General features: G+C 43.7%; 56 protein-coding genes, 1 tRNA gene and 2 pseudogenes (1 of these 59 only partly in view). 18 read left to right on the forward strand and 41 right to left on the reverse strand.

Annotated elements, in window-relative coordinates; genetic code table 11:
* On the reverse strand, nt 1–203 hold the 5' portion of the coding sequence (locus GGQ95_RS13310; RefSeq protein ID WP_066148638.1) for an SDR family NAD(P)-dependent oxidoreductase. Its footprint begins 538 nt before the window's first position; only the first 203 of its 741 coding nucleotides appear in the window; its start codon is at nt 201–203; its stop codon lies off the left edge, out of view.
* A 70-nt stretch (nt 204–273) separates the two neighbouring features.
* Nucleotides 274–922, reverse strand: a pseudogene (locus GGQ95_RS13315) (dienelactone hydrolase family protein).
* 435 nt (nt 923–1,357) lie between these two features.
* Between GGQ95_RS13315 and GGQ95_RS13320 the strand changes: the two are divergent.
* Nucleotides 1,358–1,924: a dihydrofolate reductase family protein gene (locus tag GGQ95_RS13320; RefSeq protein ID WP_183186935.1), complete on the forward strand. Its 567-nt coding sequence runs from the start codon at nt 1,358–1,360 to the stop codon at nt 1,922–1,924.
* Nucleotides 1,925–2,140: 216 nt separating this feature from the next.
* On the opposite strand, the gene GGQ95_RS13325 is transcribed toward GGQ95_RS13320, so the two are convergent.
* Nucleotides 2,141–4,129, reverse strand: coding sequence for an acetoacetate--CoA ligase (locus GGQ95_RS13325; RefSeq protein ID WP_066148732.1), 1,989 nt, complete (start codon nt 4,127–4,129; stop codon nt 2,141–2,143).
* Between the two features lie 522 nt (nt 4,130–4,651).
* Between GGQ95_RS13325 and GGQ95_RS13330 the strand changes: the two genes are divergently transcribed.
* From GGQ95_RS13330 to GGQ95_RS13340, 3 genes are read left to right on the forward strand one after another with little or no spacing between them, the layout of a single operon-like run.
* The gene (locus GGQ95_RS13330; protein WP_044746441.1) at nt 4,652–4,912 is read left to right on the forward strand and encodes a FeoA family protein; all 261 of its coding nucleotides are present in this window, start codon (nt 4,652–4,654) and stop codon (nt 4,910–4,912) included.
* Nucleotides 4,896–5,636 carry a FeoB small GTPase domain-containing protein gene (locus GGQ95_RS13335; protein ID WP_066148628.1) on the forward strand — a complete coding sequence of 247 codons (741 nt, stop codon included), beginning with the start codon at nt 4,896–4,898 and terminating at the stop codon, nt 5,634–5,636. The genes GGQ95_RS13330 and GGQ95_RS13335 overlap by 17 nt, the downstream gene beginning before the upstream one ends.
* The gene (locus GGQ95_RS13340; protein ID WP_066148626.1) at nt 5,605–6,999 is read left to right on the forward strand and encodes a nucleoside recognition domain-containing protein; all 1,395 of its coding nucleotides are present in this window, start codon (nt 5,605–5,607) and stop codon (nt 6,997–6,999) included. The genes GGQ95_RS13335 and GGQ95_RS13340 overlap by 32 nt, the downstream gene beginning before the upstream one ends.
* A gap of 44 nt (nt 7,000–7,043) precedes the next feature.
* Here the strand turns inward: GGQ95_RS13340 and GGQ95_RS13345 are convergent, their stop codons facing one another.
* The 6 genes from GGQ95_RS13345 to GGQ95_RS13370 all read right to left on the reverse strand — a co-directional run bounded on the left by GGQ95_RS13345 (nt 7,044) and on the right by GGQ95_RS13370 (nt 14,189).
* A complete protein-coding gene (locus GGQ95_RS13345) occupies nt 7,044–7,667 on the reverse strand; it encodes a histidine phosphatase family protein (protein WP_159719937.1) in 624 nt (207 codons plus the stop codon).
* A 296-nt stretch (nt 7,668–7,963) separates the two neighbouring features.
* Nucleotides 7,964–9,964 (reverse strand): sensor domain-containing protein, encoded by a 2,001-nt coding sequence (locus GGQ95_RS13350; protein WP_066148620.1) that lies wholly within the window; start codon nt 9,962–9,964, stop codon nt 7,964–7,966.
* 640 nt (nt 9,965–10,604) lie between these two features.
* A complete protein-coding gene (locus GGQ95_RS13355) occupies nt 10,605–11,309 on the reverse strand; it encodes an IucA/IucC family C-terminal-domain containing protein (RefSeq protein WP_183186936.1) in 705 nt (234 codons plus the stop codon).
* Nucleotides 11,290–12,123, reverse strand: coding sequence for an ABC transporter ATP-binding protein (locus GGQ95_RS13360; protein ID WP_066148615.1), 834 nt, complete (start codon nt 12,121–12,123; stop codon nt 11,290–11,292). Before GGQ95_RS13360 ends, GGQ95_RS13355 begins: the two co-directional genes overlap by 20 nt.
* 15 nt (nt 12,124–12,138) lie before the next feature.
* Complete coding sequence (locus GGQ95_RS13365; RefSeq protein ID WP_066148613.1) at nt 12,139–13,191, reverse strand: FecCD family ABC transporter permease; 1,053 nt, start codon at nt 13,189–13,191, stop codon at nt 12,139–12,141.
* A complete protein-coding gene (locus tag GGQ95_RS13370; RefSeq protein ID WP_044746433.1) occupies nt 13,188–14,189 on the reverse strand; it encodes a FecCD family ABC transporter permease in 1,002 nt (333 codons plus the stop codon). The genes GGQ95_RS13365 and GGQ95_RS13370 overlap by 4 nt, the downstream gene beginning before the upstream one ends.
* A 230-nt stretch (nt 14,190–14,419) precedes the next feature.
* Here GGQ95_RS13370 and GGQ95_RS13375 point away from each other — a divergent pair, with 230 nt between their 5' ends.
* The gene (locus GGQ95_RS13375; RefSeq protein WP_183186937.1) at nt 14,420–15,388 is read left to right on the forward strand and encodes an ABC transporter substrate-binding protein; all 969 of its coding nucleotides are present in this window, start codon (nt 14,420–14,422) and stop codon (nt 15,386–15,388) included.
* Nucleotides 15,389–15,577: 189 nt separating this feature from the next.
* Complete coding sequence (locus tag GGQ95_RS13380) at nt 15,578–16,069, forward strand: PCYCGC motif-containing (lipo)protein (RefSeq protein WP_066148604.1); 492 nt, start codon at nt 15,578–15,580, stop codon at nt 16,067–16,069.
* A 35-nt stretch (nt 16,070–16,104) separates the two neighbouring features.
* Here the strand turns inward: GGQ95_RS13380 and GGQ95_RS13385 are convergent, their stop codons facing one another.
* From GGQ95_RS13385 to GGQ95_RS13400, 4 genes are all read right to left on the reverse strand, one after another.
* Entirely contained in the window at nt 16,105–16,857 is a 753-nt protein-coding gene (locus tag GGQ95_RS13385) for an exonuclease domain-containing protein (protein WP_236546249.1), read from the reverse strand.
* The gene (locus tag GGQ95_RS13390) at nt 16,850–17,887 is read right to left on the reverse strand and encodes a DUF294 nucleotidyltransferase-like domain-containing protein (protein WP_183186938.1); all 1,038 of its coding nucleotides are present in this window, start codon (nt 17,885–17,887) and stop codon (nt 16,850–16,852) included. The genes GGQ95_RS13385 and GGQ95_RS13390 overlap by 8 nt, the downstream gene beginning before the upstream one ends.
* Nucleotides 17,888–17,889: 2 nt before the next feature.
* Complete coding sequence (locus GGQ95_RS13395) at nt 17,890–19,200, reverse strand: ammonium transporter (protein WP_066148600.1); 1,311 nt, start codon at nt 19,198–19,200, stop codon at nt 17,890–17,892.
* 462 nt (nt 19,201–19,662) lie between these two features.
* Nucleotides 19,663–19,818 carry a YozQ family protein gene (locus GGQ95_RS13400; protein ID WP_231734624.1) on the reverse strand — a complete coding sequence of 52 codons (156 nt, stop codon included), beginning with the start codon at nt 19,816–19,818 and terminating at the stop codon, nt 19,663–19,665.
* Between the two features lie 341 nt (nt 19,819–20,159).
* Here GGQ95_RS13400 and GGQ95_RS13405 point away from each other — a divergent pair, with 341 nt between their 5' ends.
* Complete coding sequence (locus GGQ95_RS13405; protein WP_066148598.1) at nt 20,160–20,609, forward strand: YndM family protein; 450 nt, start codon at nt 20,160–20,162, stop codon at nt 20,607–20,609.
* Nucleotides 20,610–20,640: 31 nt separating this feature from the next.
* Here the strand turns inward: GGQ95_RS13405 and GGQ95_RS13410 are convergent, their stop codons facing one another.
* On the reverse strand, nt 20,641–21,828 hold the full coding sequence (locus tag GGQ95_RS13410; protein WP_066148595.1) for a toxic anion resistance protein: 1,188 nt from the start codon (nt 21,826–21,828) through the stop codon (nt 20,641–20,643).
* Nucleotides 21,812–22,480 carry a 5-bromo-4-chloroindolyl phosphate hydrolysis family protein gene (locus tag GGQ95_RS13415; RefSeq protein ID WP_066148593.1) on the reverse strand — a complete coding sequence of 223 codons (669 nt, stop codon included), beginning with the start codon at nt 22,478–22,480 and terminating at the stop codon, nt 21,812–21,814. The genes GGQ95_RS13410 and GGQ95_RS13415 overlap by 17 nt, the downstream gene beginning before the upstream one ends.
* Nucleotides 22,481–22,642: 162 nt before the next feature.
* On the opposite strand from GGQ95_RS13415, the gene GGQ95_RS13420 reads away from it, so the two are divergent.
* Both GGQ95_RS13420 and GGQ95_RS13425 read left to right on the forward strand, forming a co-directional pair.
* Nucleotides 22,643–22,783, forward strand: a complete 141-nt coding sequence (locus GGQ95_RS13420; protein WP_156450522.1) for a hypothetical protein — start codon at nt 22,643–22,645, stop codon at nt 22,781–22,783.
* An 18-nt stretch (nt 22,784–22,801) separates the two neighbouring features.
* Nucleotides 22,802–23,482 (forward strand): SIMPL domain-containing protein, encoded by a 681-nt coding sequence (locus GGQ95_RS13425; protein ID WP_082741666.1) that lies wholly within the window; start codon nt 22,802–22,804, stop codon nt 23,480–23,482.
* Nucleotides 23,483–23,512: 30 nt separating this feature from the next.
* Here the strand turns inward: GGQ95_RS13425 and GGQ95_RS13430 are convergent, their stop codons facing one another.
* The gene (locus GGQ95_RS13430; RefSeq protein ID WP_183186939.1) at nt 23,513–24,232 is read right to left on the reverse strand and encodes a TcaA second domain-containing protein; all 720 of its coding nucleotides are present in this window, start codon (nt 24,230–24,232) and stop codon (nt 23,513–23,515) included.
* Between the two features lie 91 nt (nt 24,233–24,323).
* Nucleotides 24,324–24,893, reverse strand: a complete 570-nt coding sequence (locus tag GGQ95_RS13435) for a histidine phosphatase family protein (protein WP_159719946.1) — start codon at nt 24,891–24,893, stop codon at nt 24,324–24,326.
* A 638-nt stretch (nt 24,894–25,531) separates the two neighbouring features.
* On the opposite strand from GGQ95_RS13435, the gene GGQ95_RS13440 reads away from it, so the two are divergent.
* On the forward strand, nt 25,532–25,834 hold the full coding sequence (locus tag GGQ95_RS13440; RefSeq protein WP_044746422.1) for a hypothetical protein: 303 nt from the start codon (nt 25,532–25,534) through the stop codon (nt 25,832–25,834).
* On the opposite strand, the gene lpdA is transcribed toward GGQ95_RS13440, so the two are convergent.
* The 7 genes from lpdA to GGQ95_RS13475 all read right to left on the reverse strand — a co-directional run bounded on the left by lpdA (nt 25,826) and on the right by GGQ95_RS13475 (nt 33,476).
* Nucleotides 25,826–27,262 (reverse strand): dihydrolipoyl dehydrogenase, encoded by a 1,437-nt coding sequence (lpdA, locus tag GGQ95_RS13445; protein ID WP_183186940.1) that lies wholly within the window; start codon nt 27,260–27,262, stop codon nt 25,826–25,828. The genes GGQ95_RS13440 and lpdA overlap by 9 nt on opposite strands.
* Complete coding sequence (locus GGQ95_RS13450; protein ID WP_159720853.1) at nt 27,263–28,537, reverse strand: dihydrolipoamide acetyltransferase family protein; 1,275 nt, start codon at nt 28,535–28,537, stop codon at nt 27,263–27,265.
* 21 nt (nt 28,538–28,558) lie between these two features.
* Complete coding sequence (locus GGQ95_RS13455; protein WP_044746420.1) at nt 28,559–29,554, reverse strand: alpha-ketoacid dehydrogenase subunit beta; 996 nt, start codon at nt 29,552–29,554, stop codon at nt 28,559–28,561.
* Nucleotides 29,551–30,621 carry a pyruvate dehydrogenase (acetyl-transferring) E1 component subunit alpha gene (gene pdhA / locus GGQ95_RS13460; RefSeq protein ID WP_159719949.1) on the reverse strand — a complete coding sequence of 357 codons (1,071 nt, stop codon included), beginning with the start codon at nt 30,619–30,621 and terminating at the stop codon, nt 29,551–29,553. The genes GGQ95_RS13455 and pdhA overlap by 4 nt, the downstream gene beginning before the upstream one ends.
* A gap of 25 nt (nt 30,622–30,646) precedes the next feature.
* Nucleotides 30,647–31,783, reverse strand: coding sequence for a Leu/Phe/Val dehydrogenase (locus tag GGQ95_RS13465; RefSeq protein ID WP_044746418.1), 1,137 nt, complete (start codon nt 31,781–31,783; stop codon nt 30,647–30,649).
* 12 nt (nt 31,784–31,795) lie between these two features.
* The gene (locus tag GGQ95_RS13470) at nt 31,796–32,194 is read right to left on the reverse strand and encodes a thioesterase family protein (protein WP_044746417.1); all 399 of its coding nucleotides are present in this window, start codon (nt 32,192–32,194) and stop codon (nt 31,796–31,798) included.
* A 325-nt stretch (nt 32,195–32,519) separates the two neighbouring features.
* Nucleotides 32,520–33,476 carry an NAD(P)H-dependent flavin oxidoreductase gene (locus GGQ95_RS13475; protein ID WP_066148582.1) on the reverse strand — a complete coding sequence of 319 codons (957 nt, stop codon included), beginning with the start codon at nt 33,474–33,476 and terminating at the stop codon, nt 32,520–32,522.
* Between the two features lie 69 nt (nt 33,477–33,545).
* On the opposite strand from GGQ95_RS13475, the gene GGQ95_RS13480 reads away from it, so the two are divergent.
* Nucleotides 33,546–34,067: a gamma carbonic anhydrase family protein gene (locus GGQ95_RS13480; protein ID WP_044746478.1), complete on the forward strand. Its 522-nt coding sequence runs from the start codon at nt 33,546–33,548 to the stop codon at nt 34,065–34,067.
* A 326-nt stretch (nt 34,068–34,393) separates the two neighbouring features.
* On the opposite strand, the gene paaX is transcribed toward GGQ95_RS13480, so the two are convergent.
* The 14 genes from paaX to pdxR all read right to left on the reverse strand — a co-directional run bounded on the left by paaX (nt 34,394) and on the right by pdxR (nt 47,770).
* Nucleotides 34,394–35,269, reverse strand: a complete 876-nt coding sequence (gene paaX / locus GGQ95_RS13485) for a phenylacetic acid degradation operon negative regulatory protein PaaX (protein ID WP_183186979.1) — start codon at nt 35,267–35,269, stop codon at nt 34,394–34,396.
* A 188-nt stretch (nt 35,270–35,457) separates the two neighbouring features.
* Complete coding sequence (locus GGQ95_RS13490; protein WP_066148577.1) at nt 35,458–36,234, reverse strand: enoyl-CoA hydratase-related protein; 777 nt, start codon at nt 36,232–36,234, stop codon at nt 35,458–35,460.
* Nucleotides 36,235–36,251: 17 nt separating this feature from the next.
* Entirely contained in the window at nt 36,252–37,457 is a 1,206-nt protein-coding gene (locus GGQ95_RS13495; protein WP_044746413.1) for a thiolase family protein, read from the reverse strand.
* A gap of 15 nt (nt 37,458–37,472) precedes the next feature.
* Nucleotides 37,473–38,330 (reverse strand): 3-hydroxyacyl-CoA dehydrogenase, encoded by an 858-nt coding sequence (locus GGQ95_RS13500; RefSeq protein WP_066148576.1) that lies wholly within the window; start codon nt 38,328–38,330, stop codon nt 37,473–37,475.
* 89 nt (nt 38,331–38,419) lie between these two features.
* On the reverse strand, nt 38,420–39,937 hold the full coding sequence (locus GGQ95_RS13505) for an aldehyde dehydrogenase family protein (protein ID WP_044746411.1): 1,518 nt from the start codon (nt 39,935–39,937) through the stop codon (nt 38,420–38,422).
* 22 nt (nt 39,938–39,959) lie between these two features.
* Entirely contained in the window at nt 39,960–40,733 is a 774-nt protein-coding gene (locus GGQ95_RS13510; RefSeq protein WP_159719950.1) for an enoyl-CoA hydratase-related protein, read from the reverse strand.
* A gap of 13 nt (nt 40,734–40,746) precedes the next feature.
* Nucleotides 40,747–41,523 (reverse strand): enoyl-CoA hydratase/isomerase family protein, encoded by a 777-nt coding sequence (locus GGQ95_RS13515; RefSeq protein WP_044746409.1) that lies wholly within the window; start codon nt 41,521–41,523, stop codon nt 40,747–40,749.
* Nucleotides 41,516–41,827 (reverse strand): EthD family reductase, encoded by a 312-nt coding sequence (locus GGQ95_RS13520; protein WP_044746408.1) that lies wholly within the window; start codon nt 41,825–41,827, stop codon nt 41,516–41,518. The genes GGQ95_RS13515 and GGQ95_RS13520 overlap by 8 nt, the downstream gene beginning before the upstream one ends.
* A gap of 25 nt (nt 41,828–41,852) precedes the next feature.
* Nucleotides 41,853–42,332 (reverse strand): 1,2-phenylacetyl-CoA epoxidase subunit PaaD, encoded by a 480-nt coding sequence (gene paaD, locus GGQ95_RS13525; protein ID WP_044746407.1) that lies wholly within the window; start codon nt 42,330–42,332, stop codon nt 41,853–41,855.
* Nucleotides 42,333–42,375: 43 nt separating this feature from the next.
* Entirely contained in the window at nt 42,376–43,218 is an 843-nt protein-coding gene (gene paaC, locus GGQ95_RS13530) for a 1,2-phenylacetyl-CoA epoxidase subunit PaaC (protein WP_159719951.1), read from the reverse strand.
* Nucleotides 43,194–43,547, reverse strand: a complete 354-nt coding sequence (paaB, locus tag GGQ95_RS13535; protein WP_044746405.1) for a 1,2-phenylacetyl-CoA epoxidase subunit PaaB — start codon at nt 43,545–43,547, stop codon at nt 43,194–43,196. Before paaB ends, paaC begins: the two co-directional genes overlap by 25 nt.
* A 13-nt stretch (nt 43,548–43,560) precedes the next feature.
* Nucleotides 43,561–44,526, reverse strand: a complete 966-nt coding sequence (gene paaA / locus GGQ95_RS13540; protein ID WP_044746404.1) for a 1,2-phenylacetyl-CoA epoxidase subunit PaaA — start codon at nt 44,524–44,526, stop codon at nt 43,561–43,563.
* A 98-nt stretch (nt 44,527–44,624) separates the two neighbouring features.
* On the reverse strand, nt 44,625–45,950 hold the full coding sequence (gene paaK / locus GGQ95_RS13545) for a phenylacetate--CoA ligase PaaK (RefSeq protein WP_066148567.1): 1,326 nt from the start codon (nt 45,948–45,950) through the stop codon (nt 44,625–44,627).
* A gap of 407 nt (nt 45,951–46,357) precedes the next feature.
* The gene (gene pdxR, locus GGQ95_RS13550) at nt 46,358–47,770 is read right to left on the reverse strand and encodes a MocR-like pyridoxine biosynthesis transcription factor PdxR (protein ID WP_221212107.1); all 1,413 of its coding nucleotides are present in this window, start codon (nt 47,768–47,770) and stop codon (nt 46,358–46,360) included.
* 112 nt (nt 47,771–47,882) lie between these two features.
* Here pdxR and GGQ95_RS13555 point away from each other — a divergent pair, with 112 nt between their 5' ends.
* Nucleotides 47,883–48,428, forward strand: coding sequence for a pyridoxamine 5'-phosphate oxidase family protein (locus GGQ95_RS13555; protein ID WP_159720857.1), 546 nt, complete (start codon nt 47,883–47,885; stop codon nt 48,426–48,428).
* An 86-nt stretch (nt 48,429–48,514) separates the two neighbouring features.
* Here the strand turns inward: GGQ95_RS13555 and megL are convergent, their stop codons facing one another.
* The gene (megL, locus tag GGQ95_RS13560; RefSeq protein WP_183186941.1) at nt 48,515–49,699 is read right to left on the reverse strand and encodes a methionine gamma-lyase; all 1,185 of its coding nucleotides are present in this window, start codon (nt 49,697–49,699) and stop codon (nt 48,515–48,517) included.
* 623 nt (nt 49,700–50,322) lie between these two features.
* Between megL and proB the strand changes: the two genes are divergently transcribed.
* Together proB and GGQ95_RS13570 are read left to right on the forward strand one after the other, a co-directional pair.
* Nucleotides 50,323–51,447, forward strand: coding sequence for a glutamate 5-kinase (gene proB, locus GGQ95_RS13565; RefSeq protein WP_183186942.1), 1,125 nt, complete (start codon nt 50,323–50,325; stop codon nt 51,445–51,447).
* A gap of 40 nt (nt 51,448–51,487) precedes the next feature.
* A complete protein-coding gene (locus GGQ95_RS13570; RefSeq protein WP_183186943.1) occupies nt 51,488–52,729 on the forward strand; it encodes a glutamate-5-semialdehyde dehydrogenase in 1,242 nt (413 codons plus the stop codon).
* Nucleotides 52,730–52,832: 103 nt separating this feature from the next.
* Here the strand turns inward: GGQ95_RS13570 and GGQ95_RS13575 are convergent.
* Both GGQ95_RS13575 and GGQ95_RS13580 read right to left on the reverse strand, forming a co-directional pair.
* Nucleotides 52,833–53,221: pseudogene (locus GGQ95_RS13575) on the reverse strand (SDR family oxidoreductase); the annotation flags it as partial.
* Nucleotides 53,222–53,440: 219 nt separating this feature from the next.
* Nucleotides 53,441–55,186, reverse strand: coding sequence for a methyl-accepting chemotaxis protein (locus tag GGQ95_RS13580; protein WP_183186944.1), 1,746 nt, complete (start codon nt 55,184–55,186; stop codon nt 53,441–53,443).
* 284 nt (nt 55,187–55,470) lie between these two features.
* On the opposite strand from GGQ95_RS13580, the gene GGQ95_RS13585 reads away from it, so the two are divergent.
* The 4 genes from GGQ95_RS13585 to GGQ95_RS13600 all read left to right on the forward strand — a co-directional run bounded on the left by GGQ95_RS13585 (nt 55,471) and on the right by GGQ95_RS13600 (nt 57,071).
* Nucleotides 55,471–55,542, forward strand: a tRNA-Ala gene (locus GGQ95_RS13585).
* 86 nt (nt 55,543–55,628) lie between these two features.
* Nucleotides 55,629–56,540, forward strand: a complete 912-nt coding sequence (locus tag GGQ95_RS13590; RefSeq protein ID WP_183186945.1) for a tyrosine-type recombinase/integrase — start codon at nt 55,629–55,631, stop codon at nt 56,538–56,540.
* A gap of 47 nt (nt 56,541–56,587) precedes the next feature.
* Nucleotides 56,588–56,764 (forward strand): hypothetical protein, encoded by a 177-nt coding sequence (locus tag GGQ95_RS13595; RefSeq protein WP_183186946.1) that lies wholly within the window; start codon nt 56,588–56,590, stop codon nt 56,762–56,764.
* The gene (locus GGQ95_RS13600; protein ID WP_183186947.1) at nt 56,751–57,071 is read left to right on the forward strand and encodes a hypothetical protein; all 321 of its coding nucleotides are present in this window, start codon (nt 56,751–56,753) and stop codon (nt 57,069–57,071) included. Before GGQ95_RS13595 ends, GGQ95_RS13600 begins: the two co-directional genes overlap by 14 nt.
* The last annotated feature ends 600 nt before the right edge of the window (nt 57,072–57,671 follow it).

Below are 57,671 nucleotides of genomic sequence, written 5' to 3' on the forward strand. Positions count from 1 at the left end.
ACAATCTCATCCGGAACACTTAAATTGCACACGTATGGATGAACATCATACTTTTGCGCTTGCAGTCTGCTTGTGACCACTTCCACTTCTTTCGCTTTATCGACAGCAACAACCGTTGCGCCTTGCTCCGCGTATGCTTGCAAAAGCGCTCGTCCAATGCCACCTGACGCTCCGGTAATGACGACGACTTTTCCTTGGTACATGCTTTGAATCCCCCTTCTTATTTTAATCATGTACTCCACTGAAACGGTAAATCGTTAAAAATCCTTCTGTTTATTTTTCGCCTGTCCAAATCGTTTCAATGAATTTGAACGACCAATCAAGCGCTCTTTTTTCCGATTCAGGGTGATAAAAACGCGAGAAAGGATTGGCAAACCCGTGTGCGCCTTCCCCCATCTCGATGTTCACGCCTGATGTGCACGATAATCGTTCTGTCAGCTGATGGACATCAACCGACGCCTCTTGTTCGGCAAACAATAAACGTACAGACATTTTTGGACGCAAATCGGTATAGTCTCGAATTCGGGAACCGTAGTAGCCGATTGCTGCAGCCCCTATCCCATCATATTCAGAACATAACCATGCCACAGTGGCGCCGACGCTGTATCCCCAAAACACGACAGTTTCGTACTTCTTTTTTAAGGGTTGCGCTAAATTGTTTCGCCTGTTCAAATCCAATTTCATTTCGACAATATTGATAAGTTTCTTTCTCACCATTGTAATGGAAAGCTTCCCTATTGAGCAAATTAGGGCAATAGACGTCATACCCTTGAGCAGTAATCATTTGCGTTGCATATTTCATATGATCATTGATTCCGTAGATTTCATGGATTAAGACTACAGCAACATTTGAATCGTTACAATGTTTCAACATAAAGTCTTTGTTCCCTCCCTCGAGCGCGCCAAAATGACAAGGACACATTGCCGTTTCTTCGCACCATCCACTTCCATTTCACGGTTCATTATAGGAGATGCTAAAAAATATGTAAACAAAAAATGGAATTTAAAGATAATAAAGACTCTGTTAAAGGTAACTGTTGATATTTGAACCTTCTCTGAACTTTTGATATAATCCGATAGCGACAAATATTCGTATAAAGAACTTAAGTTGAGCAAAGCGCTTAGCAACTTCTTAAAACACATCGACTAATTATCACATACAAAAAAAGAGCAAGTATATCAATAAATTAAACATGTCAAACCTTTATGTTCTGTTGATGGGCGTCTAACTAATGAAACGAGAGAGACTTTTTAGTAACTTCAGTCACTTTTTCAGCAATAAATGCTGTCAATAATGAAATATGGAATTATTAAGGAAGAAGAAACAGTACCCAAATGATAAAAAGGAGGATGAGTTATGTCAAATAACGTAAGACAGAGAAGAATCATTTTAGATTTAGCAGTTACTTTAGATGGTTTTGTTGAAGGGAAAAATGGAGAAGTTGATTGGTGCATCATGGACTCTGAGATGGAGTTTATTAATTTCTTAAACCAAATTGATACTATTTTATATGGAAGAAAAAGCTACGATTTATGGGGACAATTTACCCCAGAAACTACTGATGATGCTGAAAAAGAAATTTGGGAATTAATTCATAGCAAAAAAAAATATGTGTTTTCCAGAACGCAAAAAGAGGCTGATGACAAAGCGATATTCATAAATGATAATATTTTGGAAGAAGTATTAAAACTAAAGAATGAACCTGGTAAAGACATCTGGCTATATGGCGGAGCAAATCTTATTACTACTTTTATCAATTTAGGGCTTATTGATGAATTTAGATTATCTGTCCACCCTGTTATTTTGGGAGAAGGAAAACCCTTATTTATTGATATAAAGCAAAGATTGAATTTAAAACTAGTTAATACAAGAACGTTCTCCTCTGGCGTTGTGCAACTAATTTATCATTGGAATGGTAATTAATAATATGATTCATTCCAATGATAAATTGCCATAAATAGTAATGGTCATTTATTCAACAATTGACGGGTTAGTGCAAGAACAATCGAAAAACTACAATAATAGGTTTCCTTCAGCATTTTGACATTATCAACATGAGCTTTTAACAGAAATGAAATAAAAAACGAGGCCGCTGCCGCAAAGCAACGGCCTCGTTTGCTTCATAGCGAATAATCCCCGTTATCCGTTCAACATCGGGCTCTCCAACTTTTTCGCCAGCTCGACAAAGAACGCAAGCGACTCCGGATTCGCCATCGAACCGACATTCACCGCCTTTTCAAGCGGAAAGCCTAATAGCACCTTACGGATCGGAATTTCCATTTTCTTTCCGTTCAACGTTTTCGGAATTTGTTCCACTTGATAAATTTCATCTGGAATAAATCGCGGTGACACTTTTGTTTTAATGGCCTCCTTCACTTTATGCTTCAATTCCTCATCTAATTTTCTTCCAGGCTGAAGCACAACGAATAGCGGCATAAAGGATTGTCTCCCCATGATCTCCAAGTCAATCACTAAGCTTTCGATCACTCCGTCAACCGTTTCAACCGCCCGATAAATTTCACTTGTTCCCATGCGGACGCCAGCGCGGTTGATCGTGGAATCGGAACGTCCGTAAATGACGCAGCTTCCCTGTTCATCAATTTTAATCCAGTCCCCATGCTTCCAAACTCCCGGATATGTGTCAAAATAGCTTTCCTTATAACGCTTGTAATTTTCATCATTCCAGAAAAACAGCGGCATGGAAGGCATTGGAGCGGTAATGACCAGCTCACCCACCTCATTGATAAGCGGCTGACCATTTTCATCAAACGACTGAACGCTGGCACCGAGCGCTCGGCATTGCAGCATCCCTGCCCGCACAGGCAAAATCGGGGAGCCGCCGACAAACGCGGTGCACACATCGGTTCCGCCGCTGCACGACACTAACCAAACATCTTTTTTAACATGCTCATACACCCAAGCAAATCCTTCGGTCGTCAACGGGGATCCCGTGGAGAGAACAGCTTGTAAATAAGAAAGATCGTACTGCTCTTTTGGGCTGATTCCTAGCTTCATACAAATATTAATAAATGCGGCACTTGTTCCAAAATGAGTGATCTGAGCTTGTTCGGCCAGCTCCCATAAAATGTGGCCATCACGGAACGTAGGGCTTCCGTCATAAAGCACAACCTTGGCTCCTACCAGTAAACCGCCAATCAAAAAATTCCACATCATCCATCCTGTTGTGGTAAACCAGAAAAAAGTGCTGTCAGCCGTCATGTTTTGTTCAATCATCAATATTTTCAAATGCTCCAGCAAAATTCCTCCATGGCCTTGAACGATCGGCTTTGGCAGTCCTGTCGTCCCTGACGAATATAAAATCCAAAGAGGATGATCGAACGGAACATGCTCGTACGAAAGCTGGCTCTGTTCCTGAATCAAATCGCTCCATAGCCAAACAGAATCATCTGGCGCTTTTGTTTGTTCATTTAAATATGATACAAGAATCGTCTTCTTGAGCGATGGAAGCTTTTGGCGAAGCTCGTTCATCACATCGCGTTTGTCAAATGATTTCCCATTATATTGGCACCCGTCCACCGTGATGAACACGACGGGATCAATTTGCTGGAAACGGTCGATAACGCTGCCGGCGCCAAAATCAGTGGAGCAGCTTGACCAAATGGCGCCAATGCTGGCACACGCTAAAAAGGCGATCACGGTTTCCGGAATATTCGGCATATAAGCAGCCACGCGATCGCCGCGTTTGACGCCTAATTTTTTGAGAGCGCTGGCAACCGCCGCTGTTTGCTCCTTTAACTCTTTCCATGTGATCTCGCGTTGTGCGATGTTCTCTGAGCGGAAAATCAGCGCCGTTTTTTCGTCTTGTGCATGACGAAAAACGTGCTCAACATAATTGAGGCGCGCTCCTGGAAACCACTGTGCTCCCGGCATAGCCCGCTTTTCCAACACGCATTGATACGGATGCGAGGATTGCACCCCACAATACTCCCATACTGTCTCCCAAAACTTTTCTAAATGCTCCACCGACCATGTCCATAACTGTTGATGCGTTTGCAGTTTCATTCCCTTTTTTTCTTGCAGCCAATTCATATAGCGATAGATACTCGACTGTTGAATCTGTTCTTCTGTTGGCGTCCATAGTATGGTCCCATCCGTAACCGTTTTCATTTTCGTCCGCGTCAAAACGTGCTGTTTTGCGCAGAATTCACCACCTTTCCCCTTTGTTTCCCAAGCATCTCTTTATTTAAAATTCAGATTATTTTTATAATAACATTTTTTCTAATAGAAGTGTAACTCGAAGATTCGACTTTTCCCCGATTCACCCAACGATTTTCTGTCTTTTTCGACAAACAAGAACTGCCCATCATCACAGGCTCTTAGCTGCCGAATAACAAAAGCAACTTCAAATAAAACGAAGCATCCCTGAAAAGACCATGTTCAGAAACCAACAAACCGTTTTTTCTTTTTCCTTCCATTTTTAGATATCCATAACACCCTATAAAGACCTAAGCGTTATTCGTTTCATCCAAAGAAAAAACAAACGCTGTATCGCTTTCTGCCTCACCTTTATAAAAGAATAACAAACAAAATCATTGACAAAATGACCATCGCTGAATAATATAAAAATAAAAGTTGGTCTAGGGAAAAATTATAATACTAGTACAAATTATTAATGAGGGGGCAACTGTTGTGACCCAAGCAAAACTTGAACGATTATCTGATGCCAAGCCAGGAGAACGGTTTCGAATTATAAAAATCGCAATAGAGGGAACGATGAAGCGAAGATTGCTTGACTTAGGATTCGTACCAGGAAACGAAGTGCTCGTACTGCAGAAAAGTCCACTTGGCGATCCAACCGCTTATCGGGTCAGCCATACAACCATCGCGTTACGAAATGAAGAAAGCTCAAACATTTATGGGGAGAGGATGCGCAATGAGCAACAATCATAATCAATATACAATCGCCTTGGCAGGAAATCCGAACACCGGAAAAAGCACATTATTTAATTTATTAACTGGATTGCGGCAGCATACAGGCAATTGGACAGGAAAAACCGTTGCACATGCGGAAGGCTTTTTCGATTATAAAGGTCAAAGCTACCAGATTACGGATCTTCCCGGAACGTACTCATTATATTCCAATTCGGCTGATGAGGAAGTAGCGCGGGACTTTATCATTTTCGCTAAACCCGATGTTACACTCGTTGTTTTAGATGCCACAGCTCTGGAGCGAAATCTGAATCTCGCGCTTCAAGTATTAGAGATGACAAGTCAAGTGATCGTTTGCGTGAATTTAATGGATGAAGCCAAAAAGAAAGGAATACAAATAGACATCCACAAGCTTTCACAAAAGCTAGGCGTTCCTGTTGTTCCTATTTCTGCACGCAATGAAGAAGGAATTGATCAACTCCTAGATACCATCGATCAAATGGTTCGTGGGGATATTCAAACCAATCCGCTACAAATTTCGTACAATCGCGCAATTGAAGAAAAAATTGAAAAGCTGGTCCCTTTTGTCAAACAGGTGATCGGTGACCACTATCCTGCCCGTTGGATCGCGCTTCGCCTGTTAGATGGGGATATGTCTCTCCTTCAATCGCTACAAAAGGAACCACGGCAATTTCTAAAGGAGGTGCCCCACTATGCGTGCAACTGCTCCACTAAATCCATTTGAGGAGTTAATGAGCCGGGCACAAAGCTTGACAGATAGCGATACGCGTGAGCAGATCGTTTCCGCCCTTTTTCAAACGTCACAGGCGATCTGCCGAGAATCCGTTCACTATACTAAACAAAAGAAGCATGATGAGACCGAGAAACTAGATCGTGTGCTCACCTCGAAAATATGGGGATTTCCCATCATGCTGGCCATGCTTGCGATCGTCATTTATATTACGGTAGCCGGCGCCAATGTTCCTTCAAGTATGCTGGCAAACTTTTTTAATTGGCTTGAAGGCTATATTGGTCTTGTTTTTAAACAGCTGCACGCTCCAGACTGGCTTTATGGAATTCTCGTATTAGGTCTATACCGCGGAACCGCTTGGGTGGTGAGTGTTATGCTGCCGCCAATGGCGATATTCTTTCCGATTTTTGCTTTGTTAGAAAACTATGGGTACCTTCCGCGAGTAGCCTTTAATATGGATCGTCTCTTTAAAAAATCAGGAGCGCACGGAAAACAATCTCTCACTATGGCGATGGGCTTTGGCTGCAACGCCGCTGCCATTATGTCGACACGCATTATTGAATCGCCGCGTGAACGTATGCTGGCTATCTTAACCAACAATTTTGTCCCTTGTAACGGACGATGGCCAACGCTCATTTTACTCGCTTCTCTATTTATGGCGGCAGGCTATACAGGCGGATGGAAAACATTTGTTACCGCAGGAGTCGTCGTCGCCATGGTTCTGTTTGGAATTATTGTCACGCTCACCGTCTCATGGATTTTATCTAAAACCGCATTGCGCGGCGTGCCGACTCATTATACACTTGAGCTTCCGCCTTATCGTCGGCCTAAAATATGGGATACCATTATTCGTGCTACATTAGATAAGTCCGTGTATGTGCTAAAACGTGCGGTTGCTGTCGCTGCTCCAGCCGGTGTGTTAACATGGATATTGGCGAACATTCACATTGGTGACACGACCATTCTGACTTACATTACGGATTGGCTTGATCCATTTGCACGTGAACTTGGGCTTGATGGCTATATTTTAATGGCTTTCATTTTGGGTCTTCCAGCTAACGAAATTGTGATGCCTATTTTGCTCATGGGATATTTATCAACAGGGGCATTAACAGAAGTCGATGATCTTCATTCGTTAAAGCAAATTTTCCTTGATCACGGCTGGACATGGCTGACCGCATTAAATATGATGTTATTTTCTTTACTTCACTATCCATGCGGCACAACATTGATTAATATTTATAAAGAAACAAAAAGCAAAAAATGGACGCTGCTCGCCTTTTTGATTCCAACGAGTATCGCGATTGCCGTTACCTTTTTAACCACTCACATCGTGCAATGGTTTGATCTTCTATAAGAAAAAATGTCCCGCCTTCTTTCGATAATAGGCGGGACATTTCATTATACATGCTTGACTTCCTCGATATGCGACGCATCACCTTCACTAAGCAATATCATCGCTCCATTCTCCACTTGAATCGTTGTTACACTCGTACCATAAATGTACGGTGGATCCCAAAGCCGCTCAAGCGGCGCATTTTTTAAAAGAGTCGTCAACGCTTTTAAAACCACCGCATGGGTGACAATTAAAATATCGCCTGACGCGTGGCGTTCAATAATGCTTTCTAACGCCGCAAAGGCGCGTTGCTGCACATCGCTAAACTCCTCACCGCGCGCCGGCTGATATACATGAGGCTCATTCCAAAAATGGTGAAACCGCACAGCATCAAATTGCTGAATCTCTTCATGTGTCTTTCCTTCCCAATCACCTAGATGGATTTCTCGCCATCTTTCATCTTCATACATAGGAATCAAACGTTCGCCGCGAATGAGTTTGGCTGTTTCAAGAGCCCGTCCGCTTGTACTTGTATAAATCGCTGTTAAATCAATCTTCTCCATTCTTTTTCCAAGACGAAGCGCATCCTCTCTCCCTTTCTTCGTCAATGGCGAATCATTCCAGCCTTGCAATCGTTTTTCCATGTTCCATTCCGTTTCTCCATGTCTTGTGATGTATAATGTCAACATGCTCCTTCTCCTCCGTCTCTCGAAAATCCCCTAGCCAACCACGGCTCGGGTATCCGTTCTCTAGCGCTATCTTTTTTACTTCTTGATCCACGTAAATATTCCTTTTTCTTTACAGGCGCCCTTGGCTGAATGAAGTTGATCACCACCGGAAGGATGAACATTCTCCTTGCTCGAATCGATCGATTCACCTTCATAAATACATGAGTAGAGTATTGGTGGCCATTCCCGCCTACATGTCATTTCCAAGCGAGCGGCTTCCCCTTGGATAGGTTACAACAAAAAACCCCTCTCTTCGCTTAGAGGGGGCGATTGGTTTGAAAGGCCGTTTTGTTATAGTCCGCGAGCCATTTTTGCAGTTTTTCCGCCTCCAATGATTTACTGAAATAAAACCCTTGTGCAAAGTCACAATCCATTTGTTGCAAAAGCAAAAGCTGGTTATTTGTTTCCACACCTTCTGCGAGCACCTGAATATCAAGGCTTTTCGCCAAATGAATAATCGTATCAACAATGGTGGCATCTTTAGAATTGTCCGCGATCCCTTGGATAAAGCTGCGATCAATTTTTAAAAGCGACACTGGCAAGTTACGGATGTAGGCAAGTGAGGAAAAGCCTGTTCCAAAATCATCGATCGCCACTTGCACGCCAATATTTTTTAACTCAGTCAAAATATGCTTTCCTGTTTCAATATTTTCCATCAATCCGCTTTCTGTCACTTCTAAAATTAAATGCTCCGGCGCAAAATCTGTTGCCTTTAAAATATAGGTAACATGTCCGATCAGTTCCTTACGGTTCAATAAAAAAGGAGATAAATTTACAGCCAGCTTCAAATGATGAAAATGCTGCTGCCATTGCTTCACTTGACGGCATGCTTGCTCTAGAACCCATAATGTAATTTCGAAAATAAATCCACTTTGTTCTGCCAGCGGAATGAACTCCAACGGCGGGATTTCACCCAAGGATGGATGCCGCCATCTGAGCAGCGTTTCCACCCCCATCGCCGTCCCGCTCCCAAGCTCAATTTTCGGCTGATAGCATAAATAAAACTGCTCCCGCAAAATGGCAAACGGGAGATCCCGCTCAATGATAGTCGCTCGATTTTGGACAGGCTGGTAAAAATAATAACCGTTCTTGCCACGCTTTTTCACGTAGCTAAGGGCTTGATCGGCATATTTCATTAATTCGTTGGCATCCACCGCGTCCGTTGGAAAAAAAGAAATACCGACAGAAAGCGTCGACTGAATCATTTGTTTTTCATAATGAAACGGCTGATGGAAAGCGCAAATCAGCTGATCCACGAATTGAGACACTGCTTCTTTCGTCATGTCAGGTAATAGCAAGACAAACTCATCGCCGCCAATTCGAGCAAAAAAGTCAGCGGTGCGCAATGCGTTTCTTACTCTTTTAACCGCTTCTTTTAAAAAGTAATCTCCTGCTTGATGAGAAAAATGATCGTTAATCCATTTTAACTTGTCAAAATCAAGATAGCATAAGGCGAACGTTTTCTGCTGTTCGATCAACTGCCAAATATATTTTTCAAAATATCTTCGATTGGCAATGCCTGTCAGCGGATCGAAATAGGTAAGCTGATAAAGTTTATCCTCGTATTGTTTTCGCTCATTAATATTTTTGGTAGAGATAATAAACCAATGAAAAGGTTGATTTTCATTCGCAACAAACCGTCCATAACCTTGCATCCAAACCCATTCACCATGCCTGTTTCTCTTGCGAAACTCTACCGATTGTTCTTCCTTCGTTTCATATAATCTTTCCCATTTTTGACGCAGCGCTGCTACATCTTCTGGATGTACATGACGGGAGAAAACAGCTTCCATATCCATGTACTCCGCAGAAGCTTCAAATATATGAAACCATGAACAATATAATATTTTTCCTTCAGGGGAAAGAATCAAAAGATCATCAAACGAATGTTCCGCAATCATCCGTAGTTGCTGTTTACTTTCCTGCAATGCCGCTTCCATTCGCAAGAGCTCCATGCGATCGCGCAACACGCACAAGATGGCGCAATCGGTTTCACTTTGGATCGGAAGAAACGATGCGCTGACTGTGACACATCCTCCGTCCGCTTTTTGAACATCCCGTTTTTCATAGTGAACAGCCTGGCCACAACGAACTTTTTCCATATCTTCTAACGAAAAGCCTAGTGCTTGAATATTTCCTGCTTCTTTCCCTATTAGAGATTGAAAAGCCGGATTCATATGTATAATACGCCCATTTGGATCAATGAGGGCAATAGACTCTACAAAATGTTGAAAAAAAGTGGAAAATTTATCTTCCATATGAATAATGACCTCTCCAGTATATTTTTTGCTCTTCCAACAGAAAGTCGCCCTCTTGCTTATCATTTTTTTATGATTCTTACACTTTCATTTTTACTAATATAACAACAAAAATCAACAAAATGAACCCATTTTTTTCGAAAAACGAAGAAAAATTTCCTAAGCTTCAGGCTGTAGATAAAGTTCATGATGACGTTGTCTGCATATTATCGATTCACGGTCATGTCTTCAGCTTGAAAACGCCTAGCAGACAAGGACAATGAAGCCAAACGGGTCCATTGGCGCAGGATGAAAGCGCCTATCACCAATCTGTCTAAACGTATTTCTCTTGTAAAGATACAATCATAGACCGCTATTTTCTCTATAAACCTGTTTTATAACACGATAAACGATCGTTTTGAGCAAAGAAAAAACTTGTTACAAAACTCTTCCAACTACAGTTTTTTTTTACAGATGCCATTCCTTTCATTTTTTTGTTGTATTTCATATATTAGGATACAAAACATTCGTTCTAGGGCAAGCAAGTGATAACCCGATTTCAACCGTCAGAGAACCGAAGAACACATGAATCAAAACGATAAATAAGCTGGCCTTTTATTCATAAACAAAATACTCTCCCGTTTTCACAAGCGGGAGAGGTTTAGAAATGATCCTTTTTTAATGGACATATTTTACAATATGAATGCGCCATTGTTGTTTGATAAGAGAGACAGCAGGTTACCCGACGCCCAACCTTCTTTCTTTTTTCCCAAAAACGTGCAAGGTTCATCGTTTGAATGACCGTTTGCAAATCTTCGTTAAGTTGGACGGCAATGTCAGAAAATGCTTCATCCTTCATCAATACGGTTTCATATAGCCAAAAAAGATAAATGGCTATATTTTCCCATAGAATAAGAGAAGGAATCTTGGCAATAGGATGGATTTGCCCAATTAAAGGAGAAAGATGATTTGCAAACAATTCTTCTATTGTTTCTTTGCTCCATTGAATTCGCTTTTGTGCTGATTGTGTATATTGAAGAGGTTCAATCCGAAACGTAGGCAGCCATATTTCCGCAGTATCGTCAGTTTCTAAATAAATACGTTCAAACGGAAGAAACAGCCGTTTATTCCACACTGACATGGCATACAAAGCAATCACAGCAACAAAACTGTAGCGCTTGATAAATATCGAAGCGGCCACTGCCATATTCGGTGCTCCTATTTTTTTCCGTAGCTTTTCGAAATAGTAACGTAAATCCTTTTCATCGAATAACTGAGCAACACAAATAGACAAAGGTGAATCTGTCTGCTTCATGGAAAAACGAAATGGTTCTAATTGACTTCTCTCATAGTCTGAAAGCTCCATTACACTCCTCCTTCTTTTGTGGGGAAATGCGGCGTCCTTTTCCGTGCGGAATACATAGCGGTGTCCCAAACAATGGATCACGGATCACTATACAATCCATTTGAAATACTTCTTTTACTAATTCTGGTGAAATCACTTCTTCTGGTTTTCCCTGTCTATATACAGATTGATCACGAAGGGCCACTATATGTTGAGCATAACGACAAGCTAAGTTTAAATCATGGAGCACCATCACAATGGTTCGCTTTTCCTGCACATTTAATTCATATAATAAATCAAGAATCTCAATTTGATGGGTCATATCTAAATATGTAGTTGGTTCATCCAATAAAATAATGTCCGCCTCTTGGGCCAAAGTCATGGCAATCCATGCTCTTTGCCGCTGTCCCCCGGAGAGAGAATCAACTAAACGTTCAGCTAATGCCTTCATCCCTGTTACTTCAAGCGCTCTATTAACCGCAGCTTCATCCTCTTTTGTCCATTGTTGTAGCCAAGATTGATACGGATAGCGTCCTTGTTTGACAAGTTGAAGAACCGTTAGACCTTCTGGAGCTGAGGGGGATTGTGGCAAAATAGCTAATTTTTTAGCCACCTCCTTTGTGGGAAGCTTGGCAATCTCCTCACCTTCAAGCAGCACAGCGCCACTAACCGGCTTAAGAAGGCGGGCCATGGAACGCAAGAGAGTGGATTTGCCGCACCCGTTGCTTCCAATCAGCACCGTAATGTTGCCTTTCGGAATGCTTAAATCTAGCTCCTTAATAATCACGCTATCCCCATATGCCAATGTTAATTCTTTTGTTTGCAACGAATTCATGATACTCCTCCCTCTCTACTGTCGGCTTTTATATAGTAGATAAATAAAATAAGGGGCTCCAAGTGCTGCCGTAAACACACCAGCAGGAACTTCGAGAGGGGCAAACATCGTACGTCCCACTAAATCAGCCAGCATGACCAAAATCGCACCAAGCAACGCAGCCGCAGGAAGTAAGGCTCCAAACGATGAACCAACAAGTCTTCGCGCCATGTGTGGCGCCATTAACCCGACAAATCCAATTCCTCCAGCAAACGCTACAGCCCCTCCTGTTAATGCCGTACTTAACAACAGAAGAAAAAGTCTTTGCCTTTGCAAAGAAACGCCAACTCCCAGCGCAATTTCATCTCCTAGTTCCTGAATATTTAACTTACGTGCTGATACGATGCTGATCATCAATAAAATCAGCGCCCACGGAACAAGAAAAGCGACATCCTTCCAAGAAGCTCCATATATACTTCCCGTAATCCATACATTTGCCTGACTCGCACGATAAATCGGACCTGTTATCATTAAGAAAGTGGTTCCAGCCTGCATCAGCGCGGAAATGCCTATGCCGATCAACACAAGACGAAAAGGGGAAATCCCGTTTTTCCAAGCTAGCATATAAACCAAAAGCACCGATACCGTAGCACCAACAAAAGCCCCAAGGGGCAGCCAGTGAATGCTAATGGTCAACGAATGATTTTGATCACTAAATAGCGCTAAAAACGCAACAACAGCCGCTGCTGCGCCACTAGTCATACCGAGTACATCCGGGGAAGCAAGCGGATTGCGAATCATTCCCTGTAAAATGGCCCCTGCTACTGCTAACGACATCCCAACAAACAAAGCTACAATGACGCGCGGCAAACGAAAGGTATGGATCACGATTTTCTCCATATCTGTTCCGCTTCCAAAAAGCGTTTTTGCTACATTCAACGGAGAAATATACGCACTGCCCATTCCTAAGCTCACTAAAAACACGATTAATCCAAACATCAATAATACTAGACTGATAATGACTGCTTTTTTGTCGATAAGAAAAGAAAGATAATTAGTCATGCGAAGCGATAGGTATTTCTTCTTCATTTTTTCAAAATCCCCCTACGGGCAATATAAATAAAGAATGGAACACCAATCAGCGCCGTCATAATTCCGACAGGCACCTCCTGAGGCATTAACACATAGCGCGCGCTAATATCAGCCAAAACTAAGAGAATTCCTCCCATAAGCGCACAATATGGCAACAACCAACGATGATCCGTGCCGACGACCCCTCTTGCTATATGCGGCACCATCATTCCAATGAATCCAATCGGACCTGCAACCGCCACTGAACCGCCGGCTAACAAAACGACAAGAATGGCCGCTGCCAATTTCACCATATTTATGCGCTGGCCAAGTCCCGCCGCCACATCATCCCCAAGCATTAATACATTCACCTTTGGAGCTAACAAAAAAGCGCCAATCCACGCCATGGACAAGTAAGGAAAAACAGCGGCCAGCATATCCAGCTTTCTTCCAGACACAGATCCAGCAAGCCAAAACAGCACTTCCTCTAACGCTTTTTCATTAGCTGACAGCATTCCTTGAGTCAATGAAGAAAATAACGCTGCGACAGCAGTCCCTGCTAATGTGAGTTTGATGGGTGTCATTCCTTCTTTTCCGGAAGCACTTATAACAAATACGCTAACAGCCGCTATCGCTGCCCCTAAAAAAGCGAACCATGTAAAGGCCTGAAAAGAGCTTACATGAAAAAAAGTAATAACAAGCACAATAAAAAATCCAGCACCTGCATTAATTCCGAAAATACTTGGGGAAGCGAGCGGGTTTTTTGTCAGTGCCTGCATCAGCGCCCCCGCCATTGCTAAACTCGCTCCAACTGAAGCGCCAATTAATGCGCGCGGCAAACGAACAGTTGTAATGACAATATGTTCGTTTGAACCGTCATTATGTAAAAATGCGTCTATGGCCATTTTCCAGCTCGTGTTAGTGTATCCTAAAATAATACTCATCCACATGCTCGCCCCAAGCAGCAAACATGCCAGCATGAGTCCTAAGCCTTTTGCATAATTCGTCTTTAACATTCTACTTGCTCCCTTAATATAGAAATACTAAAGTTTCTTGCCACTATAAGTCTATTTGATAATGAATCTCATAGTCAATAATATTTTTTAAAATTACCTTATCATTAATTGATACAATTCCTATTTGTTTTATCATATTCTTATTGACAACCATTATCAATACTTTTATTATTGAATCTGTTAATGAAAATGATTATCATTTTTTCGAGAGAAAAGGGGGATTTTTCACTGTGCTAAAACATTTCAAACTCACTACCATTATTGCCGCTGCTTTCGCTTTGCTTCTCAGCCTGACTGCGTGCGGAGGAAAAAAGGAAGCACAGCCAGCACAAACAAATGAAAAGGAAAACGCCCAAAGCTATACAGTAGAGCACGCGATGGGCAAAACGGAAATAAAAGGAACACCAAAACGAATCGTCATCTTGACAAATGAAGGAACCGAAGCGCTTTTGGCCTTAGGAATCACGCCAGTTGGGGCTGTCAAATCATGGACTGGAGATCCTTGGTACGACCATATCCAAACACAAATGAAGGATGTAACAGAGGTTGGCACTGAAAGTGAACCAAACGTTGAAGCCATTGCAGCATTAAAGCCTGACTTAATTATCGGCAACAAATTACGTCAAGAAAAAATTTACGAACAATTGAAAGCAATCGCGCCAACTGTATTTTCTGAAACCCTTCGCGGCAGTTGGAAAGAAAATTTTATGTTGTACGCTAAAGCGGTAAATAAAGAAGAAAAAGGAAAAGAAATCATTGCACAATACGACTCACGTATTGCCGACTTAAAAGCGAAACTTGGCGATAAACTACATATGAAGGTATCCATTGTTCGTTTTATGGCAGGCGATGTCCGAATCTATCATAAAGATTCCTTTTCCGGCATCATTTTAGATCAGCTCGGCTTTGCTCGTCCTGAATCACAAAACGTCAATGATTTTGCTGAAACGGGCGTCACAAAAGAGCGAATCCCAGCAATGGATGGTGACATTTTGTTCTATTTCACCTATGAAACAGGGGATGGCAAAGCGAACGAGCTAGAAAAAGAATGGATTAACGATCCGCTCTTTAAAAACTTAAATGTTGCTAAACAAGGAAAGGTATACAAGGTCAGCGATACAATTTGGAATACAGCTGGCGGTGTGCTTGCTGCTAACCTCATGCTAGACGACATCGAAAAATACTTTTTAGAAAAATAAGGAGTTTTTAAGAAAGCTGCCTGTTTTATATCAGGGCAGCTTTTTTTCGCATCACATTCGACTTAAAGCAACAGATATCGAATAGGAGGACGGACGGCGCCGAAAAATCATCGTCGCCAAAAAGTTGCTGTTTCACATAACTTATGCTAGATTCAAAGTACGTAATGATGAATGAAAGGATGAAAAGCAATGAAACGTACATCTTTGGCAGCGTGCTTCCTCTCCTTAAGCCTACTTGTCAGCGCTTGTTCTACAGAAAAAGCAAAAGATCAAGACCATCAACAGCACGCCAAAACCTATACAACCAGCTCCGGAGATATACGAGAAACAACAAAATCCGTTGATCATTTACCTAGCTTTTTAAACTCCTATGATGAAAATATGGCCGTTCTTTATCAACAAGCTGCGCAACATCGCGAACTGCTAGAAAGCATTCCCTGCTACTGCGGGTGCGGACAATCTGCCGGCCATAAAAATAACTATGACTGCTTTGTTTACGAAAATAAAAAAGACGGCACCGTTGTATGGGATGACCACGCCACGAAATGCGGAGTTTGCTTAGAGATTGCGGCCGAGTCCATTACAGCATACGAGCAAGGCAAATCTATCTCAGAAATTCGCAGCATGATTGATGCGAAATATAAAGAAGGTTATGCTGAACCAACGCCAACCCATTCATAAAACCGTAAAAAAGCTACCGAGGACGGTAGCTTTTTTTATGAATAGATGCTTAGTAGCGTATATAGATCATGCAATGTTTCAATTTGCTTTTGTTTCAACTCTTGCAATAAATTCGTCCAAAGCAGCACCATCGCTTGGACATCGCCATCAGCCGTATGCCTTTTTTCACAGATAATGCGATAATGCTCCAAGGCCGAATCAAGCGTAGAAAATGGCTTGCGGTGAACAGCTTCCATCACCTGCTGCAGCTCTAGAAAGCGCATCGTCCATTTTGTTCTGTAGTTAGTCCAAAGGAAATGGTTAATAAAAGCAAGGTCGTGCGCAATATGATAGCCCATTGAAATGCCTTCTCCCATCAATGCTAAAAAATGATTCATTTCCTCCTTTAGACGCGGTGCATGCCGGACATCTTCCATTGTAATTCCTGTTAATTGCGAAATATGCTCCGGAATCTCTTTTTCCGGACAAACAAGCGTAAAATAAAAATCCTTCATGGTTCCATTAATGGTTTTGGCAGCGGCCAGCGCAAAAATTTCATCACCATTCTTTGGATAAAATCCTGTTGTTTCTGTGTCAACAATAATAAAAGGAATCTGCTCAAGACGCGTATTTATGCTGATCTGCTTTTTCTTCAGTTCATTTAGCATCGCTCGATCCCATGCTTCTTGCTGAAATGTTCGCCCTTCAGTTTCTGATGCAGCCGATATTTTTTCGCGCGGAATTCCAAGGGACAGCAGGCGAAGCGCTCGCTGCCAAAAACGTTGCTGTTCATTCATCGGATCAATCACCAGCCCGCCTCATCACTAAACGCTGTAATCGCCGGGAAATCTTCATGGCTTGTTTTAATTGCGTTCGTTCATGCCGATTAAGAATGTGAACGGAAACATATTCATTGTTATCTATCGCAAGCGAATACTTCAACCGAAAATATGCGTATGTGAAAAATGCTTCGCGCGTCGCTTCCGCCAGTTCAACTGGCAAAAGCAATTGGGCACTTATTTCCTCTAATCTTTCTCTCGTCCGCATCGCCGCAATATTTCCTTGACAAGCCAAAAACTTCAGCGCATTCACTAATTGGACATAGCCGCTGTACTTCAAATGCAAGCAACCGCTATATGGCCCCCAACGCTCCAGTTGAAAATTGCCGAACCACCCAAGCGGAACCCGCGGAAAAATCACATGCTCCCCTATTCGTTTTAATAAAAGAGAATGGTGATGAATCCGGTCAATCAAAAACCGCTTGCCTTCGACCACTAATTCACTCGCCCCATAGATGGGACGCATATCCATCGCAATCAGAAGAAAACGGATATCATCTGGAAAATGGTGGTCGATATAAGTAGCGATTTGTTCCTGCCAATGACGGAGCGATTGACTCCATCTGCGGTTTGTCGCCATGACATTTCCTGTACAATACGGATAACCCATCTCATATAAATACTTTGTGCCAATCTCAGCTAAATAACGAATGAATATATAGCACTCTTCCTCGGCTTCAGCAGCGCATTCAAACAGAATGCCATGATCTTGATCTGTCCATACCGTCGGCTCTCCCCTCCCAATACTGCCCATTGCATACCAGCACCATCTAGCCGGCGGTCTGCCTACAGACGCGCGCCTAGCCGCTTTCTCGGCAAGCGCGATCGCTTGTTTCATGATGGCATCATGGACATCACTTAAAACATAGGAAAGAGAGGGAATTCTCTCTCTTTCCGTCACACCGCGTAGCTGATAGGCTAGCTCCTGATGAAAACGGCCTAACTCCTCCACCGTTTTAGCTTGGTTGATTTGTTGAATAAGATCCTTTAGCAACCTCATCTTTACTGTTGAACCACTGATTTTGTGGAAGGGTTGATAAACACAGGATCTAATTGCTCTGGATAACCATATGATCCATGCTCGCTAATATCAAGTCCAGAAATTTCTTGCTCTGCCGTAACACGCAACCCAATCGTTTTCTTAAGAAGAAACAGGACAATAAATGACACCGCTGCGACATAAACAGCTGCCCCCAGCACGCCGACAACCTGAACGATTAATTGATGGAATCCTCCTCCATAAACAAGTCCCGCTTCCCCCACTCCAGTAATTTCTACCAAGCGCGGTGAAGCAAAAAATCCGGTCGAAATCGTTCCAATCGCTCCGGCGATGCCATGAACGGAAAACGCATAAATCGGATCATCAATTCCTTTTCGTTCAAAATATACAGATGTCCAAAATGTAACCGCCCCTGCTACGGCTCCAATGACGACCGCAGCCCATGGTTCAACGAAGGCACACGCTGCTGTAATCGCAACAAGAGCCGCTAAAACACCATTGACCATCGCTGGAATATCCGCTTTTCCGATCATAATTTTCGAAGTAACAATCGCCGCTACGGCTCCAGCTGCAGCTGCTAGATTGGTTGTCAAAGCAACATAGCCGAAAAATCCGTCTCCTACAGCCATCGTGCTTCCAGCATTAAATCCAAACCAACCCACCCATAAGATAAAGCCGCCAATGACGGTATATACTTGATTATGTCCTGGAATCACATTTGGTGTTTTATCCTTATTAAATTTTCCGATACGAGGCCCAAGCAAAATGGTGGCAATCAGCGCAGCAACGGCTCCCTGCAAATGAACGACAGTCGAACCTGCAAAATCCTGCATTCCCATTTCTCCAAGCCAGCCGCCTCCCCATACCCAGTGTCCAATCACCGGATAAATCAATACGGTAAAAATCGTTCCGAATATAAAGTACACTGCCAGTTTCGCCCGTTCCGCAAAACCTCCCCAAGCAATCGCCAGCGATACTCCTGCAAATCCAAGCTGGAATAAAAACTTCAATGCCAGAGGTACATTTGCCCACGATAACGCATCAAATGTTCCATCTCCTTCTTTTAAAAACCATCCTTCCGTTCCAATAAAGCTGTTACCAGTTCCAAATGTAATCGCAAAACCAAACGCCCAAAACGCCAAAGAAGCAATAGAAAAGCTTAAAATTTGTTTTCCGGCAACATGGCCCGAATTTTTCATTCTCGTCGATCCTGCTTCTAATAGGGCAAATCCCGCTTGCATTCCAATCACTAATACAGCCCCCATCATGACCCATAATGAGTCAAGCGCTAACGATATTTCTTTTGGACTCATCTTCATCTCCCCTTCTCTTTTGTTATTATACATAACATATATATGTTATAATATATTACATATAATTCGCGGTAGCAACCATTATTTTTTGAGAAAACGATTACATTTTTAATTTTTTTGTAAATTATTATTACATAAAAAAGAACGCCTTCAACAAGGCGTTCTTTTGACATGATAATCGATGAGGAAACCTAACATACTTGGAACGTCGGCCTACATGAACAATGACGCTCACAGAAACGTGAATAACGGTCCATTGTTTCCCACCTTCGCCATAGAAATGTGCAATGAAAGCAAGTCACCAGAAATTTCTGAGACGGTGTATTTTTACAGTTATCGTCTATTCAACCTTTCAGTTGTGTTTATATTCATTACGTGTCAACTCATAATCCATTATGTCTCCCTTATAAAAAAACAAATAATGTTATAAAATGTGACATAACTTATCCTAACGATAACACTTTACTCTTCTTCTGACACCACATCGATTGTTCCTTCCATATATACATCATTCACTTGTTCATGAGTTTCTGAAAATCCTAAAGATCTTCGGTCGTTAGCTTCCTTACTCTGAATCTCTTCCGTTCTTTTAAAATCACCTTGTCCCTTTTCAGCCATACTAACTTCCTCCTTCATCATCGAGATGGACAGTGTACTCAACCGTTACTCACCTTCTATTTTGAGCCATTCCTCGCGATTCATTCTTAAATGTAAACGTAAAAGAAAATAAAAAAGAAACGTTATGGTTGTAATAAACTGGAGAAAATAGGCCAAACTAACGATGGCATGAAATATGGTTAAAAAGGTGGCGAGCACATGACACACTCTTCACACAATAAAAGTCGCAAACAACCTGATCCATCCCATTCCCAACCGAAAAAGACAGGGTACGGGGATAAGAAGCTGAACGGACCGAATCGTCCTGCGGAATAATTCATATAAAAGGAAGGCGTTTATCAATGAAGCATATTCTTTCTCTTGTGATCAAGTACATTTTACTTACAACCATATTTTTTTCGATTATTCCTTTATTTCTGAGAGTATCCACAGCAGAGCTTTTATGGTTGAGCCTTGTGATGACATGCTTTGCCTATGCAATTGGCGATTTATGGATTTTAACGCGTTTTGGGAATCTGTCAGCAACGATTGCCGATTTTGGCCTTGTCTTTTTTGGGCTATGGATAGGAGTAGGCAGCTTTTATACCGCCTCTGCCGCGGTATTGAATGCCTCGTTTTTCACAGCGTTGCTTGTTACTCTTGGTGAAGCGCCTTTTCACGCCTATATGCAGCAAATCGTATTGCGCGATGGCAAAGTCGCCGAAAAACGTCCGGCTAAGCCTTTGATTCCTTCTGTACAAATGGAAACGGCAGAAGAATTAGACCCAAATCATAAAAACCCAAAAAGCTGACCATCGTTATAAATACGGTCAGCTTTTTTGATTATTCCTCTCGTTTTAATGATAACAATGTTTGCTTGAGCTGTTCCTCCATATTCACAAGCTCTCGCTCTACTTGCTGGCGCTTCACTCGCCCTTCCTGTTGAATTTTGAGCGTCTCCTCTAATGTGGTAATGAGGTTTTCCTGTGTCTTCTTTAGCGTTTCAATATCAATCAAGCCGCGTTCATTTTCTTTCGCCACTTCAATGCTGTTCGTTTTCAGCATTTCTGAATTCCGGAGCAATAGATGGTTGGTCGTTTCCGCTACTTGCTTTTGCGCTTGTACAGCTTTTTGCTGACGAAAGAGCGTCAATGCGATCACGACTTGATTTTTCCATAATGGAATGGCTGTGAGAATAGAAGATTGGATTCGTTCGACCAACGTTTGGTTCATATGCTGAATCATCCGGATTTGTGGCGCCGTTTGAATGGTGACTTGTCTGCTTAACTTTAAATCATGAATCCGCTTTTCTAAACGGTCAGCAAACTGCAATAAATCATTGACTTCCTGCATTTCCATTTGATTTCCTGATTGTTGAGCTTTCGCCTTTTTTTCTGGAATGAGCACGGTTCGCAATTCCTCAAGCCTCCATTCGGCTGCCGCAATATAAATGTTGAGCGCATCAAAATATTCTTTGTTCTTCTCATATAACGTTTCCAGCATCATAATGTCGCGAAATAGCAACTGACGATGCCTTTCCAGCTGATCCGCAATTTTATCAATCTCCACACCGATTTTTTGATATTTCGCTACCATCCCTTGAAGCGATTTAGATACAGAGCCAAAAATCCGCGACAAGAAGCCTTTTTTCTCCGGTAACAAATCATCTGGGCGAACTTCTTTAATTTTGGTCATCAGCGAGCTGATCACTTCTCCAACAGGTCCTGCATCTTTTGCCTGAACATGATTTAAAATGGTATGCGAAAACTTTGACAGCTCTGCTTGCGCAGCTACTCCGTACTGAACGATCGCCTGCTGATTGCTAGGATCAATTTGCTTGGCAAGCTGAAGCGCTTTTTCACGATGTTCCTGCTTAAGTGAATCAATCAGCTTGTTTGGTCGCTCTTCTTCAACAGATCCTGCCTTTTGTTCCGCAGGCAAAGAGAAAGGATTTTCGAGGAGCGAATCAAGCGAGCTTGTCCAATCTTGCTCGCGAAGTTCGTTCTTTGCTTCGTTATCGGACGGTTTCATACTTTTTCTCCTCTCTCCACTCTGTGTTTTTTGGTTTGTTTTGTTCTTCAAGAAGCGATTGCTCTAGCAGCCTGGTTTCAATTTTTAAATCGAACACATCATCCGAAAGGATCGCCAAAAGCTGCTGTTCAGCTGAGCTCTCCAGTTCTTCTAAAAGCTTTTCCGTCTTGCGCAGCGCTTCCTTCATTTCTTCACTGCGAACAGGTTGGTGAATAAGATAGGCATACTTTTCAATCATCGTCACTGCCGAATCCAGCTCTTGGATGAAAAATGACTGAGCGACGCGAAACTTTTGCGGCTGCCGTTCAACCGCTTGAATCATTTTATCCACGGTAGCACTAATGTGTGATATCCGCTGCCACATTACCATTGATCGAATCTTTAAACGCGCCCGCCGCATTCTTCGCCATTTTTTTCGCGCTTCTGCAAGTTGTGTGCGTATATAGTCTTTTTCTTCTTTTAAGAGATCGCCGGCATGAATTCGCTGCGATCTCCATTTCATACAGAAAGAGGTAAGCACCATAGCAGCTGTTCCTGATATAAATGAAAGAAAAAATTGATAATCAAGAAGAAAGAAAACGATCGTGGCTGTTATAAAACCGACGTTCCACGAAACAAACCACCGCCAAAGGGTCATCAACAATCGTTTCATTTTTATCCCTTCCTTAAATAAATGGATTATTGATATTATACCATGTCCTCTCCTTTGATACGAAGCAACTGCGATTTTTGTTTCATTTTCGAAAGTCATAAGACAACTTCAAGCCTGAATATGCTGACTATAGCAAGGATTGCCAATGAAGGAGATGAAGAATTGAAAATGAAATATATTGATTGGCAAATGTGTGCATTTGTTGGCTTGACGTTGTTACAAGAATATTGGTGTTATTTTAGATTGCCGCGCATCTATTATTGGTATGCGCTTGAAGATGACGACCATCGCAACGCAGCATAGAGGAAAGAAGGTGTTCTTATGCATGATGCTCACCCGTATTCGTATTACGCCACACCTTCCGTACCGGGAGCCGCCCCACGCTCGCGAACGATCACCGTCACTGGTCAAGGCATTCTTTATGTGAAGCCGGATACTGTAACGATCACACTTGGTATTCGCACAGAACATACAAACGCACTTGAAGCGCTGTCCAGCAACTCGAAGCGGGTAAACGCCATGATTCAAGCGCTCGAAGCGATCGGCATTCATAAGGAAGAAATCGATACGATCTCGTTTTCAATTTATCCAAAATATACGTATACAAACAATATCGCGGTGTTAGCAGGATATGAGGTCGAACATCTTTTTGAAATTACAGTGAAAGATGTAAAAACGGTCGGCATGATTTACGAAGCGGCTGTAACGAACGGAGCCAATATCGCCCGCGAACTGCAATTTAAACTCGCGCATGAACAGCCCTATTATCAGCAAGCTCTCGCTCTCGCTGTCAAAAATGCTCAAGAAAAAGCGATCGTTCTTGCCCGCACGCTCAGCCTTCCTTTACACGACACCCCCATCGAATTAAAAGAGCAAACCATCTCTTCGATTCATCCTTCCCCACAGCCGCGAACGACTGTTCTCGCCGCATCTGCCGCCCCGCCGATTCAAACACAGGATGTGACGATTACCGCTATTGTTCATGCTGTTTTTACGTATTGAAGGAGATCCCTTTTGATGGATCTCCCTCTCTCAAAATTGGATCTCATGTACTCGCTTGCCGCCAAATAAAACCACTTTTTTTGTTTTCGTTTCCTTTTTAGTCGTTATCGTTACTGTGTACAGGCCAGGAAAATAAGGACCGTACTTCTTCATAAACGGTTCTTTTGTCGGTTTGCCTTGAACGGCTTTACCATCCACAAGCACCGTAGCCTCCTCTTCTTGACGAATAACAAACGAATAAAGAGTCGGCTCAAACACGTATTGGTGAAACAAAAAAAATTGTTTTTCATACACCTTCATCGTAAAAATGGGCGGTATGGATGTCAGCCCTTTTATATAGACATGCTTTTCGTTCCATTGCCGCTCCCAATCACGTTCAAGCATCTCATATGCCTTTGGATGCTGATCGACATATGTGAACAAGGGGGCCAACGTTTTTTCGTTCACCGTGATTTCCTCGCTCCGAATATAGTTTTTCAATGTGCGCACATCTTTCTTTTTAAGCGCTTGTTCAAATTGATGAACGGCCGCTTCCTTGCTCATTTCATTTTTTAGTGCAGCATACCCTTTCATCATCACACCAATAAAAAAACAAAAAACACCCCCCAAAATCGCAGCCCATAAAAACGCTCGATAGCGTTTGTGCCACACAATCTGCTTTCGCATCCTTTGGCGCGATGGCACTACTTCTTCTTGACTCACTTGTTCTTGTTCGCTTGTCTCTTCATGATGGCTTTCGTTCTCCCTCACGCACTTTCCCCTCTCCCGTTCTGCATTTCTGATTCATTTTTATGACAGAATTAGGGAAAATATGTGAATGAAAGATAAAGGATCGAAGCATTTATTCTGCAATATATGTACAAGCATGCCAATAAGAAGTGCTCTTGCTTGTACAACATTTCCATCCCTTTTTTATCAACTGTCTTCCTACTAGCTTGTGAAACCAGCTATGTCCAACAACGACTACCGTTTCGTGAAGTTTCGCATACTCCACGAGAAGCTGGGAAGCCCTCTCAGCACGAACCACTGCTTGTGAATAGGATTCCACCCCGGGAGAATACCCGCAAAACCAACAAATTCTCGCCAGCACCAACCATAAAGATACAGGAAGCCGCAAAAAACTGATAGAAGAAAATGGAACAGGCAATTCTGCCTCGCGAAATAGTTCGTTTTTTTCCACCGCACACAAAGGAGAAAGATGTTCAGCTGATTGAACAGCACGCGGCAATGCGCTTGTAATGAAAACGCTGGCCTTCCGAGCTTTCTTCAGTGTCTCGCTGGGAGGCAGATGATCTTGACATATGCCTGCGGCGTCATACGCGGCAATCCATTGAGAAAACTGCGCGGAATTTATCCATCGCTTCTTTTCCTGCCACACAGATTTTCCGTGACGAATGAGCGTAATCTCCATTCTTCTCCTCCTCTCTGAACGTTTTCTTGCCCGTATTCAATCAAACATGAGAAATCATCGATGCAGGAGCCCATTTTTCAGCCAATGAACCTCCCCCGCGTCCCGCTCCAATACATGAGCGTTGCCCGCTACATCTATGAGCTTCTCCTTTCCTTCTCACATTCTTTCTTACGATTGCATTCTCTCCTTCTAGCCAAAACGATCATTCTCTATCTTTTTGTGATCATATAAAAATTTTCCTTATTTGTAAATACATTTAATTTTTTGCTTCATCACTCGCCTGTTAATGTAGATTAACATGTTCTTGTATGATAAAACTTTAGGCCGTTTTCGAAAGTCGTTGTCATCACGGATCCGTATAACGAAAACGATCGGCAAAATCAGCTGATCATCTGGTCACTTTTCCGTCATGCTTTCCATCCCTTGAAATATTTTCGCTTTTTTATTGACGTCCATTTTTTCAATCTGAATCTATCCAGTTCCACATCGCTTGAATATAAAAGACAAAAACAGTCTGTCACATAACGTTCAAATAGATATGACGATTTTGTGAACGTTAGCGAAACAGGATTCATGTTTTTATAGATTAGTCGTATATTCTCTATGGATCATTTTTAGAAAATCGGGGGAGTTGAACAATGGTTGTTCATGAATTGATCAGCACGGAAGCCATTTTTACGGAAGAGCTAAAAAAAGGGTATCATGTATTATTGCAAAAATATAAAAAAGTAGATGTAAAGGTATCGGATATCGGTTTTATTCAAGAAATGAAGGACGGAAGTGAAGAGGTTGTCGAAGTTGTTTTCGATCCTGGCAATGAATACTCTTTGGTTCGTCTTGGTTCATATACATTTGAAAACGGAGCACCTTCTCTCGCTAAAGTGCAACAAACTCTTTTAAAACATCATCGTGATATTTTTGAAGGAGCCGTCTCAGCTTGAGACCGCTCCTTTTTGTTTCAGCGGTAGAAGGTGAATCGCTTCAGCACCTAGCGCTTCAACTGCTTCCAATAAACCTTCATTGATACTTGGATGCGGATAAAGTGGAAACTTCCAATCTTCCTCGCGGCCTACCATTTCAAGTCCGATCACTCCGCTTGAAATGAGTTCAATCGTCCCAGCCCCCATCATATGGACACCGAGTACCATTTCACTGTCGGCATCGCTGATCACTTTAATAAAGCCATCTTTTTGTCCGATGATGCTTGCATAGCCGTTTCCAGTGAGCGGAAACTGTCCAATGCGAACGTCTTTATATTGATCTTTGGCTTCTTCTTCCGTCAGCCCGACGCTGGCAATCGGCGGAATCGAATGAACGATCGTCGGCAAAAACGTCGTATCTGCTTCTGATTGCTTTCCTGCCATCGTTTCCGCCGCTACTTTCCCTTGCTTAATCGCTTTGACAGCAAGCGCTGGTCCGCCTGTCACATCCCCCACGGCAAAAATATGCGGCAACGTTGTTCGAGACTGGGCATCCACGCGAATAAATCCCTCTTCTGTCCGCTCTAGATCAAGACGTTCAATGCCCAATTCTTCGATATTCGCTTGCAAACGGCACGAAACAAACAGATGAGACCCCTCAATCGTCACTGTTTCCTGCTCCTTCACAGACAAGGAAACCGTCACTTGTTCGCCATCGTTCGCTGCTTTGATCAATCGGCTATTCTTATAGACTTTTACTTTCATTTTTTTAAGCAAACGCTGCAATTCGCGGTTAATCGAAGAATCGAAAGCGAAATCATCGGCTTCTAAAATAAGCGACACATTGACACCAAAGGCACGAAAGCTTGTTGCCACTTCAAGCGCTATATAATCACTGCCATAGACGACAAGATGCTCTGGAAGCTCTTCTAATCCATAAATAGAGTAGGCGTTCAACACACGCTTGTGGTCCACATGGATCGAAGCTGGCGAAACGAGCGAAGCGCCAGTGGCGATCATCGCATATCGGAATCGGTACACATCAAACGCATCCCCCTTTTCCACCCCGATCCGATTCTCCGCTAAAAAGAAAGCCGTTCCTTTCATGACTTCAATTTTGTTTGCTTTGCAGAGCGCCTCCACACCTTGACGCAACTGACTCATCACTTTTGTTTTATATTGTTGAAGCTTTCCAGGATGGAAAGCCACATGAGCCCATTCGATCCCCATGTCATTCATGTGCTGAACGCTGGTCATGCTTTGCGCCGCGTGAGCAAACACTTTCGATGGAATACATCCTTTATTTAGACAAACGCCACCAAGCTCCTCTTTTTCGACTAATGTGACGGTGAGTCCAAGCTGTGCGGCGCGAATCGCCGCATGATATCCCCCGGGACCCGCGCCGATGATAACGACATCACGTTCGTGAGCAAGCTCTCCTACGACCATTTAGATCAACTCCATCAACATCAATTTCGGATTTTCGATTCGTTTGGCAAAATAATTCGTAAATGCGACCGCTGTCGCTCCGTCGGCAACGCGATGGTCGAACGACATCGAAAGATTCATCATCGAGCGCACAGCAATTTCATCATTTTCCAGTACGACAGGGCGTTTTTTCGTTTTATGGAACGCGACAAGCGCCACTTCCGGATAGTTAATGATTGGCGTTGCCCCAATGCTTCCTCCAAGAGGGCCGACATTGCTGATCGTAAACGTTCCGCCTGTCATTTCAGCTAATGACAATTGATTTTCCATCGCCTTCTTTGTCAACGCTTTCGCTTCTTCATGAATTTGGCGCAACGATTTCTTTTCGATATTTTTAATGACCGGAACAATCAATCCTTCTTCTGTGTCAACCGCAATGCCAAAGTGATGTTCTTTCTCAAGGCGGATGCATTCGTTTTCCTCATCAAGCTTTGCATTGAAAATCGGGAACTGTTTCAGCGCCAACGAGAGCGCTTTAATGAAAAACGCTGTTGCCGAAATGTTCACATTATGTTCCTTTAATTCCTCGCGCAACGCAATAAGCTCCGTTACATCGATTTCTTCAAAATGCGTGCAATGCGGAATGGTAAAGAGCGATTGCGTCATTTTTTTCGCGATTTGCTTGCGGCGGCCACGGAACGGAATGATCATTTCCTCTTTCGTTTCTTCTTTTGTCACCGTAACGGACGCAGGCTCGCGTTCGGCCGCTGGAGCAACTAGCTGTGTTGCTTGTTCTTGTTGTGTTGGTGCTTGTTGCCCTTGAAGATAGCGATACACATCTTCATCAGTAATGCGTCCTGCTGGTCCTGTTCCTTGAATAAGAGATAAATCTATGCCATGCTCACGCGCGATTTTTCTTGTGTATGGCGAAGCAAGAATTCGTTGTGGTTTTGTTTTGCTTTCATTTGTTCTGGCAGGCTCGCCTATGACTGGTTCGCTTTCAATTTCGACTTCCGCTTCGACCGTCACAGCGGCCTGCTCCTTCGCTTGCTCATGTCCAACCGCTTCCGTCTGCAAAGACAACAATGTCGTTCCGACCGCGATTGTTTGACCTTCTGGAACGAAAATGTCAAGGACGGTCCCCGCCGCTGGCGAAGGAATTTCGGCCACCATTTTATCCGTTTGCACCTCGACAAGCGGCTGATCGGCTTTTACATCATCGCCTTTTTTGACAAAATAATGGATGACAACCGCTTCGGTCATTCCTTCACCAATATCGTGAAGCTTGACTTCCAACATTTCCTATACCCCCTCCAACTAAAACTTCACTGCTTTCTCAATTGCGTGCAATACCCGTTCTGGTGTCGGCAAATAGTAATCCTCAAGCGCAAAAAACGGCACAGGGACATCAAAACCCGTCACTCGCTCAACGGGCGCTTTTTGATATAAGAATGATGTATCGTTGATAATTGAGACGATATCGTTGGCCACTCCGCCTGTCGCGTGCGCTTCCTGAACGATGACCGTGCGCCCTGTTTTTTGTACTGATTCGGCGATGAGATCCCGATCAAGCGGATAAAGGGTGCGTAAATCAATGACATCGGCTTGAATACCTTTTTTCGCCGCTTCCTCCGCTGCTTTCATGGCTACCGGCACCATCGCTCCCCAAGCGATAACCGTCACATCGTCCCCTTCACGCAACTTTTTTCCTTTGCCAATCTCAATCGTATATTTTCCTTCCGGCACTTCCTCGCGAGATGAACGATAGCATCTCATCGGTTCTAAAAATAAAACGGGATCCGGATCCTCGATAGCCGCGATCAGCAACCCTTTTGCATCATACGGAGTCGATGGGCAAACGACTTTGATTCCCGGCATATGGGTAAATAGGGCTTCGGTGCTATCACAGTGGATTTCGGGTGCGCGCACTCCCGCCCCATACGGCGCACGAATGACTATTGGCACCGTAAAATGTCCCATTGTCCGCGAACGGATTCGAGATGCATGTGTCATAATTTGTTCATAGGCTGGATAAATAAATCCTAAAAATTGAATTTCAACAATCGGTCGGAATCCGTTAACCGCCATGCCGATGGCCGCGCCCGTAAATCCCGCTTCACTTAATGGCGTGTCGATCACCCGATCTTCTCCAAATTCCGCTTGCAGCCCGTCAGTGGCGCGGAATACTCCGCCGTTTTTGCCGACATCTTCTCCAAGCACAAGGACATCATCCCGTTCACGCAACATGGTCCGCATCGCATCTGTCACTGCCTGAACAAGCGTCAACGTATTTGTTTTAACCGCCATTGTCATCGGATACTCCCCCGTTTCCATGCATTATATTCATTCTTTTGTTGTTCAATCGTCCACGTTGGCTGAGCGAATACGTAATCAAACATATCGTCCGATTTGGCTTCTGGGTAGTTTTCCATTTCTGTTATTGCTTGCTCGACTTCCCGGCCCACTTCTTCTTGAACCGATTGTGCCCACGTTTCATCCCAAAAGCCTTCTCGTTTCATGAATCGCTCAAGACGCTGGATTGGATCAGCCAGCTCGCGACGCTTTTTGCTTTCATCTTGATTGCGGTATTTTGTCGGATCATCCGCTGTTGTATGTGCCCCATATCTCCATGTGATTGCTTCAATGAGCGTTGGTCCTTCACCATTTCTTGCCCGTTCAAGTGCTTTCTGTGTTTCAAAATATACCGCGAGCACATCATTTCCGTCGACGCGAACACCCGGAATATCGTATGCTAATGCTTTTTGCGCGATCGTTTGCGAATTCATTTGTTTTGTTATCGGCACAGAAATCGCATATTGATTATTTTGATTGAAGAAGACAACGGGCGCTTGAAAGACGCTGGCAATATTTAAACCTTCATGGAAATCTCCTTCCGATGTCGCTCCGTCTCCAAAATAAACGATGGCCGCATTTTTTGTTCCTTTTCTTTTTTCTGCATACGCTGCACCCGCTGCATGCGGCAATTGCGTCGCAATCGGCACGCTTGGCGGGAAGATTTTCTTGCCGTTTGGCGGAACGCACCCTTCGTTTCGACCTCTCCAATACAGCAAAATGCGGGTTAACGAATGGCCAAACGTCATCGTTGCCCCATGATCGCGATAGGTCGGAAACAACCAATCATCATCCTTTAGCGCGAGTGCACTGCCGACTTGCGCTGCCTCTTGTCCTTCATACGGCGCATACGTTCCGATTCGTCCTTGCCGCTGAAGGCTGACACATTTTCGGTCGAACGTTCTTGTGCGCATTAAATGGCGGTAAAAGGTCATGGCCAATTCTTTTGTGATTTGTTCACGGTATTCTGTCATTACAAGTTCCCCATCGTTATTCATCACTTGAATCATTGGAAATTGCTGTTCCATCCCATCACCCTCTTTTCTTCATTATTTACAGACGAATATCCCATTTCGGACGCTTTTTATGAGAGAAGAAATTGTTTCTTCTGCTTCGCATTTCCAGCCGCTTTTCACAGAAGCGGTTCGCAGCTTCGATCGTTGTAAGTTGTTCATTTTCCGCTTGTGTATAAATATCAAGAAGCGTCGAATAAATCGCTTTCGTCTTTTGCAGCACGCGTTCTTTATTTGGGCCGTATAATTCATCCGATACTTGAATGAGGCCACCTGCATTGACAATATAATCCGGCGCGTATAAAATGCCTCTTTCTTGCAGCATCTGACCATGCCGTACATCAAGCAATTGGTTATTGGCAGAACCGACAATGGCTCTTACTTTAAATGCATCAATGGTGTCGTCGTTGACAACATTTCCAAAAGCACATGGCACAAACACATCCGCATCGGTTCGGTATATTTCGTCACCTTGTACCACTTTTACCGAGCCGCCGATTTCTTTCGCATAGGAAACAATCGAATCAACAGCCGCTTGGTTAATGTCGCAAACATAAAGGTTGGCACCTTTTTCTAACAGCTGCTCTGCCACCTTATAACCAACCTTGCCAAGCCCTTGAATCGCATACGTTTTGCCTTGGAGGTCGTCGCTTCCCCATAACGCTTTGTTCGTCGCTTGCAGGCCGTAAATCACACCCAACGCTGTCGGAACGGAGGAGTCACCGCTTCCGCCATACTCTTGCGGCACACCGACGATACAGTCCGTTTCCTTCATCGCATGTACGAAATCTTCTGGAGTTGTCCCCATATCTGTTCCTGTATAGAAACGGCCGTTTAACGATTCAACAAACTGGCCCAGCGCTCGAAACAATTCCGGTGTTTTATCTTTATTCGGATCACCAATGATAACCGCCTTTCCTCCACCAAAATCGACATCGGCCGCAATGCATTTATACGTCATTCCTTTTGAAAGGCGAAGCACATCAAAAAGCGCTGCATCAACAGTAGGGTACGGCTGCATACGACAGCCACCGAGAGCCGGCCCTAACGTCGTATTATGAATGGCAATAATCGCTTTCAAGCCTGTTTGTTCGTCATTGCAAAAAATGACTTGCTCATGCTCCTTCATTTGTGTAAATAAATCAATGGATTTCCATTCATTTGTAACCGCATTCATTCCCTCTTCCTCCTATGAATGTAGTGTCGCTTGAAGCATCTCCTTAATTTTTTCCTTTGGCAAAATGACTTGCTTGACCTCGCCCACACCAATCAATCTTTCGCCATTTTTCGCTTCCACCTTCGTCATCACAACATGATCGCGAAGCTCCGTTACCGTGGCCGTAACGGTTACCGTCGATCCTTCCAGAGTTGGGGCCACATGCTTAACAAAAACAGCTGCCCCCATTCCTTCCTCATGATCTTCAAGATACGGCAATATAATTTTTCGCGATGCCCATTCCATGTGATACACCATCGAAACCGTCGAATAAACCGGATGAACGACATGGCCTTCAAATTGCGCAAACATATCAGGAGTGACAACCGCCTCCACAACAGCTGTATCTCCAACTTTCATCCCTCGTTTCATTTCTCCACCCCTCTTAATAATACGATAATAATATAAGACGTTTTATAAACGTAATAAAAAAAATAACATTTTCAATATGCTAGACTATTAGATCAAAACATTTTTAAATTAGGTTTTATCAAGATATTTTAGCGATGTAAAGCGTTTAAATTGTAAACGTTTACACAATTAACATCATAAAAATATTTATTAACGTTAAAATAACGTTATGATAATTAAATATTATCAACCGATAAAATCAAAAGTCAATAATTTTCTCAAAAATTGAATCATTACAAAAAAAGCCCCTCATCATGGAGGCGCTTTTATATTTTCTATATAAAAATTATTGTTCTAAAAACATTTCGCGAAGCTCATTCCATTGTTGTTTCGCTTCACTCATCATTTGGTCAAACAGCTCCTGTACAGTCGGTATATCTTGAATAAATCCAGAAATTTGACCAGCGTTCACAAAGCCTTCGACAAAATCACCAGAAAGAGCTCCACGGCGGTGATAGTCCTCTGATGTGTAACGGTTAAATTCTTCAAGAGTAACTCCTGACTTTTCATAGTCAAGCAACTTTTCCGCATAGGCTGTGCGCATAATTCTCCGCACTCTGCCGACTGTACGACCAACGATAACAGTTTCATTTTCTCCAGCCTTTATTACAAGCTGCTTATAATCTTCATGGAAAGGAGCATCTTTGGTCGCTATCAATCTGGTCCCCAGTTGCACCCCTTTTGCTCCGAGAGCCAAAGCAGCGAGCAACCCCTTCCCATCGCCAATGCCTCCTGCTGCAATCACCGGCACACGAACCGCTCGGGCAATTTGCGGGATTAAAGTCATGGTCGTCAATTCGAGATGCGAATTAATTCCCGCTGCTTCATATCCTTCCGCAACCAGCGCGTCTGCACCAGCAGCCTCAGCCTTTTGCGCTTGTCTTACCGATGCTGTCACCACGATCACCTTCACTCCCCGTTCCTTCAGCATCGGAATAATAGGGGCTGGATTTCCCGCTGATAATGAAACCACCGGAATCTTGTGCTTAAACACTAACGAGAGCATTTCCTCTATATACGGAGTTACTTGAATGGGAATATTAACAGAAAAAGGACGATTGGTTCTCTGGCGTGTTTCCACAAGAATATTCTCCACCTCATCAGGTGTCATCGTTCCCACACCAATCGTTCCAAGGCCCCCCGCCTCGGAAACCGCGCTTGTCAGCTGAGCATTGCTAATATTCCCCATCCCCCCTTGAATAATGGGATAACGAATATGAAAAAAACGACAAATATCATTCATGAAATTCTCTCCCCGTTAAAAATATGTTATACTTATCATAACCTTATCACATTTGAGGAGAGATTGAAAATGCTTTATTCATATAACGGAAAAACCCCAGATGTTGACCAAACCGTCTTTATTGCTCCCGGAGCCCATATTATTGGCGATGTGAAAATCGGCAAAGAATCGACTATTTGGTTTAATGCGGTGCTTCGCGGGGATGAAGCGCCGATTACAATTGGAGAGCGGTGCAGCATTCAAGATAATTCCACATGCCACTTATATGCCGAATTTCCGCTTGTCATTGAAGATGAAGTAACCGTTGGTCATAATGTCATTTTACATGGATGCACGATTCGAAGACGCTCCATCATCGGCATGGGCTCAACCATTTTAGATGGAGCAGAAATTGGCGAAGAATGCATTATTGGCGCCAATACGCTTATTCCACCGGGCAAAAAAATTCCGCCACGGTCACTTGTGGTCGGCTCGCCTGGTAAGATCGTCCGCGAAATTAATGAAAAAGATTTAGAGCTTATTCAGTTGTCCATTGACACATATGTACAAAAAGGAAAAGAATATCGCGAACTGCTAAATCACTCCCGTTAATAGGTGCAGCTATAATAAAAAAAAGCACAAGATCATCCTTGTGCCTCATATGGTAGACAAAGTCCATTTTGACTTTGTCTATTATTATTTTCCCCATTCCCTTCCATCGTTTCCGTCGCGGGCTGTCCTGAAAGCGCTTGGCAGACCAAGGGACGCAGCCAAACGGAGACGCGAGTGTGAACAAGCAAGGCAAATGGCATCGTACACGCCTGAGACACAAGGTCATTTTCGTGCTTTTTCTATGGATAATTCTCATAAGACCGGACCCCAAATCATCTTCTGAACATCGACGCTCCAAGACACGCCTGCGGCTTGGGCCCAATAGATTATTCCATCATCAGCTCATGAGTATAGACATCGTATTGTGTATCTTTTTTTATTAATTCATTTCCATTTGTGAACACTTCTTCAAAAAAGCGGCTTGCCGGTTTGGCCAGCTCTTTATAGTATTCACTAAACAGCGAAGCCGCATGACTGCCCATCCATTCTTTCGGCAATAGCTCTTCTGGCAGCCCCGGATCAATGAATAAAAACTTCCGATACTCGTGAACGAGTTTCGTCCGCTCTACGAAGCATTCCGCATCTGTCATTTCGCCCCGTTGGATTTTATTTTTATCAATGATGTATTTTTGACTGTACACCGAAATAAATTCTTCGTATTTCTGGTTGATCGCTTCTAAATCCCAACATTTTTCAACAAGCCGTGCATTCGTGTGCGGACCGTCATATTCGGAAATAAAAAAGTCGACATACGGCTCAATTTGATATTTATCAATGAGATCATATACTTGTTTCTCTAAATGGTTCGGAGAGATCCAGCAGCTGTTGGAAATCGTTCCAAATCCGCTCCATACCAACTCTTTTCGCAGTTCATCCCGCAGGGAGCGCTTTTCCTCAGGAATCGTGTAAACAAAAATGCGCCACTTTCCATCCCATTTTTCTGGACGGATTTTGTAAATCCGCTTCGCTGCCTCCTCCATCCGTTTTATGCCGCGCGGTGTCAGCGAATAATAGCTCTTGTTCCCTTTTTTTTCTGCTTGCACCCATCCTTGTTTACTCATGCGAGAAATCGCCGCACGCACTGCCTGGTCGTTATGGCCGAACTCTTTTAGCAGCCGAATCAGGCTACCAATCCAAATTTGGTTGCCATAATGGCGAATATAGTCTCCATAAATCGTAAAAATCATTGATCGTGTATTTATGCTCATATTTGACACCCTTTGTCCCTACCGTTTTCGCTTATTTCCTATTTAGCAAGGGGTTCCCTTCCGACACTTTCATGGTTCAGTATTTTAGCAAATTTTTATAACATTTACAATACGAATAGCATAAAAAGCATCTGATGATAAAACGGGAGCCTCATGCGATGGAGCTCCCGTTTGTTTTTTTCTTATTCACCAGTAAAATGGGGCTTGCGTTTTTCACTGAATGCTGCTAATGCCTCAAGACGATCCTTAGTCGGAATCGTCTGCTCATACGCCTTCGCCTCAATTGACAGCCCTGTTTGCAAGTCGACGTTCATCCCTTGCTGGATGGCGAATTTCGCTTGCCGCAATGCAATGGGACCATTTTGCAGCATTTCATGCGCTAGCGCCTCGCAGCTTGGCAGCAGCTCTCCTTTTTCCACTACTTTTGTTAAAAGACCATATGCATACGCTTCGTCAGCTGTTATTTTGCGAGCAGTGAGAATCAATTCTTTTGCTTTTGCCTCGCCAATCAACCGCGGTAAACGCTGGGTTCCGCCGGCTCCCGGAATAATCGCCCAGCTTACCTCGGTAAGCCCCATCACCGCTTCCTTCACTGCAATTCGAAAATCGCATGAAAGCATTAGTTCAAATCCACCGCCAAAAGCATAGCCGTTTACCGCTGCAATCGTCGGCTGGGGCAAATGGGCCACCGCATCAAACACATCGCGGATTTTCTTGACATTGCGGCGCACCTCTGTCTCTGACAGCGTTTTGCGCTCTTTTAAATCCGCTCCTGCACTAAAAGCTTTATCGCCTGCTCCCGTAAAAATCACCACCCGGATGTCACGATCAAAATAAATTTGATCGACTACCTCGCCCAGTTGCACCAGTGTCGCATAGTCAAAACAGTTCATGACTTCCGGGCGATGAATCGTGACAAATCCGATATAATCACGTTTTTCTAATAAAATATTCGCCACGGCTCTTCCTCCTTTTACTAGACATCCAGGTTTTCAACAATGGTAGCGATTCCTTGTCCCACGCCAATACACATGGTTGCCAGACCGTATCGGACCTTTCTTTTTTTCATCTCATAAATTAAGGTTGTTAAAATGCGGGCACCACTAGCTCCAAGCGGATGACCAAACGCAATCGCTCCACCATTGACATTAACAATGTCTTTATTCAGTTCAAGCTGTTTGATGCACTCTAATGACTGGGAAGCAAACGCTTCGTTAAGTTCAACTAAACCGATATCGTTCACCGTTAAACCGGCTCGCTGCAACGCTTTTCTCGTCGCATAAATCGGACCGAGCCCCATCACGGCCGGTTCTAAGCCGGCGACCGCAGAAACCGTATATTTCACAAGCGGCTTCATGCCTAGCTTTTGGGCTTTTTCTGCACTCATGAGCAATAAGGCGGCTGCTCCGTCATTAACACCAGAAGCATTCCCTGCGGTGACTGTCCCATTTTCAAAAAGCGGACGCAATTTTGCTAGCTTTTCCATTGTTGTATCGGGACGCGGATGCTCATCTTTATCTACAACGATCTCTGCTCCCTTTCGATCGCGATACACAACGGGAACAAGCTCGTCGGCAAAACGGTGCGCTTCCATCGCTTTTTTGGCCTTCATTTGGCTTTCATAGGCAAACTCATCTTGCGCTTCACGAGAAATCCCATACCGCTTTGCGACATTTTCTGCCGTTTGCGGCATGCTGTCCGTACCGTACATTTCATGCAGTTTCGGATTAATAAAGCGCCAGCCGATCGTGGTATCGAACATTTCTAAATTGCCGCGCGGAAAATCTTGATCGGGCTTTGCCATAACAAACGGCGCGCGCGTCATACTTTCTGTTCCTCCGGCGATCACTATATCAGCTTCACCAACCATAATCGCCCGGGCAGCATAATTGACAGCATCCAAACCAGAGCCGCACAAGCGATTGACCGTTGTGCCTGCTACTTCAATTGGCAATCCAGCTAATAGCGCCGACATGCGCGCAACATTCCGATTGTCCTCCCCTGCCTGATTGGCATTTCCAAGCACGACTTCTTCGATTTCCTCAACTGGAAGCCCCGGATTGCGTTCGACTAATGCTCGAATCACAATGGCCCCTAAATCGTCCGGACGAACTTCCTTTAACGCTCCTTTATATCTTCCAATCGGCGTCCGGACCGCATCAACAATGACGACTTCTCGCATCGCTTCTTCTCCTTCCTACTCCTTGTTCGTATAGTCGTAAACTCCTTTTCCTGTTTTTCTCCCAAGTCGTCCTGCCTTAACGTATTGCTCCAGTAACGGCGCCGGACGGTATTTTTCTCCTAGCTTTTCATGCAAGTATTTTAAATTGTTTAACCGAGTATCTAAGCCTACTAGATCAGCCAATTCAAATGGTCCCATTGGATAGTTAAGACCAAGCTTAATCGCTTTATCAATTTGGTCCGGTGTGCCGACACCTTCTTGCAGCATGTAAAATGCTTCATTGCCCACCAATGCGCTAATTCGGCTTGTCACAAAGCCTGGAAACTCATTCACAACCACCGTTTCTTTTCCCATTTGTTCAGCCACTTGCTGAATGACTTCGGCCGTTTCATCGCTTGTTTCCAATCCGCGAATAATCTCAACAAGCTTCATTTTATGGACCGGATTGAAAAAGTGCATGGCGATTACCTTTTCCGGACGTTTTGTAAACGAAGCAATCTCTGTCGGGCTCATCGTCGATGTATTTGTGGCAAAATAACATGCTTGTGGCGCATGCGCATCGATGGTTTCGAAAATTTGTTTTTTAATCTCTAATTTTTCCGGTACCGCTTCAATCACTAGATCGGCCGTTTGAACAGCCTCCGCTAAATTTGTTGAATACGACAAACGAGCTTGCGCTTCAAGTTTAGCGGCTTCCGATATCTTATTTAACGATACGGCTTTGTCAAAAATCGCATCGATTTCTTTTTTCGCACTTTGCAGCTGCTCTTCTTTTATATCAACCAACATGGTGACAAAGCCGCCAGCTGCGCTGACATAAGCAATGCCTCTTCCCATCACTCCTGAGCCGACGACGACAATACGGCGAACCATAGCAATCCTCTCCTTATTATTCATGTATTTTTATATATAGAAGTGAAAACGAGCACCCATCCGCAGATGGAAGTGCTCGAATTTGCGCATTACAAACCGAAAGGATTGAGCGGACGGCTTCCGTAGTATGACAAGATGCTTTTTGTCTCTGTATATAAGTCAAGCGTTTCAATGCAAAGCTCGCGTCCGAAGCCAGATTGTTTATAACCGCCAAACGGCGTTCCTGGGAATGCGGAGAATGGGCTATTGATCATGACGATGCCGGCTTGAATTTGCTTCGCCACCCGGATCGCTCGGCCATGGTCTTTTGTCCAAATCGCTGAACCTAATCCGTATTCGCTATCGTTTGCCAGCTTGACAACCTCTTTTTCATCACTAAACTTCATCACAACAACCACTGGCCCGAAAATTTCTTCTTTGACTACTTTCATGCTGTGATTGACATTTGTAATAATAGTCGGCTCATACCAGTAACCGTTTTCAAATCCTTCAACCTTTGCTTCTTTCCCCCCTGTCACAACCGTTGCCCCTTCTTCAAGTGCCGAACGAACATATCCGTCAATGACTTCTAATTGTTCACGGCTAATGATCGCTCCGACATGTGTCCCTTGGTCAAATGGGTTGCCAAGCTTTAATTTCTTTGTTTTCTCCACAAATTTTTCCATAAATTGCTCATAAATGCTTTCATGTACATATAAACGAGAACGCGCTTCGCATGATTGTCCCGTATTGTAGAAGATACCGAATAAAGCCCCGTCCACAGCCGCATCAAGATCCGCATCCTCAAAAATGATGTTCGGCGATTTTCCACCAAGCTCCAATGTAACGCGTTTTAGCGTCTTCGATGCTTTCTCCATAATATCTTTGCCAACTGGGGTGGAACCGGTAAAGGCTACTTTATCGACAAGCGGATGCTCCACTAAATAATTGCCCACTTCGGAGCCCGAACCTGTTACAACGTTGACAACACCTTCCGGCACCCCTGCCTCATGGCAAATCTCCGCAAGCACAATGCATGTTAATGGTGTTAATGAAGCTGGCTTGACAACGACAGAGCAGCCGACAGCAATAGCCGGAGCAATTTTCCACGCTGCCATCATCAACGGATAATTCCACGGAATAATTTGTGCACATACACCGACTGGTTCTTTTTCTGTAAAGTTATGAAATGCTCCTGGCATGTTGTTGACCGTTCCACGATGGCCGACAATTGCACTTGCATAAAACTCAAAATCTTCGATCGCCTGCATGACTTGTCCTTGGGCAGCAGAAAGCGATTTCCCCGTATCTAAAATCTCCAACTCCACTAGCTCATTAAAGCGAGAGCGCATGATAGAAGCGATCTTGTTAAGGATACGCGCCCGTTTATTCACTGTAAAATGACGCCATTTCCCATAGTCGAATGCTTGACGCGCCGCTTGAATCGCCCGTTCTGCATCTTCCTTTGTTCCTTTGGCTACTTGCGCCACCGGTTCGCCTGTTGCTGGATTATAGGTTGTAAACGTTTCCCCTGAAGAACCTTCCACACGCTCACCATTAATAATGAGATGATATTTCTCACGCTTCATTTCAAGTTTTTCCATTTTTTGTTCTTTTACTGTTGACATATCATACACGCTCCCTTTTTCCTTATTTTCCTTTGAATACTGCCGGACGCTTTTCGAAAAATGCGCGTACTCCTTCGCGATGATCTTCTGTCAATCCAGCAATTCTCTGACCATACGCTTCTTTTTCCAAATATTCCGCAAATGAACCGCTCCCGCTTTCGCGCAAAAGACGTTTGATCAATCCAATCGCTTTTGTCGGCATTTGCGCGAGCTTTGCCGCAAATCGTTGCACTTCGGTTTCCCATTCTGATTCAGGAATCACAGCTGTCACGAGCCCAAGCTCATAGGCTGTTTGTGCGCTTACTTTTTCTCCTAAAACAGCAAGCTCAAGTGCTTTGGCGTGGCCAATTAACCGCGGTAAATAGTAAAGGTTTCCGGCATCAGGAACCAAGCCAACATGAATAAACGCTTCAATAAAGCTTGCTTTTTCGGAAGCGAGCCGGAAATCGCAAGCCAATGCTAAGCTCATTCCCGCCCCCGCTGCCACGCCATTAACAGCGGCAATAACGGGTTTTTCAAAATGATGAAGCGCTTTCATCATTGGCGCATAGCGCGTCCGCAAAACCTCTCCGTGATCCAATTCTTCCGTGACGCCAGCGAGGTCTTCGCCTGAGCAGAAGGCTCTTCCTTCACCAGTGATGACAACACTGCGAACCATTTCGTCACCAGCGGCCTGCTTAAGCGCTGAGACAATCTCTTTATTCATTTGCTCCGTAAATGCATTTAGCTTATCCGGCCGCTGAAGGATCAGCCACGCCACATGCTCGCGGACTTCATAACGAATCGTTTCGTACAACGAACAGCCCTCCTTACTTTCCTTTAAAATTCGGCTTGCGTTTTTCCATAAATGCTTGCATGCCTTCTTTTTGATCTTCTGATGAGAAAAGAAGATAAAAGTTTTTCCGCTCAAACTGCATTCCTTCATATAAGGAATAATCGACCGCTTTATGAACGGCTTCTTTAATGAAACGAACCGACAAAGGAGGCTGTTGAGCAATTTTTTTGGCTAGCTTGATCGTTTCTTCCAAAAGCAGCTCTGGTGCCACAACGCGATTGACAATTCCAAGCTCGTAGGCTGTTTTTGCTGACATCCTTTCCCCTGTCCAAAGCCATTCGAGCGCTTTTGTTTTACCGATTAATTTTGTCAGACGCTGCGTGCCGCCAGCTCCGGGCATCACGCCAATATTGACTTCAGGAAACCCGAATTCAGCTGTCTCTGAAGCCAGCAGGAGATCGCAGCTCAGCGCTAATTCAAACCCTCCTCCTAATGCAAAGCCATGTACAGCGGCAATCATCGGTTTTTTTATCCATGCTAAACGATCCCACTCTGCGAATTGATTCAGCATTTCTAAGGTAATCGAATCGTCGTCCGCCATTTCATCAATATCAGCTCCAGCAGCAAATGCGCGCCCTTTTCCCGTTAAGACCATGACCCGCACATCATCATGACGGTCATACTCTTCCATTGCCTTTACAATTTCCGTCACCATTTGACGGTTTAGCGCATTCAGTACATGAGGACGATTCAATTCAATCACAGCAATCGAGCCCTCGATATACGTTTGAATATGCGCGTATTTACTCATTTCCGACTTCCTCGCCAATCATCATTGTCACAAGCTCGCCGGCAAATGACATCAAATCCTTTGCGGACGCTTTTGCTTCACTTGTTCTCATCGCTTCTTTTAACGCTTCATGACTGTCGTAATACATTTCGCATAGTAAATAATATTCGCTTTCTCCCCCCATTGGCGTGCCGACAATTTTGGTTACCTCCATTTTGCGCAGCCCCGGGATTTTCGCTGTAATCGGTGCGTGTGTTCCAAAATAATGCTCATCAAACGCATTTTTATCCTTTGGTTGCTTATAAAGCGCGATCATTTTTACCATTTGTCTCTTCTCCTTTTTTCGTTTTTTACATCCATATCGAAATTGGTTTTAGTGCTTCAAATGGGTTCTTGCATTGTTTACAATAAAAAATGCTGCGGCAGGCGGTCGGACCAAAGACATTTTCCATCATTGTATAAGTGGAGGTGCAATATGGACACTCAATTTGCCATTCGCCGTTGGGACCCATTTGTTTCGGCGGCGGAGCAATTCCAAACTCCTTCAATTTTTCACGACCCTCTTCTGTAATCCGTTCCGATGTCCATGGCGGATGGTTAATAAATTCAACGGTTACACGCTTGATTCCTTCTAAACTGGAAAGAACTTGTTCGACACGCTGTCGAATAATATCAAGCGCCGGACAGCCAATAAAGGTCGGCAGCAATTGAACAACCACTTCCCCGTTTGTAAACTGGACCTTTTCTACCATCCCTAAATCTAAAACGCTGACGGAATCAATTTCAGGATCTTTAACCGCGTCCAACGCCGTTTTGATTTTCTCGATCATCCTATTAGCACCTCCCTTGTTTTTGGTAGTAGTGATCGATGAATTACCAAGCGGCAAGAGGATCCATTCGGTATACTTCAGATAAAGTGGCGATTGCCGATTCCAAATCTGATGTATGTTCGCCGTTGCGGCCATTTCCGCGCTTCATCTGAAATGCGTTTGGCATTGTCAGATTGGCTTGTTCAAATACGGGTTTCATCGCTTGAATCCACCGCTCTGTTAGCACTTCCTCGCTGTCAATCAAACCGAATTCGACCATCTTGCTTCCTTTGTTCCCTAGGGACAAGACACCACCAAAATCGTCCATCACTTTCTCAATCGCTTGAATCATCCGTTCGCGTGCTTCGCCCTGTGCATTGACAAGCTGAACAAACCATGTTTTCCAGTGCATCAAATGATAGTAAAGCTCCATATTGATCTTGATCGCCACCTGCGCTAGCGGCTCATAGGAACAGTTTTTCAATGAATCAATGCGGACCTTCTTCGCTTGTGCGTAGAAGTAATTTCTTACAACGGTAAACGCCCAGTCATAACGAGGCTCCTGTAAATAATGCCCCGGTCCGTTCACTTCCTCTAGTAAAATCGCATTGCGTCTTTCCGATGCTTCACGCCCATGCGCTAGATCATCAGCGCGGCCCATGCCGATCTCTTCAAGCAACTGATAATACATCGCTGCATGCCCCATCGTATCTTGGCTGATCGACGAAAACGCGACATCTTCTTCAATATGAGGGGCAAGCCCCAGCCATTCAGAACCACGATACGCCAAAATAAAATCATCATCAGCCAGCTGAAATAATAGCTCCACAAGCGCTTCTTGATATTCAGGGTATTGCTTCAATTCTTCCGGTTTCGTGATTTTCATCGCTGAATCTCGCCCTTCCATGACAGAATTTCTTTCTCATCCAACATTTGCTGTTCATATTGCCGCCATTTCTTTTTCAAATATCCATATCCTTTTGTCGTACGGTAATCCTTATTATCCAGACGTTTTAGCGCTTCTTTTTCTTCCTCTGTCATCTGACGAATGTCAGAACGTTTTACAACCCAAATATCAGAGACAGGTTCACGACGCATGAAATTTTCTTGAGCCATTACTAGCGCGATTTCATGATTTGGCGCCAGCAGGCTAAATTGATGCTGCAGCGGCGCTGTATCGTTTTTTCTGCTGAAAACCTCAAATACTTGATAAAAGCCTTTTCCGTTATGATTCATAACGATCCCCCCATTACACGGCTGATGAACAGCTTAACGCTTCGCGAACCCAAGCGTTGTTCCGATATGACAATTCTCGGAGGCGAAGACGCTCTTTGGATTTCGGTCCATTATTGCGAATGATTTCTTTAAATTGGCTCCAATCCGGCTGACGATACACCCATTTTCCTTGCGTCTCATCATAGTGCATCGTTTCATCTGGAAGCTTAAGTCCAAGCGACAAAATGCGCGGTACATATTTCGTAAAGAAGTCTTGGCGCAGCTGCTCATTCGTTTTTGTGCGGATTCGATATTTAATGGTGATATCTTGCTTCGATGTCCCTGTTGTCGATGCATTGTCAGGCCCAAAGAACATAAGCAGGGCATCCCACCAGCGATTTAGCGCGCCTTGAATCATTTCCTTTTGCTCTTCCGTTCCTTCTGCAAGCGCTAAAATAATCGATTCTCCATGCTGGGCATGGAATACCTCTTCGGCACAAATTCGTTTTAAAGCGCGTGCATATGGACCGTAAGATGCATCAAGCATATTCGTTTGTGTAATAATCGCAGCTCCATCGACAAGCCAGCCAATTAAGCCAGCGTCTCCCCATGTTGGCGCAGGCATATGAAACACATTATGAAACTTTAAATCTCCTTTAAATAAATCTTGCATAATTTCTTCACGTGTTTTTCCAAGAGGCGCCATTAAATCCTCCGCAACACGAAGCAAAAGTTGACCGTGCCCCATTTCGTCTTGCACTTTCGCCATAATACCAAGCTTTCTTCGCAAAGACGGTGCCTTGGGCACCCATTCTTTTTCAGGGAGCGCGCCCATGATTTCGCTAATTCCATGCATAGAGATTAATTTAATTAATGTTAGACGGTATTCTTCCGGCATCCAATCATCTGCTTCAATCTTTTCACCAGCTTCAATTCGCTCCATAAATCGCTGATGCTTCTCTTCTTCTGACAAGCGTTCAAACGATGTAATGACAGTCATTGATATGACCCTCCTAATTATATAACGTTATTTTAACGTAATTATAAAATAACGTTATAAATATTTCAATAATGAAAATTGTTATAATTGAGTATTTTTCATATTTTCGCCTTTTCTTTGCGGCGATCAATGATCCGAATCGCCTTTCCTTCCGAACGAGGAAGTGTCTTTGGCGTATGGATCTCTACGTTCATCGACACAAGACAGTAGTTTTTCAACAAATGCTGAATGTGTTTTTTCAGCAGCATCACGCGTTCATGCTTAATGTCTCCGCTGATTTCTCCAATAAACTCCTCATTGACCTCCACATGCAATTCAACAACATCGAGTGTTCCTTTGCGATCAAGATGAATTTGATAATACGGGGCTAATTCAGGAACGGTAAGCAAATAATGTTCAATTTCGGATGGGAATACATTCACTCCGCGAATAATTAGCATATCATCGACACGCCCTTTGACGCGCGACATTCTTGTCGTTGTTCTACCGCATTTACACCGTTCTCTTGTAATGGAAGCGATGTCACCGGTACGGTAGCGAAGCACAGGGAACGCTTCTTTTGTAAGACTTGTAAATACAAGCTCTCCTTCTTCTCCATCCGCGACTGGCTCAAGCGTTTTTGGATTTATGACTTCCACGTAGAAATGATCATCCGCAATATGCAGTCCATCCTGTGCTTCATGACATTCCATGGCTACGCCAGGTCCAATCACTTCACTTAATCCATAAATATCACAAGCTTTAATCGCAAAAGCTTCTTCAAGCGTTCTTCGCATTTCCTCGGACCAAGGCTCCGCCCCGAAAACGCCATATTTTAATGATGTTTGCCGCGGATCTTTCCCAAGCTCGCGCATGCGTTCCGCAATGTTTAATACATAAGAAGGAGTACCGCAAATGACTTCAGGACGAAAATCTTCAATTAATGTCACTTGTCTGTCTGTGTTTCCTCCTGATACAGGCACTGTCACCATCCCCAGCCGCTCGCTTCCGTAATGCAAGCCAAGCCCTCCGGTGAACAAACCGTAACCGTATGCGTTATGCAGCACTTTACCCGGTTCTCCGCCAGCAGTAGCGATGGCGCGCGCGACAATGTCAGACCAATTTTCAATATCATGTTTTGTATAGGCCACCACCGTCGGTTTTCCGCTTGTACCGCTTGAAGCATGGATACGTACTGCTTCACGTAGATCGACAGCCAGCAATCCAAACGGATAATGGTCGCGCAAATCCTTTTTCGTTGTGAACGGAAGCTTGCGGATATCTTCAAGCGAGCGAATATGCTCTGGCTTGACATTCCGTTCATTCAGCTTGCCGCGATAAAACGGAACCTTCTCATACACCCTTTCAACCGTTTGCTGCAGTCTCTGTAGCTGCAGCTTTTCCATTTCATACTTCGAAAACGTCTCAACATCATGCAAAATCATTTTCCCATCCCCTTTAAAACGCTTTCATTTTTTATAAAAATTAAACACTTATTACGTTTAAATAACGTTATAAGTGTTTAACATCATATTTAAGTTAAAAATAGCGCTAACATTGCAAATTGTCAATTATTTTTTACTATTCCCGTTCATCTTAGGACCTTTCACCTACCGCATCTACCGCATCGTTCTTAAAGATAAAGAATTTGAAAACTTCTTCTGATAGCTGCGATGCTAGTTTCAATATAACTCAACTATATGGATGTAACGGGACATCATAACATTTTCATCAAAGTGAAGTTTGGGACGTTTTTCAACCATCGGACAACCAACATTCAGCTATAAGTTCATTCCTTTCTTCTATATTGTAGCGGCCATCCCGTCTCTCTATTTTGTCCGAGTTCTCTTCCTTATTTTCTCGTTGCTTGAACAATGTCTTTCAAGAGTTGTATCGCTTCTATCATTTCTTGTTCTGTCATGCTACCAAATCCTAACAAAATATAAGGCGGAGGAGATGTTTGGGAATCAAACCAATACTTTGCCACAGAATAAATGTGAATGCCCCTTCCTTTTGCTTCCTTGACTAGCCGATCGGCATCCATGACATGATGGAAGTGAACAAGCAAGTGCAATCCAGCCTTTTCGCCAATAATGGTGGCATGCTCACCAAAATGGTCATAAATCGCATGGATCAGCGTTTGACGTTTTTTTGCATATACAGTGCGCATTTTTCGAATATGACGCTCCAAATAGCCTTTTTCCATAAATAACGCCAGCGCTTTTTGCACCACCGTCGCCACGGGCTGATGATAGCTAGAAAACATCTGGTAAAACGAGGAAAGCAATTGTTTTGGCAATACCATATAACAAACACGAATGGCAGGCGTTAGCACTTTTGAAAACGTTCCAATATAGATCACGCGATCTTGCGTATCGAGCGCTTTTAGAGCAGGAATCGGTTTTCCTTCATATCGAAATTCGCTGTCGTAATCGTCTTCAATCAAAAACGCATTTCTCGTTTCTGCCCATTTTAATAGCTTTTGCCGTTTGCCAATCGGCAGTACCATTCCAAGTGGCAGCTGATGTGATGGGGTCACATAAGCAACGGTGGCATCACTCTGTTCCAATTCCGCAATATGTAAACCATCCTGTTCAAGTGAAATGGGGAGCACCTGATAACGATGGTTTATAAAGACGGCACGGATACCGTCATACGATGGATTTTCCATAGCGATTTTATTTTTTTCAGGTGAGAAAAGCTGACAAAGAAGTCCTGTTATTTGATGAATGCCAGCACCGATAATCACCTGTTCATCTGAACAATGAATGCCGCGCGCCTGAAACAAATACCGGGCAATTTGCTGACGCAGCTTCCTTTCTCCTTGACGTTCACCATACCAAAGCAATTCCTCCCGTGATGCGTCCATTGCCTCGTTCAGGCAAGCGCGCCACGCTCGCAGCGGAAAATGGGCCGTATCAATATGGCCATAGCGAAAATCGTACCGATACCTCGATACAGGTGACACGGATAACGGAATCACAAACGGCGGTTCTAACTTCATCCATACATCCTTATCAAATTCTTTGATGATAAATCCCTTCCGCGGCCGACTTTCAACATACCCTTCCGCTACAAGCTGTGCATAAGCGGCTTCCACCGTATTGCGGCTAATGCGCAAATGCTTGGCAAGAACGCGTATGGAAGGAAGCGCCTCACCTGTTTGGAGATGCCCTTTCACCATTTCGCCTTTGATATATTCGTAAAGCTTTTCATAAAGCGGAAGTCGCTGCTCGCTGTCTAAATGCGGGGTTAATTCAATCATGTTTCCTCCTCCTCTGTCCCCTAAAAAATATCCAAAACTGCCACTATGCATCCATACAGCAGCTTTTTACAATGATTATAACAAAGGAACAGGAGGAAAAAATATGGATGAAATGAGAAGACCGCTATTAGCCTGTAACGATCAAGACAAAATTTCTGCCTTTCTCTCGTCAGCAACCACCGGATATTTAGGATTAACTGACAACAGTGAACCATACGTTGTTCCTCTTAATTTCGTTTGGTGGAAAGGCGCCGTATACATTCATGGAGCTGAATCAGGAAGAAAAATGGAAATAATAAATCGAAACAAACGGATCTGTTTTACTGTCAGTGAAAATTTTGGAACAATGGTCAATCCGGTACCAGCCAAAACGGATACAAGTTATATGAGTGTTATGATTTTTGGGGAGATCGAAATCGTTGCCGATTTGTCTGAAGCAACCGCCGCGATGCAAAAGCTGCTTGATAAATATGTTCCTGGTTACTTTTCCGCTCCTCTTTCCAAACATCACGTCGATTCGTACCGTTCTTCAATGGGAAGCCGTACAATCGTCATGAAAATCATTCCAAAGGTGATAACAGCTAAGGAAAAGCCTTTAAACGAACAGCGTTTATTTTACAAAGGAAGACACGTAGCCGATGATGCAGGGATGGTTTAAAGTGGTTAAAATCGAAAACTCGACTGCCCACTTCCTCTTTCTATGAAATAAAAGCAGGCACATCAAGTGTCTGCTTTATTCTTCTTTCACAGTTGATTAAGCGCCTGTTCCAAGTCACTCCAAATATCTTCCCACGCTTCAAGTCCCACCGATAAGCGAAGGAGAGAGTCGCTAATTCCCATTTCCATTCTTGCTTTCTCTGGGACGACAGCATGTGTCATAGTGGCTGGATGCTGAATCAACGTCTCCGTATCTCCTAAGCTGACCGCGATATGAATCAGCCGCAAGCCATTGAGCAAGCGTTGAGCCTCTTCTTTCGTCCCTTTCACTTCAAACGAAATTAAGCCGCCGCCGCGCTTCATTTGTTTTTTATAAATCGAATAGCTATAATGGTCCGGGTCGTTTGGGTAATATACATTCGCAACAGCTGGGTGCTGTTTAAGGCGTTCCACAATTTTTTCAGCATTGTCGCAGTGGCGATCCATGCGCACTGCCAGCGTTTTCACTCCACGCAACAAAAGCCAGGCATCAAATGGTGAAAGAACCCCGCCAATATCTTTTTGCGTCGTTTTAGCGATTTCCGCCATCAATTCTTTCGTTCCTACCGCGATACCAGCAATGACATCACCGTGGCCGCCAATGTATTTCGTTGCGCTGTGGATGACAACGTCACAACCGAACAAAAGCGGCCGCTGCAAATACGGGGAACAAAATGTGTTATCTACAACAACCGTTATTCCGTGCTCTTTCGCGACTTTTACCACCATTTCCAAATCAATGAGCTTCATTGTTGGATTAATCGGCGTTTCTACGTAAATACACACGGTTTCAGGACGAATGAGCTGACGAATTTGCTCTTCTGTTTCCATCGGGCAAAAATCATGATCAATTTCGTATTTCTGCTTCATTAGCTGCAGCAAACCGAATGTACAGCCATATACTCCTTGCGAACATATGATGTGATCATTCGCTTTTGTCAAAGCAACAAGCACAGCGGACACTGCCGCCATGCCTGAGCTAAACGCCAAGGCAGCCTCTCCCTCTTCTAAATAAGCCATTTTCTCTTCAAGTGCCCGGACTGTCGGATTAGCCAGCCGGGAATAAATGAATCCTTCCTCTTGCCCAGCAAAGCGTGCTTCTCCTTGCTCCGCCGTATCGAAAGTAAAGGTAGAGGTTTGAAAAATCGGAACAGATAGACTTCCAAGATGCTCCTTCGTACAATAGCCGTGATGAATCGCTGCTGTTTCAAATCGCTTCTCTGTATATTTCATGACCAATCCCCCCTATATGGTAATAACCCTTCATCTTTAGTATACGATATGCCAAAATCTTTTGTAAGCGCTTTCTAAAAACTTGTTATCTATCTTATACTAGGTTGACATTGGCTGAGGATGTCATTTATAGAGTCGAGTTGGCGAACCTTTGTCACACAATGTATGACGAAAAAGCAAATTACGAAACTCCTTCCACCGTTATTTTTTCACAGGCATGATTCGTTTCGTCTATTTCCTTTTCTTGCTGCTATACTAAGGATTTATTCTAACAAAATATGAAAATTTTCCCCACAAACGGCAAATAGTATCTTGACAAATCCGCCGTTCCGTAAGATAATTCTGAAAAACAACGATACTGATAACGGTACGGGACTAGTAAATCAATGGAACGTGCAAGAGAGTGGAGCTCGTAGGCTGGAAGGTTCCTCACGGAAAGTTGATTGAACCTGCCCGAATATGGCCGCTTATGCAAACATAAGCCGTTATTCCCGCGTTACTGGGACGAAAGTGGGCGCTTACTTGCGCCAAAAAAGGTGGTACCGCGGAACGCTTTTTCCGTCCTTTTCATAAGGAGGGGAAAAGCGTTTTTTTTATGTGAAATTAAAGTGAGGAGGAAAAAAATGAAAAAACAACGAGTGATCGTAAAAATCGGCAGCAGCTCCCTTACCGATTCAAACGGAAAGCTTTCTGAACAAAAGCTGCTCGATCACGTGGAAGCCATCGCTTACTTGAAACAGCTCGGCCATGATGTGATTTTAATTTCCTCTGGCGCTGTTGCAGCGGGATTTTCTCAGCTCGGCTACCGCTTTCGGCCACAAACAGTAGCAGGCAAGCAAGCGGCGGCGGCGGTCGGCCAAGGACTGCTTATGCAAAGCTATATTTCTGCTTTTCGCTCGTTTGGTATTGTCATTGGGCAGCTGCTCTTAACACGCGAGGATTTTTACAGTCGGGAACGATTCCACAATTTATTTTCTGCCATCTCTGAATTGCTTGATCGTGGAGTTCTGCCGATTATTAATGAAAACGATTCGGTTTCTGTCGAAGAATTAACATTTGGCGACAACGATTTATTGTCCGCTCTTGTCAGCGGTTTTTTACATGCCGATGCGTTAATTATTTTAACAGATATTAATGGACTATACGATGGAAATCCAAAAACAGACCGAACCGCAAAAAAGTATCATTTTTTACCGGAAATAACAGATGATTTAATCGAGCAGGCTGGCGGTATCGGCACCTCTCTAGGAACAGGAGGAATGAAATCAAAGCTGCTAGCGGCACAAAAAGCTCTTTCGTTTGGCGTCAGCGTTTTTGTCGGAACAGGAAGCGGAAAAAGAAAATTGTGTGATGTTTTAGAAGGAAAAGGAGACGGGACATATATTGGCACTCGGCAAGGGCATATGCAAATGCGCAAACAGTGGATTGCCTATCACTCCCAACCAGCGGGGAGGATCGAAATTGACGAAGGAGCAGAAATCGCCCTTTTACATAAAGGGAAAAGTTTATTGCCGGTTGGTGTAACCAATGTATGGGGAGCATTCAAAGCTCTCGATGTCGTGGAAGTGATTAATCAAAAGGGCGAAGTGATCGGAAGAGGACAGGTATACTACTCAGCTGAGGACTTAGTAAAAGTCAAGGGCTGGGCTAGCGAGGCCGCCAGACGCTATTCTATCCACCAGCGTCCAGAGGTCATTCATCGCAATCACTGGGTATGTTTAAAAAACCCGTCCGTTTCATTGCGTTAAATTAAGAAACGACATGCTTATGACAAAGGAGGCCACCGTCATGAATGAATTGTTGCTAAAAGCTATGCAGTTAAAGCAAGCGGCTAAGTCATTAGCCGTGTTATCGACATCGGAAAAAAATGAAGCGCTCGCCATCATCGCTGAAGCATTAGTAGCAAAAAAACAATGGATTCTTGCAGAAAATAAAAAAGATATGTCCATTGGCCAAGCAAACGGAATGTCGCCCGCTTTGCTTGACCGTTTACAGTTAACAGAGGAACGAATCAAACAAATGGTCACTGGTATCCAACAAGTGATCGCTTTGCCTGATCCAGTTGGTGAAACGATTGAGGAGCAAACACGGCCCAATGGACTGCAAATCAAACATATCCGGGTTCCGCTTGGCGTGATTGGCATGGTATACGAAGCGCGGCCGAACGTCACCGTCGATGCCGCAACACTCTGCTTAAAAACAGGAAACGCCGTGCTGTTGCGGGGAAGTTCATCGGCCATCTATTCCAATCAGGCCCTCGTTTCCATCATGCAAGAGGCACTAAAACATTCTCCTATTCCCCCAGAAGCGGTTCAACTGCTAGAAGATACGAGCCGCGAAACCGCTCGGAGCATGTTTCGCTTAAAAGAATATTTAGATGTTCTCATCCCGCGCGGCGGAGCCGGATTGATTCAATCGGTTGTCGAAAATGCTACCGTTCCTGTCTTAGAAACAGGTGTCGGCAATTGTCATATTTTTATCGATCAATCAGCCAAAAAACAAATGACAATGGATATTGTACTCAACGCAAAGCTGCAGCGTCCATCCGTATGCAATGCTGTCGAAACCGTCTTGATCCATAAAGATTGGCCGTACGTCGGCGAACTCATCGAAACATTGCACCATCAAGCCGTTGAATTGCGCGGCGATGCCGCCCTCGCTTCTGCTTATCCTTTTATTCAGCCGGCAACAGAGGCAGATTGGCGAACAGAATTTTTAGCACCGATTTTAGCCGTCAAGCTTGTTGAAGACGTAGAAGAAGCGATCCGCCATATTAGCCAATATGGGACAAAACATTCCGAAGCGATTATTTCTGAATGCGCCGCACACGTTCAACGCTTTTTTGAATCTGTTGATGCGGCAGTGCTCTATCATAATGCCTCGACGCGATTCACGGATGGCGAACAGTTTGGGTACGGAGCAGAAATCGGCATTAGCACCCAAAAGCTGCACGCCCGGGGTCCAATGGGTCTGCGCGCCATCACAACGACGAAAACGCTCGTCTATGGCGCAGGACAAGTGCGCGAATGATCGCTCCAATTAATCAGGGGCTGTCCCAAAAGCCAGGGTCACTACCTTTTGGAGCCCCTCTTTTTTCCTCTTTTGAAACGAATAAAGAACAGAGCAGCAGCAACTATCCGCGAATAAATCCACCTTCGGAATGAATCACTTGTCCAGTGATCCACGCGGCTTCATCACTCGCCAAAAAAACGAATAAGGCGCGCGGCATCATGGAGTGTACCAATCCGTCCGAACGGAAAGTTAAGCAGAAGATGCTGTTTCCACTCCTCGTTCATTCCTCCCAAATCAGTCGGACCCTGCGTAATCCCTTTTTCCATTACTTCAACAACAAATGTTTTCACAAAGGCATCAAGCGCCTCTTTTGTCGCAGCATAAGCTGTCTCTCCGGACATGGGTCCTCAAGATTGTTCGGATGTCAACAAAATAATGCGCCCCTCCTTGTTGTTTAGAAAATATTTTGGCAAATTCAACGCTAAGCAATATCGGCGCCTTTACGCTTAAATTCTATTGAAAGTAAAGAAAAATACACCGCCGCCGATATCTCCAAACCTTCATGACCATTCATCACTCACGAATATAGTTTGCTTTAGCAAATGGGCAGCTGCTTGATGAAAAATTGAATCATCCATCAGAGATGGTTAGAACATTCAACAAAGCGCGGGATGTTCGTTCATTGACAATAAAATTTTTCCATCATGCAATCTATATGGTCAAAGAGGGCTATTTTTTCTCCATTTGAAAAATCGCAATACTTTCTAATAATTCGTTGGCCAGCGATGATAAAGACTGGGCTGCAGATGAAATTTCCTCCATTGCGGCGAGTTGTTGTTCGGTTGCTCCGGCAATCTCGCTGCTTGATAAAACATTTTTTTCAGAAATATCCTTAATATACTCCATGCTTTCTGCCATTTCTTCACCGACTTCAGACATGGAACGCACCGCTGCAGATACAAGATTCACTTTATTCACAGCAAGCTGCGCCGCTTCTTCTATATGAACAAAAACATTCTTTAATCTTTCTGTTGAATCCAGACCTAATTTCACTTTATCTGTACACATAGCTGCGGAACGGACCGCCTCTATTGTTTCTGTTTGAATCGAATCAATCAAGCTTGTAATCTGGTAAGCGGATTTTTTGGATTCCTCCGCTAGTTTTCTTACTTCAGCAGCGACAACAGAAAAGCCTTTCCCATGTTCTCCTGCTCTGGCGGCTTCAACAGCAGCATTTAAAGCCAACAGATTCGTTTGCTCAGCAATATCAGTAATAAAGGCGACAATCCGACCGATTTGCTTCGATTTTTCGCCAAGCAGTTGCATAATGTTTGAAGTGTAGTCTACAGAAAGACTGATTTCATTCATTTGCTGCATTACAACATGAATAGAGTCAACTCCTTGAACAGCCGCCTCCATTGCATTTTGTGCACTTCGCAGCATCTCTTCACTATTTTGTGCTACTTGCTGAAGTGTAGCTGACAGCGTATCAGCTGAATGAGCTGTTTTCCTTATATTTTTTAACTGTTCTTCTGTTCCAGCAGACATTTCTTGTGTAATACGAGCAATTTGTTCAGAAGCGATCGTCGATTGCTCAGCACTTGCTGTCAGCTGCTCAGCAGCGCTCGATACCTGCAGTGAATGAAGATTAACCTTTTTCATAATATGCCGCAAATTATGGACCATAAAGTTAAAATGAGCCGCCAGCATGCCTATCTCATCCTTTGAACGCACCGCTAGCTCTTCGATATTTAAATTTCCATTGGCAATGCTTGAGGATAAATCGGAAACCTTTAGCACCGGCTGAACGATTCTTCGAACAACAAAATAGGTTAAAACAATAGCTGTGAATAGAAAACCAATGATTAAATAGACGAAATTCAACGTCTCTTGCCATGCCTTTTTTTCAATCTTGGATACATCGAAATCTACTCCATACAACGCTAAAACATTTCCTCTATCATCTAATATGGGAGTAACCCCGCTTTTCCACTTTCCAAATTGATTGGTATATATGTCGGTCGTTTGTGCCGTTTTGGTTGTATAGGCTTTGACAACTGCGGTACGAAAGGTCGTTTCATCCGTTGGATATTCAGAGCCAAATGTAAAGCGATCAGAACGTAAGCTGCTGCTAAATACCGGCAGGTCAATACGGCCATTTTCATAAGTAACGAAATACAGATTAGCAACATAGGAATGGGTACTACGAATGGTTTCGTCCATTAATTCGTTGACTTTTAAAGTATCATGGTTTTTTTCGCTCGGTTGATGAATAACAGATTTCACTACCTTTTCATCTATATTTTTCGCCAAAATGGTGCCAAATCCGTTTAGCTCTTTTTCCATGTTGGCTAAATTGCTCTCTACAATAATTTTGTCAGCCAACCAGGCACTTGCGATTCCCATTAGAAAAATAATAGAGCAAACAACGGAAAGCAGCTTCGTTGACAGCGATCGCCTTTTTCTTTTAAACAACGCCAGCACCTCTTTTTACAATGTAATAACACGTTATGGCGTGCATGAAAAAAGGTTCTAGTAAAAACGGCTATCTCTGTCATTTTTTATTTTTTTCTGATGCCAGAATGGGGACATCACTTAATATGGGCGAAGTTGCTTATGATTTGTTGTTTGCTCATAAATCGATCATTGACATTTCTATCTTTTATGATATTATAAATATTGTCCGTAGCTTTAATAACGGGGCATTAGTTCAGGGGGAGAACGCTTCGCTGGCAGTTCTCCGCTGGTTAATTCTCCGTGGGGATGTAGCTCAGTGGGAGAGCACTTGCATGGCATGCAAGGGGTCGTGGGTTCGACTCCCATCATCTCCACTTAACAATTGCACAGTGCTCAGCTTGTGAACAAAAACAACCTTCTTGGAGGACTCTGTACAGAGTTTTCTAAGGAGGTTTTTTTAATGCTCATTGAGATGGTTCAGAAAGATTTCCTAGCAGAAAAACGCTTTGAGGGGCTGACTGAACGAAGCATTAAATCGTACGTTGATTTGTTCAAAATTTGGAATGAGTGGCTGGCTCAAGAAGGCATTGAAAGAATTGAGGAGCTAAACCCAAGAACAACCAAACAGTTCCTTCTCTGGTGTCAAGAAGAACGAGGAAACAAACCAAAAACAATCAACTCTAAGCTAAAGCTTCTCAGGGCACTAGCAAAATGGTGTGTTGAGGAGCAAATCATTGAAGAGCCATTTACCAAAAACATTAAGCTTCAACGAGAGGATGACGCTCCAAAGATTCTCTCAGAGAAGGACTTACAAGATGTTCTACGCTACCTCAGAAGGGTTAAACGAAGAGAGGACAGCTTCACAGCCAGAAGAAACTACACTTTGATTCTCTTCCTCGCTGGAACTGGCTTGAGGTTGTCAGAAGTCCAGAGACTGACTTGGAAAGACATAAATTTTGATGATTCCCTCATCATGATTAGAACGAGTAAAAGTAGAAAAGCTCAAAGTGTTCCCCTCAGTGATGTTCTGAGAGCTGAGTTGTTGGACTACCAAGATTACCTCAAGAGGAAGTTTTCAAGCGTTCCAGAAGCTTTGTTTGTGACCAGACAAGGAGAACCTTTGAAGAAGGATTCCATTCAAAACATTTTCAAGCGGATTCGAGCAAGGCTTGGTTTAGAGGGTCACTTCTCCCCTCACACTTTGAGGAACTTCTACATTAAGCAACTCCTCAAGGGAGGAGCAAACATTCGAGAGGTTCAACTCTTAGCTAGACACTCAAAGCTTGAAGTCACTAAGCAGTACATTGGTTACTTCTCACATGAGTTGAAAGAATGTCTTGATGAGAACAACCCACTGAGGGGACTTCTCTGATGTACTTCCACTCTCCAATCAGAATGTGGAAACAAGGAAACAGAATTGTGATTAAAGTCGAGATTCTGGATGTTCTCCTCTCCATTTCACCTGAGAAGCACCCTAAGCAGTTTGAGAAGCTTCAGAAGGTGCTAAACGGAGAGACACTCCTTTCATTCATTACTTACGAGCTGAAGAATGAAGAAAACAAAAACCAAGGAGAAAATTGTGATGATGAAAAATGAACAATTAGGGAATGTGTTAGTGGCTGAGGTGCTAGACAAGAAGTTGGTTGTGAGAGCTTCTCAGAATGGAATTGAAACAACAGTAATGAAGAATGATGAATTGGTTTCAACCAATGAAGTGTCAGCTTTCAACGATGAGCTACTGGAAGTAGCACATGAAGCAGTTCTGGAGAGCGTACTCAACAACGTCTTTGGAGACCTTGAAGAAGGAACAGACGAATTGCTGGAAGCTCTTGAGAGTGAGCTTGAGAGTTACCTTCAGAAGTTGATTCAAGATGGTTCTGGTTCATTAAAACATTTGCATTAAATCAAAGAATGGAGTTGGTCTCAAGGGCTGACTCCTTTTTTTTTTGGCTTCTCTCTTTGGAGTCACTTCTCAGCTCCAGATTAGCTCTCTTTCATTCTGAAAGGATGAGATTAAACAAAAAGGACTCCACCCTTACTTAGACCCTTCAGAGACAGCAGAAGCTCCCAGAGACCCCTTTCTCAGCAGAAGCGTTTAATTCCTCTCACAGCCTTCCTCAGAGTACACGTACTTATCCCTTTACCTCACAGCTAAAGCTTCAGAGAGAGCCAAAGAGAGTGTCTCTGGAAGTGGTCTAATGAGCTTACACACCCCTCCATGCAGTCACCTTTTCCCTTCAGAGTAACAGTCCAGTAGTTGCCCCCTTTTGGACTCTACACCTGCTGTACTCAGTCCAAAAAAACCTTGGAGTGAAGCCATTTCACGACTTTGATTTGAAGCGGTTCTTGGGTTTAATTCAAAGAGGTTCCTCATGAGGTAGCTGGCTCACATGAAATGACTTCAAAAAATTACGAGGTGTAGGGGGTCTTTCTCACACACACCTTGACATTTTTACACGAGGTAATTTCCCAGAACCCGCTTTGAGGGGAACCTTCTCAAGCC

Origin of the sequence: Anoxybacteroides rupiense (genome assembly GCF_014196195.1) — a bacterium.
GTDB lineage: Bacteria > Bacillota > Bacilli > Bacillales > Anoxybacillaceae > Anoxybacteroides > Anoxybacteroides rupiense.

Excerpts from the sequence above, each read along its gene's own strand:
- GGQ95_RS13500 (WP_066148576.1), bottom strand. The coding sequence starts at position 38,330 with ATGGTTCGCCGTATTGTCGTCGTCGGCTCAGGAGTGATGGGAAGAGGC.
- GGQ95_RS13395 (WP_066148600.1), bottom strand. The coding sequence starts at position 19,200 with ATGAGTCCAAAAGAAATATCGTTAGCGCTTGACTCATTATGGGTCATG.
- GGQ95_RS13400 (WP_231734624.1), bottom strand. The coding sequence starts at position 19,818 with ATGGCTGAAAAGGGACAAGGTGATTTTAAAAGAACGGAAGAGATTCAG.
- GGQ95_RS13495 (WP_044746413.1), bottom strand. The coding sequence starts at position 37,457 with ATGCGAGAAGTCGTCATTGTTGATGCGGTCCGGACGCCGATTGGAAGA.
- GGQ95_RS13520 (WP_044746408.1), bottom strand. The coding sequence starts at position 41,827 with ATGGTAAAAATGATCGCGCTTTATAAGCAACCAAAGGATAAAAATGCG.
- GGQ95_RS13590 (WP_183186945.1), top strand. The coding sequence starts at position 55,629 with ATGCTCATTGAGATGGTTCAGAAAGATTTCCTAGCAGAAAAACGCTTT.
- paaC (WP_159719951.1), bottom strand. The coding sequence starts at position 43,218 with ATGGAAGGGCGAGATTCAGCGATGAAAATCACGAAACCGGAAGAATTG.
- GGQ95_RS13480 (WP_044746478.1), top strand. The coding sequence starts at position 33,546 with ATGCTTTATTCATATAACGGAAAAACCCCAGATGTTGACCAAACCGTC.
- GGQ95_RS13320 (WP_183186935.1), top strand. The coding sequence starts at position 1,358 with ATGTCAAATAACGTAAGACAGAGAAGAATCATTTTAGATTTAGCAGTT.
- GGQ95_RS13335 (WP_066148628.1), top strand. The coding sequence starts at position 4,896 with ATGAGCAACAATCATAATCAATATACAATCGCCTTGGCAGGAAATCCG.
- paaK (WP_066148567.1), bottom strand. The coding sequence starts at position 45,950 with ATGATTTTGCATGATGTTGAGACGTTTTCGAAGTATGAAATGGAAAAG.
- GGQ95_RS13505 (WP_044746411.1), bottom strand. The coding sequence starts at position 39,937 with ATGTCAACAGTAAAAGAACAAAAAATGGAAAAACTTGAAATGAAGCGT.
- GGQ95_RS13600 (WP_183186947.1), top strand. The coding sequence starts at position 56,751 with ATGATGAAAAATGAACAATTAGGGAATGTGTTAGTGGCTGAGGTGCTA.
- GGQ95_RS13350 (WP_066148620.1), bottom strand. The coding sequence starts at position 9,964 with ATGGAAGATAAATTTTCCACTTTTTTTCAACATTTTGTAGAGTCTATT.
- lpdA (WP_183186940.1), bottom strand. The coding sequence starts at position 27,262 with ATGGTCGTAGGAGAGCTTGCTCACGAACGTGATGTCGTTATCATCGGC.
- proB (WP_183186942.1), top strand. The coding sequence starts at position 50,323 with ATGAAAAAACAACGAGTGATCGTAAAAATCGGCAGCAGCTCCCTTACC.
- GGQ95_RS13570 (WP_183186943.1), top strand. The coding sequence starts at position 51,488 with ATGAATGAATTGTTGCTAAAAGCTATGCAGTTAAAGCAAGCGGCTAAG.
- megL (WP_183186941.1), bottom strand. The coding sequence starts at position 49,699 with ATGAAATATACAGAGAAGCGATTTGAAACAGCAGCGATTCATCACGGC.
- GGQ95_RS13325 (WP_066148732.1), bottom strand. The coding sequence starts at position 4,129 with ATGAAAACGGTTACGGATGGGACCATACTATGGACGCCAACAGAAGAA.
- GGQ95_RS13380 (WP_066148604.1), top strand. The coding sequence starts at position 15,578 with ATGAAACGTACATCTTTGGCAGCGTGCTTCCTCTCCTTAAGCCTACTT.
- GGQ95_RS13475 (WP_066148582.1), bottom strand. The coding sequence starts at position 33,476 with ATGAATGATATTTGTCGTTTTTTTCATATTCGTTATCCCATTATTCAA.
- GGQ95_RS13360 (WP_066148615.1), bottom strand. The coding sequence starts at position 12,123 with ATGAATTCGTTGCAAACAAAAGAATTAACATTGGCATATGGGGATAGC.
- GGQ95_RS13365 (WP_066148613.1), bottom strand. The coding sequence starts at position 13,191 with ATGAAGAAGAAATACCTATCGCTTCGCATGACTAATTATCTTTCTTTT.
- GGQ95_RS13390 (WP_183186938.1), bottom strand. The coding sequence starts at position 17,887 with ATGAGGTTGCTAAAGGATCTTATTCAACAAATCAACCAAGCTAAAACG.
- GGQ95_RS13470 (WP_044746417.1), bottom strand. The coding sequence starts at position 32,194 with ATGAAACGAGGGATGAAAGTTGGAGATACAGCTGTTGTGGAGGCGGTT.
- GGQ95_RS13355 (WP_183186936.1), bottom strand. The coding sequence starts at position 11,309 with ATGGAGCTTTCAGACTATGAGAGAAGTCAATTAGAACCATTTCGTTTT.
- GGQ95_RS13415 (WP_066148593.1), bottom strand. The coding sequence starts at position 22,480 with ATGAAACGATTGTTGATGACCCTTTGGCGGTGGTTTGTTTCGTGGAAC.
- paaD (WP_044746407.1), bottom strand. The coding sequence starts at position 42,332 with ATGATCGAGAAAATCAAAACGGCGTTGGACGCGGTTAAAGATCCTGAA.
- paaA (WP_044746404.1), bottom strand. The coding sequence starts at position 44,526 with ATGACTGTCATTACATCGTTTGAACGCTTGTCAGAAGAAGAGAAGCAT.
- GGQ95_RS13555 (WP_159720857.1), top strand. The coding sequence starts at position 47,883 with ATGAGAAGACCGCTATTAGCCTGTAACGATCAAGACAAAATTTCTGCC.
- GGQ95_RS13515 (WP_044746409.1), bottom strand. The coding sequence starts at position 41,523 with ATGAGTAAATACGCGCATATTCAAACGTATATCGAGGGCTCGATTGCT.
- GGQ95_RS13465 (WP_044746418.1), bottom strand. The coding sequence starts at position 31,783 with ATGAATGCGGTTACAAATGAATGGAAATCCATTGATTTATTTACACAA.
- pdxR (WP_221212107.1), bottom strand. The coding sequence starts at position 47,770 with ATGATTGAATTAACCCCGCATTTAGACAGCGAGCAGCGACTTCCGCTT.
- GGQ95_RS13440 (WP_044746422.1), top strand. The coding sequence starts at position 25,532 with ATGGTTGTTCATGAATTGATCAGCACGGAAGCCATTTTTACGGAAGAG.
- GGQ95_RS13405 (WP_066148598.1), top strand. The coding sequence starts at position 20,160 with ATGAAGCATATTCTTTCTCTTGTGATCAAGTACATTTTACTTACAACC.
- GGQ95_RS13455 (WP_044746420.1), bottom strand. The coding sequence starts at position 29,554 with ATGACAATGGCGGTTAAAACAAATACGTTGACGCTTGTTCAGGCAGTG.
- GGQ95_RS13340 (WP_066148626.1), top strand. The coding sequence starts at position 5,605 with ATGCGTGCAACTGCTCCACTAAATCCATTTGAGGAGTTAATGAGCCGG.
- GGQ95_RS13345 (WP_159719937.1), bottom strand. The coding sequence starts at position 7,667 with ATGTTGACATTATACATCACAAGACATGGAGAAACGGAATGGAACATG.
- paaB (WP_044746405.1), bottom strand. The coding sequence starts at position 43,547 with ATGAATCATAACGGAAAAGGCTTTTATCAAGTATTTGAGGTTTTCAGC.
- pdhA (WP_159719949.1), bottom strand. The coding sequence starts at position 30,621 with ATGGAACAGCAATTTCCAATGATTCAAGTGATGAATAACGATGGGGAA.
- GGQ95_RS13370 (WP_044746433.1), bottom strand. The coding sequence starts at position 14,189 with ATGTTAAAGACGAATTATGCAAAAGGCTTAGGACTCATGCTGGCATGT.
- GGQ95_RS13410 (WP_066148595.1), bottom strand. The coding sequence starts at position 21,828 with ATGAAACCGTCCGATAACGAAGCAAAGAACGAACTTCGCGAGCAAGAT.
- GGQ95_RS13435 (WP_159719946.1), bottom strand. The coding sequence starts at position 24,893 with ATGGAGATTACGCTCATTCGTCACGGAAAATCTGTGTGGCAGGAAAAG.
- GGQ95_RS13425 (WP_082741666.1), top strand. The coding sequence starts at position 22,802 with ATGCATGATGCTCACCCGTATTCGTATTACGCCACACCTTCCGTACCG.